The 47,184-nt window shown below is 69.3% G+C and carries 48 protein-coding genes, 1 tRNA gene and 2 pseudogenes; 33 read left to right on the top strand and 18 right to left on the bottom strand.

Features of this window, described 5'->3' with window-relative positions; translation table 11 throughout:
• Together ACP99_RS11720 and ACP99_RS11715 are read right to left on the bottom strand one after the other, a co-directional pair.
• On the bottom strand, positions 1 to 808 hold an 808-nt coding region (locus tag ACP99_RS11720), incomplete at its 3' end, for a type II/IV secretion system ATPase subunit (RefSeq protein ID WP_197052443.1).
• A 415-nt stretch (positions 809 to 1,223) separates the two neighbouring features.
• A complete protein-coding gene (locus ACP99_RS11715; RefSeq protein ID WP_231554283.1) occupies positions 1,224 to 2,915 on the bottom strand; it encodes an outer membrane protein assembly factor BamB family protein in 1,692 nt (563 codons plus the stop codon).
• Positions 2,916 to 3,276: 361 nt separating this feature from the next.
• Between ACP99_RS11715 and ACP99_RS11710 the strand changes: the two genes are divergently transcribed.
• From ACP99_RS11710 to ACP99_RS11685, 6 genes are all read left to right on the top strand, one after another.
• The gene (locus ACP99_RS11710; RefSeq protein ID WP_049986787.1) at positions 3,277 to 4,581 is read left to right on the top strand and encodes a cobyrinate a,c-diamide synthase; all 1,305 of its coding nucleotides are present in this window, start codon (positions 3,277 to 3,279) and stop codon (positions 4,579 to 4,581) included.
• Between the two features lie 131 nt (positions 4,582 to 4,712).
• Entirely contained in the window at positions 4,713 to 4,985 is a 273-nt protein-coding gene (locus ACP99_RS11705) for a 50S ribosomal protein L37 (protein ID WP_049986785.1), read from the top strand.
• Positions 4,986 to 5,058: 73 nt separating this feature from the next.
• Positions 5,059 to 5,193, top strand: coding sequence for a DNA-directed RNA polymerase subunit P (locus ACP99_RS11700; protein WP_049986784.1), 135 nt, complete (start codon positions 5,059 to 5,061; stop codon positions 5,191 to 5,193).
• A 16-nt stretch (positions 5,194 to 5,209) separates the two neighbouring features.
• Positions 5,210 to 5,491 (top strand): KEOPS complex subunit Pcc1, encoded by a 282-nt coding sequence (locus ACP99_RS11695; protein WP_049986783.1) that lies wholly within the window; start codon positions 5,210 to 5,212, stop codon positions 5,489 to 5,491.
• 64 nt (positions 5,492 to 5,555) lie between these two features.
• On the top strand, positions 5,556 to 5,942 hold the full coding sequence (locus tag ACP99_RS11690) for a prefoldin subunit beta (RefSeq protein ID WP_049986782.1): 387 nt from the start codon (positions 5,556 to 5,558) through the stop codon (positions 5,940 to 5,942).
• A gap of 4 nt (positions 5,943 to 5,946) precedes the next feature.
• Positions 5,947 to 6,195: a DUF3194 domain-containing protein gene (locus tag ACP99_RS11685; protein ID WP_049986781.1), complete on the top strand. Its 249-nt coding sequence runs from the start codon at positions 5,947 to 5,949 to the stop codon at positions 6,193 to 6,195.
• A 33-nt stretch (positions 6,196 to 6,228) separates the two neighbouring features.
• Here the strand turns inward: ACP99_RS11685 and ACP99_RS11680 are convergent, their stop codons facing one another.
• The 3 genes from ACP99_RS11680 to ACP99_RS11670 all read right to left on the bottom strand — a co-directional run bounded on the left by ACP99_RS11680 (position 6,229) and on the right by ACP99_RS11670 (position 9,411).
• On the bottom strand, positions 6,229 to 8,166 hold the full coding sequence (locus ACP99_RS11680) for a DUF2070 family protein (RefSeq protein ID WP_049986780.1): 1,938 nt from the start codon (positions 8,164 to 8,166) through the stop codon (positions 6,229 to 6,231).
• 43 nt (positions 8,167 to 8,209) lie between these two features.
• Positions 8,210 to 8,758 carry a GMP synthase subunit A gene (locus ACP99_RS11675; RefSeq protein ID WP_049986779.1) on the bottom strand — a complete coding sequence of 183 codons (549 nt, stop codon included), beginning with the start codon at positions 8,756 to 8,758 and terminating at the stop codon, positions 8,210 to 8,212.
• Between the two features lie 80 nt (positions 8,759 to 8,838).
• On the bottom strand, positions 8,839 to 9,411 hold the full coding sequence (locus ACP99_RS11670; RefSeq protein ID WP_049986778.1) for a DUF7097 family protein: 573 nt from the start codon (positions 9,409 to 9,411) through the stop codon (positions 8,839 to 8,841).
• Between the two features lie 170 nt (positions 9,412 to 9,581).
• On the opposite strand from ACP99_RS11670, the gene ACP99_RS11665 reads away from it, so the two are divergent.
• Together ACP99_RS11665 and ACP99_RS11660 are read left to right on the top strand one after the other, a co-directional pair.
• A complete protein-coding gene (locus ACP99_RS11665) occupies positions 9,582 to 9,932 on the top strand; it encodes a DUF192 domain-containing protein (protein WP_049986786.1) in 351 nt (116 codons plus the stop codon).
• Positions 9,933 to 10,015: 83 nt separating this feature from the next.
• Complete coding sequence (locus tag ACP99_RS11660; protein ID WP_049986777.1) at positions 10,016 to 11,587, top strand: (R)-citramalate synthase; 1,572 nt, start codon at positions 10,016 to 10,018, stop codon at positions 11,585 to 11,587.
• Positions 11,588 to 11,635: 48 nt separating this feature from the next.
• Here the strand turns inward: ACP99_RS11660 and ACP99_RS11655 are convergent, their stop codons facing one another.
• Positions 11,636 to 11,845, bottom strand: coding sequence for a hypothetical protein (locus tag ACP99_RS11655; protein ID WP_049986776.1), 210 nt, complete (start codon positions 11,843 to 11,845; stop codon positions 11,636 to 11,638).
• Positions 11,846 to 12,029: 184 nt separating this feature from the next.
• On the opposite strand from ACP99_RS11655, the gene dcd reads away from it, so the two are divergent.
• The 8 genes and pseudogenes from dcd (at position 12,030) to ACP99_RS11615 (ending at position 19,489) form a co-directional block, all read left to right on the top strand.
• Positions 12,030 to 12,644, top strand: a complete 615-nt coding sequence (dcd, locus tag ACP99_RS11650; RefSeq protein ID WP_049986775.1) for a dCTP deaminase — start codon at positions 12,030 to 12,032, stop codon at positions 12,642 to 12,644.
• A gap of 1 nt (position 12,645) precedes the next feature.
• Positions 12,646 to 13,560 carry a thiamine-phosphate synthase family protein gene (locus ACP99_RS11645; protein WP_049986774.1) on the top strand — a complete coding sequence of 305 codons (915 nt, stop codon included), beginning with the start codon at positions 12,646 to 12,648 and terminating at the stop codon, positions 13,558 to 13,560.
• A gap of 191 nt (positions 13,561 to 13,751) precedes the next feature.
• Positions 13,752 to 14,746: pseudogene (locus ACP99_RS11640) on the top strand (glutathione S-transferase family protein).
• 78 nt (positions 14,747 to 14,824) lie between these two features.
• The gene (locus ACP99_RS11635) at positions 14,825 to 15,529 is read left to right on the top strand and encodes a cob(I)yrinic acid a,c-diamide adenosyltransferase (RefSeq protein ID WP_049986773.1); all 705 of its coding nucleotides are present in this window, start codon (positions 14,825 to 14,827) and stop codon (positions 15,527 to 15,529) included.
• Between the two features lie 46 nt (positions 15,530 to 15,575).
• Positions 15,576 to 17,198, top strand: a complete 1,623-nt coding sequence (locus tag ACP99_RS11630) for a cobyric acid synthase (protein ID WP_049986772.1) — start codon at positions 15,576 to 15,578, stop codon at positions 17,196 to 17,198.
• Between the two features lie 159 nt (positions 17,199 to 17,357).
• On the top strand, positions 17,358 to 18,131 hold the full coding sequence (locus ACP99_RS11625; RefSeq protein ID WP_049986771.1) for a nucleotide-binding protein: 774 nt from the start codon (positions 17,358 to 17,360) through the stop codon (positions 18,129 to 18,131).
• 2 nt (positions 18,132 to 18,133) lie between these two features.
• A complete protein-coding gene (locus ACP99_RS11620; RefSeq protein WP_156105697.1) occupies positions 18,134 to 18,688 on the top strand; it encodes a hypothetical protein in 555 nt (184 codons plus the stop codon).
• Positions 18,689 to 18,751: 63 nt separating this feature from the next.
• Entirely contained in the window at positions 18,752 to 19,489 is a 738-nt protein-coding gene (locus ACP99_RS11615; RefSeq protein WP_049986769.1) for a hypothetical protein, read from the top strand.
• A gap of 33 nt (positions 19,490 to 19,522) precedes the next feature.
• Here the strand turns inward: ACP99_RS11615 and ACP99_RS11610 are convergent, their stop codons facing one another.
• Positions 19,523 to 20,599 (bottom strand): hypothetical protein, encoded by a 1,077-nt coding sequence (locus ACP99_RS11610; protein ID WP_049986768.1) that lies wholly within the window; start codon positions 20,597 to 20,599, stop codon positions 19,523 to 19,525.
• 183 nt (positions 20,600 to 20,782) lie between these two features.
• On the opposite strand from ACP99_RS11610, the gene ACP99_RS11605 reads away from it, so the two are divergent.
• From ACP99_RS11605 to ACP99_RS11575, 7 genes are read left to right on the top strand one after another with little or no spacing between them, the layout of a single operon-like run.
• Complete coding sequence (locus tag ACP99_RS11605) at positions 20,783 to 23,161, top strand: type II/IV secretion system ATPase subunit (RefSeq protein WP_049986767.1); 2,379 nt, start codon at positions 20,783 to 20,785, stop codon at positions 23,159 to 23,161.
• Complete coding sequence (locus tag ACP99_RS11600) at positions 23,158 to 25,164, top strand: type II secretion system F family protein (protein ID WP_049986766.1); 2,007 nt, start codon at positions 23,158 to 23,160, stop codon at positions 25,162 to 25,164. The genes ACP99_RS11605 and ACP99_RS11600 overlap by 4 nt, the downstream gene beginning before the upstream one ends.
• Positions 25,161 to 25,907 (top strand): DUF7289 family protein, encoded by a 747-nt coding sequence (locus ACP99_RS11595; protein ID WP_049986765.1) that lies wholly within the window; start codon positions 25,161 to 25,163, stop codon positions 25,905 to 25,907. The genes ACP99_RS11600 and ACP99_RS11595 overlap by 4 nt, the downstream gene beginning before the upstream one ends.
• Positions 25,904 to 26,476, top strand: coding sequence for a DUF7266 family protein (locus ACP99_RS11590; protein ID WP_049986764.1), 573 nt, complete (start codon positions 25,904 to 25,906; stop codon positions 26,474 to 26,476). The genes ACP99_RS11595 and ACP99_RS11590 overlap by 4 nt, the downstream gene beginning before the upstream one ends.
• Positions 26,473 to 27,189: a DUF7263 family protein gene (locus ACP99_RS11585; protein ID WP_049986763.1), complete on the top strand. Its 717-nt coding sequence runs from the start codon at positions 26,473 to 26,475 to the stop codon at positions 27,187 to 27,189. Before ACP99_RS11590 ends, ACP99_RS11585 begins: the two co-directional genes overlap by 4 nt.
• On the top strand, positions 27,182 to 27,631 hold the full coding sequence (locus ACP99_RS11580; protein ID WP_049986762.1) for a DUF7262 family protein: 450 nt from the start codon (positions 27,182 to 27,184) through the stop codon (positions 27,629 to 27,631). Before ACP99_RS11585 ends, ACP99_RS11580 begins: the two co-directional genes overlap by 8 nt.
• Positions 27,628 to 28,185, top strand: coding sequence for a DUF7261 family protein (locus ACP99_RS11575; RefSeq protein ID WP_049986761.1), 558 nt, complete (start codon positions 27,628 to 27,630; stop codon positions 28,183 to 28,185). The genes ACP99_RS11580 and ACP99_RS11575 overlap by 4 nt, the downstream gene beginning before the upstream one ends.
• A 49-nt stretch (positions 28,186 to 28,234) precedes the next feature.
• Here ACP99_RS11575 and ACP99_RS11570 read toward each other — a convergent pair whose 3' ends face one another.
• On the bottom strand, positions 28,235 to 28,930 hold the full coding sequence (locus tag ACP99_RS11570; RefSeq protein ID WP_049986760.1) for a DUF6989 domain-containing protein: 696 nt from the start codon (positions 28,928 to 28,930) through the stop codon (positions 28,235 to 28,237).
• 209 nt (positions 28,931 to 29,139) lie between these two features.
• Between ACP99_RS11570 and ACP99_RS11565 the strand changes: the two genes are divergently transcribed.
• The 6 genes from ACP99_RS11565 (at position 29,140) to ACP99_RS11540 (ending at position 34,991) form a co-directional block, all read left to right on the top strand.
• Complete coding sequence (locus ACP99_RS11565; RefSeq protein ID WP_049986759.1) at positions 29,140 to 30,858, top strand: sensor histidine kinase; 1,719 nt, start codon at positions 29,140 to 29,142, stop codon at positions 30,856 to 30,858.
• 97 nt (positions 30,859 to 30,955) lie between these two features.
• Positions 30,956 to 31,040: transfer RNA gene (locus tag ACP99_RS11560), tRNA-Ser, on the top strand.
• A gap of 180 nt (positions 31,041 to 31,220) precedes the next feature.
• Complete coding sequence (pth2, locus tag ACP99_RS11555; protein WP_049986758.1) at positions 31,221 to 31,559, top strand: peptidyl-tRNA hydrolase Pth2; 339 nt, start codon at positions 31,221 to 31,223, stop codon at positions 31,557 to 31,559.
• Between the two features lie 58 nt (positions 31,560 to 31,617).
• Positions 31,618 to 32,670, top strand: a complete 1,053-nt coding sequence (locus ACP99_RS11550) for a sensor histidine kinase (RefSeq protein ID WP_049986757.1) — start codon at positions 31,618 to 31,620, stop codon at positions 32,668 to 32,670.
• 98 nt (positions 32,671 to 32,768) lie between these two features.
• Complete coding sequence (gene truD / locus ACP99_RS11545; protein WP_049986756.1) at positions 32,769 to 34,175, top strand: tRNA pseudouridine(13) synthase TruD; 1,407 nt, start codon at positions 32,769 to 32,771, stop codon at positions 34,173 to 34,175.
• A 90-nt stretch (positions 34,176 to 34,265) separates the two neighbouring features.
• Entirely contained in the window at positions 34,266 to 34,991 is a 726-nt protein-coding gene (locus tag ACP99_RS11540; protein WP_049986755.1) for a DUF2103 domain-containing protein, read from the top strand.
• A 13-nt stretch (positions 34,992 to 35,004) separates the two neighbouring features.
• Here the strand turns inward: ACP99_RS11540 and ACP99_RS11535 are convergent, their stop codons facing one another.
• From ACP99_RS11535 to ACP99_RS11490, 10 genes are all read right to left on the bottom strand, one after another.
• Entirely contained in the window at positions 35,005 to 35,766 is a 762-nt protein-coding gene (locus tag ACP99_RS11535) for a 4-phosphopantoate--beta-alanine ligase (protein ID WP_049986754.1), read from the bottom strand.
• Between the two features lie 110 nt (positions 35,767 to 35,876).
• Complete coding sequence (locus ACP99_RS11530; protein WP_049986753.1) at positions 35,877 to 36,767, bottom strand: pantoate kinase; 891 nt, start codon at positions 36,765 to 36,767, stop codon at positions 35,877 to 35,879.
• 188 nt (positions 36,768 to 36,955) lie between these two features.
• Positions 36,956 to 38,260: an aspartate--tRNA(Asn) ligase gene (aspS, locus tag ACP99_RS11525; protein ID WP_049986752.1), complete on the bottom strand. Its 1,305-nt coding sequence runs from the start codon at positions 38,258 to 38,260 to the stop codon at positions 36,956 to 36,958.
• A 183-nt stretch (positions 38,261 to 38,443) separates the two neighbouring features.
• Positions 38,444 to 39,082: a hypothetical protein gene (locus ACP99_RS11520; RefSeq protein ID WP_049986751.1), complete on the bottom strand. Its 639-nt coding sequence runs from the start codon at positions 39,080 to 39,082 to the stop codon at positions 38,444 to 38,446.
• A 211-nt stretch (positions 39,083 to 39,293) separates the two neighbouring features.
• Complete coding sequence (locus ACP99_RS11515; RefSeq protein ID WP_049986750.1) at positions 39,294 to 40,016, bottom strand: phosphoglycerol geranylgeranyltransferase; 723 nt, start codon at positions 40,014 to 40,016, stop codon at positions 39,294 to 39,296.
• A 67-nt stretch (positions 40,017 to 40,083) separates the two neighbouring features.
• Positions 40,084 to 40,764 carry a winged helix-turn-helix domain-containing protein gene (locus tag ACP99_RS11510; protein ID WP_049986749.1) on the bottom strand — a complete coding sequence of 227 codons (681 nt, stop codon included), beginning with the start codon at positions 40,762 to 40,764 and terminating at the stop codon, positions 40,084 to 40,086.
• A 45-nt stretch (positions 40,765 to 40,809) separates the two neighbouring features.
• Positions 40,810 to 41,913, bottom strand: coding sequence for a glutamate--cysteine ligase (locus ACP99_RS11505; RefSeq protein ID WP_049986748.1), 1,104 nt, complete (start codon positions 41,911 to 41,913; stop codon positions 40,810 to 40,812).
• A 90-nt stretch (positions 41,914 to 42,003) separates the two neighbouring features.
• Complete coding sequence (locus ACP99_RS11500) at positions 42,004 to 42,645, bottom strand: fibrillarin-like rRNA/tRNA 2'-O-methyltransferase (RefSeq protein WP_049986747.1); 642 nt, start codon at positions 42,643 to 42,645, stop codon at positions 42,004 to 42,006.
• Entirely contained in the window at positions 42,642 to 43,520 is an 879-nt protein-coding gene (locus ACP99_RS11495) for an NOP5/NOP56 family protein (RefSeq protein ID WP_049986746.1), read from the bottom strand. Before ACP99_RS11495 ends, ACP99_RS11500 begins: the two co-directional genes overlap by 4 nt.
• Positions 43,521 to 43,720: 200 nt before the next feature.
• Entirely contained in the window at positions 43,721 to 44,017 is a 297-nt protein-coding gene (locus tag ACP99_RS11490; RefSeq protein ID WP_231554282.1) for a hypothetical protein, read from the bottom strand.
• A 715-nt stretch (positions 44,018 to 44,732) separates the two neighbouring features.
• On the opposite strand from ACP99_RS11490, the gene ACP99_RS11485 reads away from it, so the two are divergent.
• The 4 genes and pseudogenes from ACP99_RS11485 to ACP99_RS11475 form a co-directional block, all read left to right on the top strand.
• Positions 44,733 to 45,383, top strand: a complete 651-nt coding sequence (locus tag ACP99_RS11485; protein ID WP_049986744.1) for a DUF6517 family protein — start codon at positions 44,733 to 44,735, stop codon at positions 45,381 to 45,383.
• A gap of 100 nt (positions 45,384 to 45,483) precedes the next feature.
• Positions 45,484 to 45,648 carry a hypothetical protein gene (locus tag ACP99_RS20545; protein ID WP_197052442.1) on the top strand — a complete coding sequence of 55 codons (165 nt, stop codon included), beginning with the start codon at positions 45,484 to 45,486 and terminating at the stop codon, positions 45,646 to 45,648.
• Between the two features lie 37 nt (positions 45,649 to 45,685).
• Positions 45,686 to 46,684: a magnesium/cobalt transporter CorA gene (corA, locus tag ACP99_RS11480; RefSeq protein WP_049986743.1), complete on the top strand. Its 999-nt coding sequence runs from the start codon at positions 45,686 to 45,688 to the stop codon at positions 46,682 to 46,684.
• A 261-nt stretch (positions 46,685 to 46,945) separates the two neighbouring features.
• Positions 46,946 to 47,184 (top strand): annotated as a pseudogene (locus ACP99_RS11475) (hypothetical protein); the annotation flags it as partial.

Here is a 47,184-nt window from a genome sequence, read left to right as displayed (position 1 = left end):
CGAAGATGAGGCTCTTGTTGCTCTCGATGCAGAGCCACAGGTACGCCATCTCCTCGATCGAGAACGTCCCGTACTCGACGAGGTCGACCGGCGTGAACGGCTCGTCGGCGTACTTCCGGATCGTGAAGGCCGACCCCCGCGGCGTCACCTCCTCGCCCAGCGCGAGTTCGACGCGCGACCCGTCCGGCAGCGTCGTCCCCACGACGGGGTCGCCGACGCTGACGTGCCGTCCCGACTCCTGGGCCAGCCGGATCACGAAGTCGTCGAGGTCGTCAGCGGCGTAGGCGACGTTCGTCTCGATGTCGGTGTACTCGTCGTGGTAGATGAAGATCGGGAGGTCGTACCCGTCGCAGGAGATGTCCTCGATGTGCGGATCGTGCATCAGCGGATCGATGCGCCCGAACCCGCGGAAGTCGCGCGCGAGGTAGTACAGGATCGCGTGGAACGTCCGCATCGGGACGTCGACGCCGTACTGTTCGAGCAGCGCCTGCAGCTCCGAGCGAAGCGTCTCCTCGGCCGTCGGCTCCGCGTCGCTCCGGTACAGCAGCGGATCCCGGATGTCGACGCTGACTCTGGCGTGTAACTCGCGGCCGAACGCGTCGAGTTCGGGCTCGACCGCGTAGTAGTAGTGCTCGCTGTCGGCGTCGTCGTAGGTGACCACGACGTACGCGTACGGAGCGTTCACCCAGTAGCGGTCGACGACCTCCTCGCCCTCCGGCGGCTCGAAGTCGGCGAAGACGCCGTCCTCGGGCCGATACGGGCGGACGTCGAGCGGCGATCCCCTGAGGACGTCGACGACGCGCCCGATGCGGCGGCTGAGACGATCGAAGACGGTCGACCCGTCGTCAGCGCGTTCGGGAGACGGCCCCGCGGTGCGGTCCGCGGCCGACTCGCCGTTCGGAGCGGCGGCTGTCCGACCCGCCGGCCCGTCGTCCGTCCCTCGGTTCGAGTTGTGTCCGTCGATAGCGACGCCCCCACGTGCTACCGGGCGTTTCGCGCGGAGCGACTTATACTGTGGGCCGAGTCTGCAAGCGGGATACGGGTCGACGAAGTGAGCCAGGCAGCGAATTCGTCGACCCACCTCTCGGCGGAGCGTCAGACTCGCCGCGAGTGGAACTGTTCGAGGTCGAGTCGGTTCGGCGTTTGCGTTCTCGGGGAACCCGTTCAGATTCTCTGCTGTTCCGTACGAGAGTGGGAGTGTACGCGCGGCCGATGGACCGCTCTCAGTCGGTCGAGAGACTGACGGTGTCGGTACTCTGTTGTCCGTCTGGACCGGTGACGCGGAGCGTCACGTCGAGCGTACCGCAAAAATCGAGGGTCACCTCGATCGTCTCGCCGGTCTCGCTGAACGGGGCCTTCTCCCCGAGTTGCCATTCGTAGGTCTCGACCTCGCCGCTAGAGGCTCCCCCATCGAGGACGACAGTGGTCCCGGCGTCGAGTTCCGTGCTCCCAGCACCGTCGGGATCCGTCGTGATTCGGGCGATTGGCGTATCCGAGGCTGCTGGAACGTTCCTCGATGGAGGCGCTTCGGCGGTCCCTTCGAGGGCGGCTACGCCGTCCGATCCGCCGTACCCCGTCTCCAGCCGGTTCACGTAGACCCGTCCGCCGGCGAGAACCGGCGTCGACGCCCGCGTGTCGGCTTCCGAGTCCCCGGCCCGAATGAGATGGGACCACCGCTCGGTGCCGTCGGCGGTCGAGAGCGCGTGGACCGCCGGGTAGCGCCGGTCGGCTCCGCCTTCTGCGGCGTCTTCGGCTCGGGCTCTTCCGCCGACGTAGACGGTATCGTCCGCGATCGAGGGGTCGCCGTGGAGTTCGGTCGCGATGTCGTGCGTCCATCGACGGTCGCCGGTGTCTGCGTCGAGAGCGTACACCGTCGAATGCACGCCTGGGTCGGTCCCGGAGTCGGTTTCGAGGGCGGTCGTGACGTAGACGGTGCCGTCGGCCACGGCGGGCGCGCTGACGAGTCGCTCTGACGGTTCTCCGCCGGGTGTGAGCGTCGTCTCCCACTCGACGCTACCGTCGTCGGTACTGTACGATGCGACCCGGTTCGGGTCGCTGGTCTGCCACTGATTGCCCCCGGTTCGGTAGACGCTCCCGTCGGCGAACGCCGAATCGATGAAGTTCACGCCGGCTTCGACCTCGACGCCCCACAGCCTGCTGCCGTCTGAAGCGTCCCACGCGACGAACTCGTTCTCGGCGTCGGTGTGAGTCTCCATCCCGTAGAGCGCCCCGTCGCCGGCGACCTCGACGTAGCTCCGGTACGCCCCGTCGGTGCGCCACTGTCTCTCGCCCGTTGCCGGGTCGATCGCCTCGACGACCGTTTGCTGTTCGGCCGGGTCTGCACCCGCGTTGGTCAGGTGCGAGACGTAGAGCGTTCCATCCGCGACGAGCGGCGTGCCCAACCACTCCTCGTTCGGGGTCTCGTAGTCCTCGGGCGTCTTCTGCCAGACTGTTTCACCAGTCTGGGCGTCGAGGGCGTGTAGGCCGCCGTATTCGACCGCCGAGTCCGTATAGCCCGCCTCGCTCGTCAGGAGGAGCAGTCCGTCAGCCACTGCCGGCTCCTCGGTCACTCGACCGATGCCCGGATCGGACGCCCCGTACTCCGGTGCGAGGTGTCGCCATCGCTCTTCGCTGGTGCCCGCCTCGAAGGCGACCACCCCGCCGCGGAACGTCTTGTCGTCGACGACGTACGGCTGATACACCGCGCCGTCGGCAACGATCGGCTCGCCGACCGAGACCGTGTCGCCGCTCGTCCCGAGCCACGCAGTGGTGACGTAGTCCCGGTCGGGGGCGGATTCGGCGGCCGCGACGCCCGCACGACCCGGTTCGCCGCGAAACTGCGCCCACTCTTTCGTCGCGGCGCTGGTCTCTCCCGAATCCCCCGATTCGTCGCTCTCGTTCGAGTCGGCCTCCACGAGCGCGGTTCCGGTGATACCGGTCGTCGCGAGTGTTCCGACGCTACGAGGACTCCTCTCCGCGAGCTGGTATCGAACATATCCGTCTCGGGATGCCGCCGCTTCGGGTGTTATTATCGGTGCGGTAAGCGAGATGAAACGGTGTCTCCCGGCGGCGGCTGTCCTGCATTTCCAATTCGAAATCCGCGTCCGCATACCGAAGACGGTCGTCGATGCGGGGGGCAGCGTCAACGCACAGAGCCACTGGCCTCGGCTTCGAGAAAGCCCCCCTGAGTCGGCGTCGGTACGCGCCTCGACGGAACCACTTAACCCACAGCGCCGCGACGTTCCGCCGATGACCACCGATGCGGTGCCCTCGGACCTGCCGGGCGTCGTGCTGGCGGGGACGGCCTCCGGCGTGGGCAAGACCGTCGCGACGCTCGCGGTCTGCCGCGCGCTCGAACGCGCCGGACACGACCCCGTCGCCGCGAAGGCCGGCCCCGATTTCATCGATCCGAGCCATCACGCCGCGGTGCTCGGGCGACCGTCTCGGACGCTCGACCCGTGGCTCGCCGGCGAGTCCGGCGTCCGGCGCGCCTACGCCCGCGGTGCCGACGAGGGCGACGTCTGCGTCGTCGAGGGGATGATGGGCCTCTACGACGGCGACGTGAGCACCGCGGCGGTCGCCGAGGCGCTCGACCTCCCGGTGATCCTCGTCGCCGACGCCGCGGGCGGGATGGAGAGCGTCGCGGCCACGGCCCTCGGCTTCCAGCAGTACGCCGAGCGGGCTGGCTACGACGTCGACGTCCTCGGCCTGCTCGCCGCGCGCGCTCACGGCGGTCGCCACGAGCGCGGCATCCGCGACGCGGTCGAAGGCCTGCGGTACGTCGGTCGCACGCCCTCGCTCGACGGGCTCGAAATCCCGGATCGACACCTCGGGCTGCACTTCGGCGACGAGTCGCCCGTCGACGACGAGGCGCTGGACTCGGCGGCGCGCGGGATCGACGCCGAGGCGATCGTCGACCTCGCCCGCCGGCCGCGACTCGACACCCAGCCGTCGCTCCGCGCGGCCGACGAGACCGGCGTGCGCGTCGCGCTCGCGGCCGACGACGCCTTCCGCTTCATCTACCCGAGCACGCGGGAGCGACTCGCCGCCCGCGGGACCGTCGAGCTGTTCTCGCCCGTCGCGGGCGACCCCGTGCCCGAGTGCGACGTCGTCTACCTCCCCGGCGGCTACCCCGAGCGGCACGCGGCCGCCCTCGCCGACTCCGCCACGCTGGACGATCTGGCCGACCGCGCCGCCGACGGGCTGGCGGTGTTCGGCGAGTGCGGCGGCCTGATGGCGCTCGGCGAGTCGCTGACGACCGCCGACGACGTGGAACACGAGATGGCCGGCGTCCTCCCGGTCGACACCCGGATGACAGACGGTCCCGTCGCTCTCGACCACGTCGGCGTCCGCGCCCGCGAGGACTGTCTGATCGCGCCCGCCGGCGAGACCCGCCGGGGCCACGAGTTCCACTACTCCTCGGCGACGGCCGCCCCGGACGCCCGGTTCGCCTTCGAGATGGTGCGCGGTGCGGGCGTCGACGGCGCGAACGAGGGGCTCTGCGAGTACAACACCCTCGCGACGTACGCGCACTTCCACGTCGGATCGGGCGCGTTCGATTACCTGCTTGAGACCGTCTAAAACCCAGGAGCGACCGTCTAATCCCCGTCGAGACCGCGTCGAGCCGACTGATTCTCGCCCGGGTTGTTCCCTCGCGCGTCCGAACCCATCTCGCAGGGTTTATGGCTCCGCCGGGGGTAGCAGGCGTTACTATGGCCGAACAGAAGGCACGAAAGACCGGCAGCGCCGGTCGATTCGGTGCGCGATACGGGCGGGTCGCCCGCCGGCGCGTGAAGGAGATCGAAGAGGAGATGCGGAACGCGACGGTCGACGAGGACAGCGTCACCCGTCTCGAACCCGGCATCTGGCAGAACGACGAGACCGGCGAGATCTTCACCGGCGGCACCTACCGGCCGCAGACCCCCGGTGGCACGCAGGTCCGCCGCTCGATCCGCGCCGCCCTCTCCGGCGAGACCGAGGAGTGACCGCCGACCGCGTCGTCGACGCAGTCGCGCCCACACGAAAGAACCAACATCCCCACACCCCACGTACGTACCAATGAGCTACAAGTGTTCGCGGTGCAAGCGAGACGTCGAACTGGACGAGTACGGCGGCGTCCGCTGCCCCTACTGCGGCCACCGCATCCTGTTGAAAGAGCGCGCGCCGGACGTCAAGGAAGTCCCGGTCGAATAACCAGTTTCTGCAGCCGATGGCGAGTCGCGAGACGCCGGCCGTCGACGCCGCACACGCGGCCGAGTTTCACTTCACCTACTGCACGGAGTCGACGGCTCGGACGATCTTCGAGAGCGTCCGCGTCGAGGTCGGCGAGATCGCCGACGAGCGATCGGGCGCTGACGTGACTCGCGAGGGGCGCGTCGTGACCGTGCGCGTCGAGGCCGCCGACCTCGTCGCGCTCCGCGCGGCGCAGAACACGTGGATCCGCCTCGTCGAGGTCGCCGAGGACGTCGCAGCGACCGGACAGACCTCGTAGACGCCTGCCATCCGCTGATCGGAGAATACGGGCCTTTTTCAGTCCGGATCTCCTCGCTTGGGGTATGCAGGGCAATCTGCCGCCGGAAGCACAAGAGAAACTCGAGGAACTACAGGATCTGCAGGAGACGGCCCAGAAGGTGGCCGCCCAGAAGGAGCAGGCCGAGTCGACGCTGACGGAGTCGAAGACGGCGCTCGACGCCCTCGACGACATCGACGAGGACACGACGATGTACCGCGAGGTCGGCGAGCTCCTCGTCGAGGCCGACTACGACGAGGCCCACGACGAACTCTCCGAGAAGGTCGACACGCTCGAGATCCGCGTCGAGCAGCTCCAGAAGCAGGAGCAGCGCGTCGAAGAGCAGTTCGAGAGCCTGCAGGAAGAGCTCCAGCAGATGCTGCAGGGCGGCGCGGGCGGCGGCCCGATGGGCCCCGGCGGCGCAGGCGCGTAAGCCGATGCCGACCGACGAGGAGGTCGTCCAGACGGCCGCCGAGGCCGCCGAGGGCGTGATCTTCGCCCACTACAGACAATCGGAGTTGCGGGACTTCGACGTGACCGTCACGTTCGAGGACGGCGTCCTCGACGTCGACGTCTACGTCAACGCGCCCGACGACGCGGACGCGGACGAAGACGCCGTCGCCGACGAGGCCGCGCGCGCGGCGGGCGACGCCGTCGACGAACTGTTCGCCGACGCCGACTCGTAGGCCGTCCCGCGGGGCCGCTTTTCCGCTCCGTTCTCACGCGAACAGGAAGATCAGGACGCTCACAGCGACGGCTGCGAGGATGATCGAGACGGCGAAGACCCCGCCCATCGCGACGACCGCGTTCGCGTGACTCGCCAGCGTCTCCGTCCGGTCGTTACCGAACACGGTCACCTCCGCGCGCTCGACGGCGACGCCCGCCTCGACGGGTTCGAGGTCCTCGCGGGCCTCGTCGGTGAGGTCGCGGACGATCTCGCGGAGTTCTCCCCAGTCGATGGCCGCACCGACCTGGTTGTCGGCGTCGACGGTGTTGACGATGTGCGTGTCGGTCGTCATCACTTCCGCCTCGTCGACGAGGCCGCTGGTCGCTCCGGACTCCGAGGCAGTCCCGCCGTCGGTGATCGCGGCGACGAGTTCGCCGCGCAGCCCCGGATCCATATTGTTGCCGTCGATCAGCACGTACGCCGTCTCGTGGCCGCCGACGGCAGTGACCGCGACGCGGACGCCGAGCGGGCCGATCCCGTCGGCCGGTCCCCACGGCGTCTCGTCCCACGCGACGCCGAGTTCGAGGTCGTCGGTGTCGGCGGTCGCGAGCCGGCGACCCGAGTCGCCCGCCGCCTCGATCATGTCGAACGCGCGCTTCGAGCCGGGGGTGACGTGCCCCAGGTCCGGACCGCTCAGCCCGTCGTTCGAGTTGTGGGCGTCGACGAGGAGCACGTCGTCGAGGCCGCTCGTCCGGGCCTCCGCCGCGGCCGAGAGGCCGACGCCGTACTCGACGTCGTCGGCGAAACCGGGCGCGTACGTCGAGACGAGCAGCGCGTCGTCGCCGAAGCGCTGCCCCAGCATCGACGCCTCGCCGGAGTCGACGCGGACGCTCCGGGTCGCATCCGCGTCGTAGACCACTCGGTCCGCAGCGGTGCGGGCGGCGTCGAGGATCGTGTCGACCTCGCGCTCGGTCACGAGGTTGAAGTCGTGGCCGGCGGTGGCGTGCGGCGGGAAGACGAGGCCCGAGCAGTCGGCGGCGACGCGCTCGGGGAAGTTGCCCCCGCCGATCTCGCCCATCGGACCGGGGTGGATCATCGGGAGGACGAAGCGGGCCTTCTCCTCGCCGTCGCTCCGTCGGAACGAGAGCACCGAGACCGGGACGATGGCCTCCTCGCCGAGCTGTTGGAAGAACTCCTCTAACTCCCGCGACCCCTCGGCGACGTGGCCGACGAACCCGCGGAGGAAGTCGAGCATCGAGACCCCGAGGCTCCGACGCCACGGCCGGTCGACGGCGACGACGAACACGTACACGCCCAGCGCGTAGATGCCGCAGGTGACCGCCAGCAGCGCGAAGTGTTCCGCACCGACCGCAGAAAGCTCTGCGGGGGCGTCCGACGAGCGGGCGAGATAGGGTGTCAGGTAGGCGTCGACGACCGTTCCTCCGACCTCCAGCAGGCGGAGCGTTCCGCTGTAGACGAACAGGAGGACGGCGGCGGCGAGCGTCTGGAGGCTCGCCGGGATCGACGCGACGAGCACCGACGAGCGCGAGACGGCCATCACCACGAGCAGCCGAAACGCGAACACCGAGGCGAGGCCGACGACGAGCGCGTCGTAGACGAACTGCTGTTCGAGCGAGGTGAACACCGAGACGATCGCCGCGCCCGTGACGATCGCCACGAGGATGATCTCCGAGATCAACGCGAGAAGCGAGGACCTGTTGGGTGTGAGCTTCCCCCCGACGAACCGATCGACGCCGGTCGTCCCGAACGCGGCGACGACCGTCGGGATTCCGATGAAGAAGATGCCCTCCCAGGCGTCGCGGCCGAGGAAGAACAGGCCGCGCCAGGTCCGCGCGTACGCGCCGGAGTCGAACGCGGCGACGCCGGCGACGGCCGCGATCAGGAGCGCGAAGGCGAGGCTGGTGTACCAGTTCGGCGCGCGGAAGATGAATCGAGAGAGGCTCGCGAGGTCGCTTTGTGTCGATGTCATAGATGCGTTGAGAGCGGATCGCGGGCCGGGGCCGACGCGCGGGCTACTCGCAGATCGAGACGAAGTTCTCGAAGACTTCCTCGCCGCGCTCGGTGTGGGCGACCTCTGGGTGCCACTGGACCCCGTAGAGGTCGCGGTCGGTGTCGCTCATCGCCTCGACGTCGCAGACGTCGGAGGTCGCGGTGCGCGTGAATCCCTCGGGGACTTCCTTCACCTCGTCGGCGTGGCTGGCCCACACGCGAGTCTTCGGCGCGAGCGAGCCGACGAGCGGGTCCCCGCCGTCGAGGATGTCGACGTCGACGTCGGCGTAGCCGCCGTAGTCGCCGGAGCCGACCGAGCCGCCGAGCTCCGCCGCCAGAATCTGCATCCCGAGGCAGATCCCGAAGACGGGCACGTCGAGGTCGAGGTAGTCCGCGCAGTTGCCGATGCGGTCCATGTCCGGGCCGCCCGAGAGGACGATCCCGTCGGCGTCGATGTCGGAGGCCGGCGTCTCGTTGTCCAGCAGTTCGACGTCGACGTCGAGGTCGCGGAGCGCGCGGCGTTCGAGGTGGGTGAACTGGCCGTGGTTGTCGATGACGACGATGCGAGTCATCAGTTGCAGTCTCTTAGACGGAAGGAGGGCAAAAAGCGCCCGGTCTGGGAGCGTCCCGTCGGCCGTCCGATAGCATCCGGTCACGCGCCGTCGGAGTCGCGCCGCTCGCGTCGCTCGCGCGCGGTCGAGAACCCGAACTCCGACTGCTCCTTCGAGCGCCGCTCCTCGCGGGTGGCGAACGCCTCCGGGGCCGGTTCGACGTCGTCGTCGATGCGCGCGAACGACCGGTGGATCTTCGCGTGACACCACCGGCAGAGGGAGACGGTGATCTCGTGGGAGAGGCCCTCGCCCTCATCGACGCCGGCGGTACCCGCGCTCCCCGTCGACCCGCTCTCGCCGTACGAGAGGTGGTGTTCTTCCAGTAGCGGCCGGGAGTCGTCGTGGGCGATTCGGACGGATTCGAGGCCGCAGCGGACGCACTCGCGGCCGTCCGTCGTCGAGCGGTAGTGCGGGCAGTCGCGGAACTCTCGGTCATCGTCGGCGGCGACGCACTCGTAGTCGGCGGCGCGACGAGCGGCCGAGAACTCCGGGTCGTCGCCCGCGCGGGTCAGCGCGAACCGACAGCGACCGTCGTCGGTGAGGTGATCGCAGACGCCCGCGTGCTCGTAGGGGTCGTCGACGCCGACCGGCGTTCCCGTGGGCGTCTCCTCCATACGCGGCCGGTCGGTCGCGGCGGAGTTGAATCCGACGGTGCGTGCCGGCCGAGACGTCGGACAGGGCTGTCGCCCGCGTGGGCGACGCGACAGATGCGGGCGCGGGCGACTGGTCGGTCCGTCCGCATCGATCCGCCGAGCGTTTTATACGCCCGGCCACAGAGCGACGCCTGTGCGAATCGACCACGACGCCGGGGGGGGAGAAACGGACGCTCGCGAGCGACGTCGACGCCGCGGACACGTTCCTCACGCAGGCGAGAGGGCTGATGTTCAGGCGGTCGATCCCGGACGACTACGCGATGTGCTTCGCGTTCGAGGAGGCGAAGGAGCGCAACCTCCACATGGTGTTCGTGCCGTTCGACATCGACGCGCTGTGGCTCGTCGACGGCGAGGTGCGGGCGAAAAAGCGGCTCCGCGCGTGGCGCGGGTTCGGCTCCGCGGTCGCGGACACGATCGTCGAACTCCCCGCGGGAGCGGCCGACGGCGTCGAGGTCGGAGACGAGGTCCGGACCGTCGAGTGACCGCGAGCGCCCCACGACAACGCGGCGCAAGAAGCGTCAATTTATATAGCTGCGCGTCCACCACCCGTGTGAGCACATGACTCGTGGTCGATTTATTCGGGGGTAACCCCGACAACCCCCTAGCATCCACCGTGGATTCTGACGACTCTGTACAGCTACTAGACACGACGCTGCGCGACGGTGAGCAAGCGCCAGGTGTCTCGTTAACGCCCGACCAGAAGGCCGACATCGCGCGGTCGCTGGACGCGGCCGACATCGAGTTCATCGAGGCCGGGAGCGCTTGCACCGGCGAGGGCGAGCGCGAGACCATCCGGCAGGTCACCGCGCTCGACCTCGACGCGACGGTGACGAGCTTCGCCCGCGGCGTGCAGAACGACGTCGACCTCGCGCTCGACTGCGACGTCGACGGCGTGACCATCGTCGTCCCCGCCAGCGACAAGCACATCGAGCGGAAGGTCGGGACGACCCACGACGAGGTCGTCGAGAACACCGCCGACCTCGTCGCCTACGCGAAGGACCACGGCCTCTGGGTGGAAGTCATCGGCGAGGACGGCTCCCGCGCCGACCTCGACTTCCTCGAACGCCTGATGGCGGCGGCGCTCGACGCCGGCGCGGACCGGTCGTGCTTCGCCGACACCGTCGGGCACGCGACGCCGGAGACGGCCTACGAGTACGTCTCCCGGCTCGCCGAACTCGGCCCGGTGTCGACGCACACCCACGACGACCTCGGACTGGGAATGACGAACGTCTGGGCCAGCCTCGCGGCCGGCGCGGACCTCGTCCACGGCACGATCAACGGCATCGGCGAGCGCGCGGGCAACGTCGCGCTCGAAGAGGTCGCGATCGCCCTGGCGCACGGTTACGGCGTCGAGACGGCCAAGCTTGAGGACCTCTACGACCTCGCCCAGCAGGTCTCTCACGCAACGGGCGTCCCGCTGCCGCCGAACAAGGCGGTCGTCGGCGAGAACGCCTTCACGCACGAGAGCGGCATCCACACCGACGGCACGCTGAAGGACGACACGATGTACGAGCCCTACCCGCCCGAGACGGTGGGTCGGGAGCGACGGCTCGTCCTCGGCAAGCACGCCGGTCGCGCGGGCGTCCGCGCCGCGCTCGACGAACACGACGTCGACGTCTCCGAGGAGGAACTCGCCGCCGTCGTCGAGCGGGTCAAGCGCCTCGGCGACCGCGACAAGCGCGTCACGGACGCCGACCTGCTCGCCATCGCAGAGGACGTGCAGGGACGCGAGCGCGAGCGACACGTCGAACTGCTGGATCTCACCGCAGCCTCGGGCGGCGGCACGCCGACCGCCTCGGTCCGGCTCCGCGTCGGCGACAGAGAGCGCGTGGCCTCCGGCACGGGCAGCGGCCCGGTCGACGCCGCCGTCAAAGCCGTCAAGGCGGCGCTCGGCTCCGACGCCGACGCGCAGTTGGAGTCCTACCACGTCGACGCGATCACCGGCGGCACCGACGCCGTCGTCACCGTCGAGGTGGAGATGTCGAAGGGCGACCGGTCGGTCACCGTGGCCACGTCGGACTCGGACATCACCCGCTGCAGCGTCGACGCGATGGTCGAAGCTCTCGACCGACTCCTCGGAGCAGAGGCCGTCAAACGCGACGCCCAGCCCGAGGACGCGACGCTCGCGGACGACTAGCGGGCCGTTCGTCGCGCTGGCCGCTCGCAGCGTCCCGACCGACCCTTCTCAGCGGTCTTCGACGAGGTACGTCCAGCCGCCGCGCCGCTCGAAGCGGACGTCGCCGTCGGACGCGCGGGCCGCGGCGAACTCCGCGACGCGCGCGGTCGTGACGTCGGTCACGTCGATCCGCCGCGTCTCGGTCGTCCGTCGCGCGGTGATTCGCTGCGTCTCGGTGGTTCGATCCGCCGTCGGTCGTTCGGATGCCGTCGCGTGCATACTTCGTGTGTCGGACCGAACCGGTATGTAAGCGAGCCTAGTAGAGTGAAAGTGAAAACCGGACGACAGCGACGAGGTACCCCGCCGAACCGAACGACCGGGCCAGCGCGCGGTCGCCGAACGGGAACCGCGAGCGAGTCGTCGAGAGATGGCTTTACGTCGCTCGGTCACACTCTCCCGAACGATGATACTCTCGGACGACGACATCCTCGCTCGCCTCGAGTCCGGCGACCTCGTCGTCGACCCCATCGACGACCTCGATATGCAGGTCCAGCCGGCGAGTCTGGACCTCCGGCTCGGCGAGGAGTTCTTGGAGTTCCAGCGGACGAACATCTCCTGTATCCACCCGAATCGGGAGTCGGAAGTCGACGACTACGTGAGCGAAACGCACGTGCCGGAGGGCGAGGAGTTCATCCTCCACCCCGGCGACTTCGTCCTCGGGACGACCAAAGAGCGCGTTGAGATTCCCGCGGACCTCCTGGCGACCGTCGAGGGTCGCTCCTCGCTCGGCCGCCTCGCGGTCGTCATCCACGCGACGGCGGGCATCGTCGACCCGGGCTACAAGGGACAGATCACGCTCGAACTGTCGAACCTCGGCACCGCCCCCGTCGCGCTCACGCCGGGGATGCGCGTCTCGCAGTTGGTGTTCACCGAACTCACGCAGCCCGCGGCGCGCCCCTACGGCGTCGAGCGCGGCTCGAAGTACCAGAACCAGCAGGGACCGCAGGCGTCCCGGATCGGCGCGGACCCGGAGTTCGAGGGGGCGCGCGAGACCGACGCCGACACCGGGTCGAAGTGAGATGAAGTTCATCGAGGAAGTCGTCGTCGAGGAGTTCCTGCCCACCTTCCGATCGATGCTGGCGGAGGCGCTCCGCGAGCGGGGCCTGACCCAGCACGAGGTCGCCGAGGCGCTGGGGATCAGCCAGAGCGCCGTCTCGAAGTACGCCCACGGCGACGTCGCTCGGCGGGACGAGGTGCTCGAAGACGAGCGCGTCGCCGAACTGGTCGAGCACGTCGCCGACGGCCTCGCGACGGGCGATATGACCCGCGTGCAGGCGCTCGTCGAGGCCGAGGTGCTCGTGCGCCGACTCGAGGAAGGCGACCTCCTCGCTCGCCTGCACGAGGAGGCGATGCCCGAACTCGCCGACTACGACGGCTACGCGCGGATCCACGACCCCGAGAGCGGCCTCCGGACGAGCGAACAGGTCCGCTCGTCGCTCCGGCAGGCGCTCCGCCGACTCACAAACGCGAGCGGGTTTGCCGGGCTGATCCCGAACGTCGGCTCGAACCTCGTCGAGTGCCTCCCGGAAGCCGGCTCCGTCGACGACGTCGCGGGCGTTCCCGGTCGCATCGTCGACGTCAAGGGGCGCGCGACGGTCCCCGGAGACCCGGAGTTCGGCGTCAGCGAGCACGTCGCGAACGTCCTGCTCTCCGCGCGAAAGGGCGGTGCGGACGTCCGCGCCGCGCTCAACGTCCGTTACGACAAACAGATCGTCGCCGACCTCGAAGCCGCCGGCTACGACGCGATCGAGTTCGATCCCGACGCGCCGACCGATCCGATCCGCGAGGCGGTCGCCTCGCGCGATCCAGACGACCGCTCGGCGACGTTCGTCTGCTATCAGACCGGCGGCTTCGGAATCGAGCCTATCACGTACGTCCTCGGTCCCGACGCCGACAGCGTCGTCACCGCGGTCAAGACGCTCCTCGGCCGCTGAGCGGCGAGCGCGGAGACGCCGATCCGGCCGCCGAACCGCCGCTCGTCCCGCGGCGCGCTCGTGCACGGCCGACGACAGAGGGCGGAACGATTTACCCGCTCGGGTCCCCAAGGGCGGACGATGACCACGCAGACGCGAAGCGACGCTGCAACGCGAAGGACTCCGACGGGCGTTCACCGAGGTGCGAACCGATGAACATGCTCGTCGACGGCGAGTGGCGGACTGACGCCTACGAGGCGACCAACGAGGACGGCGAGTTCGACCGCGACGAGACCTCCTTCCGCGACTGGATCCAGGACGACCCCGACGCGGAGTTCCCCGCGGAGTCGGGTCGCTACCACATCTACATCTCGCGGGCGTGCCCGTGGGCCCACCGGGTCGCGATGACGCGGCGGCTGAAGGGGCTCACCGACGACATCTCGCTGTCGATCGTCGAACCCGTGCGCATCGACGACGGCTGGGAGTTCTCAGAGGAGTACCCCGACCCGCTCTACGGCGAGGAGTACCTCCGCGACGTCTACACCCGCGCGGACCCCGAGTTTACGGGTCGAGTGACGGTACCGGTGCTGTGGGACACGGAGAGAGAGACGATCGTCAACAACGAGTCCGAGGAGATTATGCGGATGCTCGACACCGAGTTCGACGGCGCGAACGGCGTCGACCTCCTTCCCGACGGTCGCGAGGACGAGATCGACGGGATCATCGACGACGTCTACGAGACGATCAACAACGGCGTCTACCGCGCCGGTTTCGCCGACACCCAGGACGCCTACGAGGCGGCGATCGAGGACCTCTTCGGCGCGCTCGACCGCTGGGAGGACGTCCTCGAAGAGCAGCGCTTCCTCGCGGGCGACGTCTTCACCGAGCCGACGTGGCGATGTTCGCGACGCTGGTCCGCTTCGACCACGTCTACCACACCCACTTCAAGTGCAACCGCCGGGCGATCCACGAGTACCCGAACCTCTGGAACTACACGAAGGAGGTCTACCAGCTCGGCGAGATCGCCGAGACGGTGAACCTCGATCACATCACGCGGCACTACTATATGAGCCACGGCGACATCAATCCCAAGCGGCTCGTCCCGACCGGCCCCGACATCGACTTCTCCGCGCCCCACAACCGCGACCGACTGCCCGCGGACCTCCCCGAGGCGCTGCAGGGCGGCGCGGCCGTCGCCGACGACTGATCCCGTTCTCGTCGTCGGAACCGCGCCTCCGGCACCGCTCCCGTCGCTTTCTTGTCCGCTCGCGCCGACCGCTCGGCTATGACCGACGGCGACGACGCGACCGCACAGACGCCCGCCGAGACCCGCCGAGCGACGCCGGGGGGCGGCGTGCGGCCGGCGGCGACCGACATCGAGCCGAGCGCGCCCGAGGAGTTCGGGCTGGTGCAGGCGTGGTGGGGCGACGGCAAGGGCAAGACCACCGCGGCGCTGGGGATGGCGTTCCGCGCCGCCGGACACGGCTACCGCGTGCACCTCCTGCAGTTCATGAAGGGCGGGGCGGACTCCGTCGAGGGCGTCCGCGGCGAGTACAACGCCATCGCCGCGGTTCCCGGCATCTCCTACGAGAACACCGGCCACTACGGCTGGCACGGCCTGCTGGACGGCTCCGACGAGGACGAACACCTCGCGAAGGCCCGCGGCGCGCTCGCTCGCGCGGCGGACCTCGTCGAGGCCGCGGGCGACGCCGACCTGACGGCGCCGCTCGACCTCGACGGCGACCCCGAGGCGGGGGTTCACCTGCTCGTCCTCGACGAGATCCTCTACGCCGTCGATCAGGGCCTGCTCGACGAGTCCGACGTCCTCGACCTGCTCGACGCGAAGCCCGAGAACCTCGAACTCGTGCTGACCGGGAGCCACACCGACCCCGAGTATCTCCACGACGCGGCCGACCTCGTGACCGAGGTGCGGAAGGTGAAACACCCGTTCGACGCGGGGATCCGGGCGCGGAAGGGGACGGAGTACTGATGCACGCGCTCGTCGGCGGCGTGCGCCGCTCTCGCCTTCGGGAACGATGACCGCCGAGACGATCCTCGTCGCCGGCACCGCCAGCCACGTCGGCAAGAGCACCGTCGCCGCCGGGCTCTGCCGCCGCCTCGCCGACGCGGGCGTCGACGTCGCGCCGTTCAAGGCGCAGAATATGAGCAACGAGGCGCGGGCGGTCGTGCGGCCGAGCGCCGTTCGCGGGGCGGCGGTGGACGGCTCGACCGACTTCGAAAACTCCGTCTCCGACGACTCCGAGGCCGACCCGGCCTTCGGCGAGATCGGCGTCTCCCAGTACGTTCAGGCGCGCGCCGCCCGCGTGCGGCCGAAGACCGATCACAACCCGGTGCTCCTGAAACCCCGCGGCGGGGAGGAATCACAGCTCGTCGTCGACGGCGTCGCCGTCGGGCACTACGCCGCGGGCGACTACTACGCCGAGCACTGGGAGCGTGCGCGGGCGGCCGCCGAGGCGGCCCACGCGCGACTCTCCGCCACTCACGACGTCGTCGTCGCCGAGGGCGCGGGGTCCATCGCGGAGATCAACTTCCACGAGCGGGACCTCGCGAACGTCGAGACGGCCCGCTTCGCCGACGCGCGGATCCTCCTCGTGGCCGACATCGAGCGCGGCGGCGTCTTCGCGTCGATCCTCGGGACGCTGGAACTGCTCCCCGACGACGTCCGCGAGCGGGTCGTCGGCGTCGCGATCACCAAGTTCCGGGGAGACCGCTCGCTGCTGGATCCCGGGATCGACGAGATCGAATCGCGGACTGGCGTCCCGGTGCTCGCGGTGCTCCCGTACGACGACCCGGGACTCCCCGACGAGGACAGCGTCTCGCTGCCCGCGGCGGGCGAGCGCGACGTCCGGGGGGCCGACGACGGCGTCGACGAGGCGCGGGCCGTCACGGTCGCGGCCCCCCGACTCCCGCGCGCGTCGAACACCGCTGACGTGGACCCGCTCGTCGAGGTTCCCGGCGTCCGCGTCGCCTTCCGTCCGCTGGACGAATCGCTCGACGACGCCGACGCCGTCGTCCTGACGGGGACGAAGAACACCGTCGACGACTTGCGGGCCGTTCGCGACGCGGGTCTCCACGAGCGCCTCCGCGCGTTCGACGGCCCGGTCGTGGGCCTCTGTGGCGGCTACCAACTGCTCGGCGAGCGCCTCCTCGACGACGGCGTCGAGGGCGTCGGTGGGAACGCCGACAGAATCTCCCACCGCGGAATCGGCCTCCTCCCCGTCGAGACGACCTTCTCGCGCCGGAAGCGCGTCGCGCCCGCCGAGTGGCGGCTCGACGGGACGGGACCGCTCGCGGGCGCTTCGGGGCCGGTCGAGGGCTACGAGATCCACGCCGGCGAGACCCGCACCGCTGACGCCGACGGAGAGCGGATGCGGACCCCTTTCGCGGCCGAGGGGCGAGACCCGGTGACGCTCGGCGTCGCCGTCGACGACGTCCTCGGGACCTACCTCCACGGGCTCTTCGAGAACGAGGCGGCGCGGTCGGCGTTCGTCGACCGCGCGTTCGAGCACGGGGGCGTGCCGCGGCCGACGAGCGGCGGGTGGGAGGGCGCGACCGAGCCAGCCGACGCCTACGCCGACGCCGCGGGACTCGTGGAGTCGATTCCGCTCGACGTTCTCTCACCGACCCACGCGCCGTGAGATAGTAGCGTTTGCAACCGATCACACATCCGATCGCACGCCGGCGTGCGATCGAGTGAGTGAAGACGTGCAAACGCTACTAGAGGTTTCGCCGCCGGAGAGAATCACCCCCGAGAATCGGAATCGAAGACTTTTGAGGGGGTGCCGCGACGCTACGGTATGGTCGAGGCGTTCGCCGTCGCGAGCGGCAAGGGCGGCACCGGGAAGACGACGAGCACGCTGGCGCTCGGGATGGCGCTCGCCGAGCGGTACGACGTCACCGTCATCGACGCCGACACCGGGATGGCGAACCTGCTGTTTCACACGGGCCTCGACGACGCCGACGTCACGCTGCACGACCTGCTGGTCGCAGAGCGGGACGTCCCCGTCGCCGAGGCGGTGTACGACCGCTTCGGGATGTCGGTCGTCCCCTGCGGGACGAGCCTCGCGGCGTTCGAGGCGGCCGACCCGGGCCGGCTCAGGGACGTCGTCGCCGAACTCGCCGCCGACGCCGACGTCCTTCTGTTGGACTCGCCCGCGGCGCTCGGCTCGAAAAGCGCCGTGCTGCCCGTCGTGCTCGCCGACCGCGTCGTCGTCGTGTTGCAGCCGACGGTCCCGTCGCTCTCGGACGGCCTGAAAGTCCAGGAGTACGCCCGATCGTACGGGACCGAGACGGCGGGCGTGCTGTTCAACCGAGTCCGTCCCGACGAGGACGTCGAGGCGATCTCAGAGCAGGCGGCGCGGTACTTCGGCGGCACGACGCTGGCGAGCGTTCCCGAGAGCGACGCGGTCCGGGCGGCCCGGCGCGCGGGCGAACCACTGCTCGCGCACGCGCCGCGGGATCCGGCCGCCGACGCCTTTCACGAGGCCGCGTCGAACCTCGACGTCCGATCGGGCGACGCGGCCGACGTGGCGGACCGCTTCCGGAGCGCCGTCGTCCCGGACCGCCCCTGACGATGGTCGTCGACGGCCACATCCCCGAGGGCGATCTGATTCGCTCCCGAACCGACGCCGACGTCGGCGACACGCTCTCCGGCGTGCTCGACCGCGACCTCACCGGCTACGTCGTCTTCGAGCCGCAGGGGTCGATCCTCCTCGGCGACGACGAGCGCGCCGTGCTCACCTTCGAGGCGGGCGTGCCCGTTCTGGCGTACCACCCCGCGAGCGACGCCGGCGGCGAAGACGCGCTCGACGCGCTCTCCGGGAGCCTGTTCCACGCCGCGGTGTACGAACTCCCGCCCGACGCGCTGGAAGCGGCGCACGGCGTCGAGGAACTCCGCGTCCGCCCGACGGCACCGGCTCGACGGCTCGCGGGCGACGAGCGCCTCGCGGATCGGACGCGGGCGGCCGCCCCCGAGGACCGGCGCTCCGAGGAGCGCGACGCGAGCTCCGTCGCGGACTTCCTCGCCGACGCCGAACGGATCGAGGAAATCAAAGCCGAGGCGCGGGCGGAAGCGCAGGCCCGCGCCGACGAGTGGGGGCTCCGCGACCAACTCGACGGGGCGGAGTGACCCGGTGTCGCGCCGGCCGGGGCATACGAGACGATATATACGATCGGCGGCCCTACGGTGAGTGTGAGCGTCTTTTCGCTGCTTCGCGCACGCACCCCCGCGGACTTCGCCGACTGGTTCGAACCGGGCGGCGCGTACCTCCTGCGGGTCGCAGAGGGGATGGGACTGCACACCGGCGACCTCGCGGGCGTCATCGACGAGGCCGAGACCGCGATGCGGTCGGGCCGGACCGGTGCCGACGTCGCGCCCGCGGTGAACCGGCTGATCGCGGCGGACCTCTACGCCGACGCCGCCTTCGGACTCCCGTTCATCGAGTGGACGCCCGTCTGGTACGAACTGGCGTTGACGGCCCCGACGACGTACGCTGAGTGGCGGCTCCGACGCGTCGCCGACCGGTACGCCGCGGAGATCGACCACCTGTCGGTGCCGCGGTTCAGCCGCCCCGGCGACGTGATCTCCCGCGGCGCGCCGGCGGTCGAGTCGGTGTCGGGCTTCGCCGACCGGTTCGCCTTCGCCGACGCGATCCTGCATCTGGAGTGGTTCGACTACGTCGCGACCGAGGCCGGACTCGACCTGCCGCCGGGGCTGATCGACGAGGCGCGCTCCCAGACCGTCGGCTACTACGTCGGCGAACTCGAGATGGGCGAACTGGACCCCTCCGTCCGGCGGCTCCAATATCTCCTCTTCACCGACGACGAGTGGGTTCGTGCCATCGACGAGCGCTACGGCCTCGGCAGTTCGCTCTTCTCGGTGTGGGAGCGCGTCTGCCGCCGCGAGCGGGAGCGTTTCGGCGGCGCCTAACTCGACTGCTCTGGCTGCCGATCGCGAAGTCTGCTACTTGAACCCACGGCTCGCCAGGTGGTATCTGAGGACGTCTTTGGTCCCCTCGGCGAACGGGGTCAGGTCGATCGAATCCACCCGGTCGGCCGCGGCGACGAGTCGGTCGTACTCCTCGTTCCACTCTTCGAGCAGTTCCGTTTCGACGTCGGCGGCGCGGATGCGGTCGATAGCGGCCTCGACGCGGTCGTCGTCCGCGATGTCGCCGAGGTGGGACAGCGGTTCAGCGTCGACGAGTCCCCGCTCGCGGGCCGAGACGACGACGGCCGAACTGACGTCGCCCTCGCGGAGTTCGCGCTCCCACGTGCTGAGCCAGTTGCCGATCCGGGCCATTCGCTGTGCGGGGTCGACGACGGCGCGGAACTCCGAGAGCTCGTCGGTGTGGTCCGCGCGAGTGTACATCAGATCGATGTCGAGGTAGCTGTACATCCCCATATTGTGCGCCTCGTAGCGGCGCAGGTCCGACGGCGTCACCAAGTCCGGGCGGTCGATGGCGAGCGTGCTGTACTCGATCGCCGTGACGATCTGTCCCACGTCGAACCGGAACAGCGGCGCGTACCGCTCGAAGGACGGGCTGCGCCGGAGCCGTTCGAGGAGCGTCTCCCAGACCGATCGGGCGAACGCGACGTACGCGTCGTCGGCGGTGGCGTCCCGCAGTCGGTCGCTGTCGGACCCGTTCTCGTGAACCCCGCCGTCCGAGTACCGGTCCGTGCGTCCGAGGCAATCGTCCGCTCCCAGACGAACGAACCGCGTGATCGCGTCGAACGTCCGGTAGTCTCGCTGCTTCTCCGCGAGGTCGTCGAGGATCGTGATGAAGAGGACGAGCATCGTCTTGTTCGTCGCGACCGCCTCGCGGTGGTCGCCGTCGACGACGGGCATCGTGTTCTTCGGTGCGAGGTGGTGGACCCAGCGCCAGATGAACCACGGGCGAGCGCCCTCGAACGACTGATACTCCGAGACGAGGTCGTGAAGCACCGGCGGGAGTTCGTGGTTCCGAACCGAGTCGAGGAGGGCGGACGCGCGGTCACCGTCGACGGATTCGGCGACGCTCTTTGCGGGGTCTCCCAGTGTCACGACTGAGTGTGAGTTTCATACTATCTAAACGGTGCGGTAGTGACAACCGATTCCGCCTCCTCGCCGCTCGGCTCCCTCGCCGCAGTCGTCCAATTATCCGCACCGATAACGCCGGTGAGATTTTAAATACGAACACGCGGGAACCAACCGTATGAATGACCGACGATCGACCGGAGCGGGGGGATGAGGTCGGGAGACCAGCGGGCGAAGTCCCGAGTATCGACACCGACCGTCCCGAGCCCGGAACCGCCTGACAGCCCCCGAGCGTGGTACGCACCGACCGTTCGCGCGCAGTACGAGGTGACGCCCGGGGTCGTCACGACGATCGCGGACGCCGCCGACGGCGTCGGGTTCGCGTATCACGTTCGAGAACCGGCCGTGGACGCGGCCGCCGAGCGGGCGCTGGCGTCGGTGACGGCGTACTTTTCGAGCGTGGAGACCCGTCGACCCCTCACCCGTCAGGGCGCGGCGGAACGGGCGGCCGCGGGCCTCCCCGCGAAGTACCGGCACGTCCTCGATCGGCTGTTGGACGTCACGCCGGCCGCGCGCCGGCGGATCGAGTACTACGCGATGTGCGAGTTGCGACTGCTCGGCCCCGTGACGCCGATCGCGCTGGACGACCGCGTCGACGTCGTCGACGTCGAGGGAGATACCGACGGCGCGCTCGTCGTCCACACCGAGAACTACGCGCCCGCGGCCACGGAGTTCCGCGCTGACGCCGAGTTCGCGACCCGGGTCGCCGGCGAGCGCCTCCGCGATTACACCGTCTCCTTCGCCGACTTCGACGTGAGCGTGGTCGTCCACCGCGACCGACTGCTCGGCGACGACCGCTTCGACGCGAAGTACGCCGTCCTCGAACCCGACCTGCTGCCGGGCGACGAGGAACTGATCGCCGAGTGCAAAGAGCGGATCTGGGAGGCCAACGTCGGTGCGGTCGTCGACGACCGCACCGCGTTCATCCGCGAGCGGGCGCGGAGTTTCCTCTCGCGGCGGCTCACCGCGCGCAACACCCGCGCGTGGCTGGAGGCGACGCGGTTCCGCGTCCGAAGCGCGCTCTCCTCGTACGGCGTCGGCGTCCCGCCGGTCGACCGACGCTACGCGCAGGACCGCCTCGACGATCTCGTGTACTACGTCCTCAGAGACTACGTCGGGGAAGGGGTGCTCACGGTACCGATCCGCGACCCGCACCTCGAAGACATCGAGGCCAACCGGGTCGGCGAGCGGATCAAGGTCGTGCCGCGCGCGGACGTCGTCCGCGCCGGCGAGCGCGTGCCGACGAACCTCACCTTCGCCGACGAGACGAGCTTCGTCAACGTCGTCACCCAACTGGCCGCCGCCGACGGCGTCGAGTTGAGCGCGAGCCAGCCCTCCGCGAAAGTGAACCTCCGTCCGGAGGGCGTCGCGCCCGACGCCTCGGGCCACGGCGAAACGATCCGGTGTGCGGTCGCGCTGCCCGTGATCTCCGAGGACGGACCGCACGTCTCCATCCGCAAGCAGGCGTCGTCGCCGCTGACGCCGCTGGACCTCGTCGAGTTCGGCTCGCTCCCGACCGAACTGGTGACGCTGCTGTGGCTGTTGTACGAACACCACCGCGTCGTGCTGTTTTCGGGGCCGACCGGGGCGGGGAAGACGACGCTGATGAACGCGCATATGCCCTTTATCCCGTACGACCACCGCCCGATCAGCATCGACGAGGGCTCCCGAGAGGTGTATCTCCCCCACGAGACGGGCGTCTCGCTGACGACGCGCGAGCACGAGAACGCCTACAAGCGCGTCACGATGGCCGATCTGATGACTGAGGCGAACTACCTCAACCCCGACGTCGAGGTGATCGCCGAAGTCAACACCCCGGAGTCGTTCGAGACCTTCGCGGAGGTCCTCAACACGGGCCACGGCGTCGTCGGCACGACGCACGCCGAAGACGTCGAGACGCTCGTCAACCGCGTCGTCGAACAGGGGCTGCCGGTGTATCTCCTTCGCGAACTCGACTTGGTGGTCTTCCCCCGGCGGGTCGACGGCGAGCGCTACGTCGGCTCCGCGGTCGAACTCCTCACCGAGTCCGAATACGACGAACTCCCCGCCTCGGCGCGGACGGGCGTCGTCGAGAAGAACGGGACGACGCTTTACTACAACACGCTGCTGTGGCGCGAGACGGACGGCTCGTTCGCGATGGCCTACGATCACCCGCGACTCGGCGGCGAGCACGCCGCCACCGAGGGCGACGTCCACCGGAACGCCCTCCGCGTGTTCCACCGGATCGCCGCGGCGACGGATCGCGACGTCGCCGACATCGAGCGGGAGTTCCGCCGCAAGCGCGGCTACGTCGACTATCTCCTCAGCGAGGGCGACCGCGACGTCGACCGGCTGTTCGGTTTCCTCTCGGACCTCCGAACCGACGAGGCGGCGACCGTCGAGCGCGTCCGACGACAGCGCGCGCACCGCACGGACGGCGGCGTTGCTCGCGACGTCGAGTCAGCATCCGGGCCAGCGCCCGAGAAGACCGCGACGGCGGACGTCGACAGTGAACGGAACGACGGCACCGGCGGGAGCGCAGTCCGGTGAGCGGCGCGGACGCCGCGGAGCCCGCGGGGCCGGGAGCGACGCGTTCGTCGACGACGAGCCGGAGACCGGACGCGCCCGATCCCTCCCACGGCGAGCGCTCGCTCGGCCCGCTCGACCGCGCCGCGTACGCGCTCTTCGCCAGCCGCGCGGACGCCCGCCGACACGAGCGCGACCGACGCGCCTACCGCGGTACCAATCTCGCGGTCGCCTTCGACCTCTACGTCGCCCGACTGTATGCGATCTCCCTCGTGCTCGCGTCGCTCGTCGCCGCCGCCGTCGTCGCGCTCGGCGTGTTCCTCCCGGCGGGCGTCGTCGAGTCCGCGCTGGCGACGGTCCTCGAACGCGTCGCCCGGATCGGCGGTCGGGACGTCGGGGGCGGCGTCGCAGTCGCCGACTCGGTCTCCCTCTCGGGGCGACGACTCACCCTGCTGGGCGGCGCGGTCGCGCTGCTCCTCGCGGTCGGCGTCCACCTCGGCGTGATCTACGCCGGCGGGCGCTACCTCCGCTGGCTCGCGGCCGCGCGCCGCGCCAACATCGGACGGACGCTGCCGAGCGCGGTCCGCTACCTGAACGTCCTCGCCTCGGGCAGCGACGGCCGACGGGCGATGCTCCGACGCGTCGCCGACACCGACGCCTACGGAGAGACGGCCGTCGCGCTCCGTAAGGCCCTCAACACCGCCGCGATGACCGGGAACATCGACGAAGGGCTGCGACGCGTCGCCCGAGACACGCCCGCGCAGGACAGCCTCGCGCCGTTCCTCCTGAAGTTCCGCGAGCACGCCGACCAAGGTTCGGACTCCCTCCGCGAGTACCTCTCGATGGAGAGCCGGATGCTGCGGCACCAGCAGGACCGGGACCGACAGCGCGCGGCGGGCTTTCTGGAACTCCTGGCGGAGCTGTTCGTCGTCCTGCTCGTCCTCCCGGCGCTGCTCGTGATCGTCCTCACGGTGATGAGCATCATCTCGCCGGGACTCTCCGCGCCGGTCGAGACGCCGCTGGGGTCGGTGACGCTCCGCGCGCTCACCGTCTACGGGAGCGCCGGATTCATCCTCGCAGTCGGGCTCGCGACCGCGGCGCTGGTCTCGCGGCTCCGCCCGCCCGACCAGTCGGTCGTCTACCGCCGACCGGCGAGCGCGCTCGGAACGCTCCGGACCGCGACGCGGAACCCCGCGAGCGCGGCCGCGGCGTTCGCACCCATCGGCATCGCCGGGTTCGTCGCCTCGGTGAGTCTCGGCGTCGACACGGTCGTGGCCCTGCTCGTCGGCTACGTCGGGTTCTCGATCCCGATCGGGCTGATCGCGGTCCGCCGCGCCCGCCTCGACGACGCGAAGGACCACGAACTGAAGGACTTCGTCCACGCCGTCTCCGGGCACGTCAACCTCGGGCGGCCCTTCTCGGCGGCGGTCGATCACGTCGCACGCGACGTCGATCTCGGCGCGCTGAACCCCGACGTGGCGGACCTCGCGCTCAACCTTCAGCTCACGACGCCGACGGAGGATATCGAGACCGACCTCCGGACCGCGGCGCTGGACCGGTTCGTCGACCGCGTCGGGACGCCGATGGCCGAGCAGACCGTCGGACTCGTGATCGGCGCGCTCGACGCGGGCAGCGACACCGCCGTCGTCTTCGAGACGCTGCAGGGCGAGGTCGGACGCCTCTATCACGAGAAGCGGGCGCTCCGCTCGGGGATGCTGGTCTACGTCGCCGTCGGGTGGACGACGGCGCTGCTCGTCATCGGCATCAGCGCCGCGACGAGCGCCAACGTCTTCGCGGGGTTCGACCGGCTGGCGACGATGTCGGAGCTCTCCGGCGTCGCGGTCGACCCCGGCGCGATCGACCTCGCGCGCGACCAGTACCGCGTCTACGTGACGACGCAGGCGACGATGCTCGCCTCCGGGTGGTTCGCGGGCGTCGCCAGCCGCGGGCAGTACGAGGCGCTGTTGCACTCGGGCTGTCTCGTCGCGGTCTGTCACGTCGTCTTCGCGGGGATGGGACTGGTATGACCGGGAGAGCCGATCCCGCGGGCTCCGCGACCGACCGCGCACAGACCGCGGTCGTCGGCGTCGCGATCCTCCTCGGCCTCACCGTCCTCGCGGTCGGGGGGCTGACTGCGACCGCCGGCTCGATCGTCGAAGACGGGGCCGCCTCAGCGGCCGCGACACGCGTGAGCGCCGACTTCGACACCGCGCTCCAGCCCGGCGGGGGCGAACGCGAGACGACCGTCGAACTGGCGAGCGGGACGGTCGCGGTGGTCAACCGGACGGTCCGGCTCCTCGACGGCGACGGCGTCGTCTGGGCGGGCCACGCGGGAGCGATCACCTACGCCGACGGCGAGCACCGCGTCACCGGCTTCGCTGGCGCGGTCGTCCGGAGCGACGAGCGCGGCAGTCGAATCGTCGGCCCGAGTCGGATCGCCCCCGCCGAGGGGGCGCTGTACGTCGGCGTCCCGCTCCTGAACGCCAGCGGGGCCGACGGGGTCTCCACCGGCGACCACCGCCTCGCGGTGACGCTCCGGAGCGACGCCGAGACCGAGCGGCAGCGCCTCCCGGCGGCGGAGTACCGCGTCGGCGTCGAGACGGCCACGCCGGCCGTCTGGGAACGTCACTTCCGCGAGCGCGGCGCGACCACGACCCGGCGCGACTTCGACGGCGACGGCGTGCCGAGCGTCGTGGCGTCGTTCGATGGCGAGCGCGAGGTCCACCTCGTCGTCCACGACGTCCGACTCGACGTGGCGGTGGGGCGATGAGTCGACCCGATCGGCGATCGGCGAAGCGCCACGACCGCGGCCTCTCGCCGGTCGTCGGCAAGACGCTCGAACTCGGCGTCGGCGTGCTGTTCGTCGCGCTGCTGACGGCGACGCTGTTCGGCGGCCTCGCGCCCGAGTACCGCGGCGCGGTCGGGAGCGAACTCGGCGACCGGGCGCTCGTCGCCGCAGCGGAGCGGACGGAGGCAGCCACACCCGACGGCGACGTCGTCGATCCAGCCGATCCCGCCGCAACCGGGGGCCTCGTCGACGTCGAACGCCGGGTCACGCTTCGGCTCCCGGCGGCGATCCGCGGCGACCCCTATCGGATCGTCGCGGGATCGACGGGTGCGGCATCGACGCTGACGCTCGTTCACCCCGACGCGGGGATCGGCGGACGGGTCCGGCTCGCGGTCCCGTCCGCGGCGACGGTCGAGGGATCGGTCTCCAGCGCGTCGCCGTCGCGAATCCTCGTCGACGGCGACGGCGGAGGTATCGTCGTGGTGCTCGTCGATGGTGACGACGACGAGGTGGACGGGGGTTCGGCGGATCCGCCGGAGGCGACGCCGTGATCCCGGCCTGCATCGGGCGGGCCGCCTCCTCTGACGCTCGCGCGCAGGCGAACCTGGTCGGCTTCGCCGTGGCCGTCCTCGTCGTGGCGTCCGTGACGGTCGCCGGGGGCGCGCTCGCGAACGACGCGCTGTCGGATGCGGACCGTCAGCCCGCGACCGCCCACGCGGCCGGCGCGCTCGCTGACCACCTCGTCGACGCCAGCGCGAGCCACACGCGCGGGGCGAACGACCTCCGGCGCGCGGCCGTCTCGAACCTCTCCGCACCTGCCCTCGACGCGGCGGTCCCCCCGATTCGGGACCGACCGGTCCGCGTCGCGCTCGGCGACGACGTGCTCGTCGAGCGGGGGAACGTCGGCGACGGCAGCGAGTCCGTGCTCGTCGAGCGTCGCGTGCTGGTGACGCGGACCGTCCGGCGAGGAGAGCGCGTCGACTTAGGAGAGACGCGAGAGGTCGTCGTCGACGACCACGACGGTCGGCTGACGGTCGAGGTCGACCCGACCGAGACGCGGCGCGTGACGACTGTCAGCGCGGGCGGGCGGATCGTGCTCCACGACCCCGCCGGTCTCGACGGCCGGTACGCGGTCGCCGTCCCGCGGCAGTACCCACTCCGGATCGCGTTCGACTCCAGCGGCTTCGGTTCCGGAACGGCGACCCTCGAGTGGACCGCTCGAAACGCGAGCGCGGAGCGACTGGCGGTGACCGTCGGTGCGTGAGCGGCGTCCCCGCGCGGATCGCTCGCCCCGCTCGCGAGGCGAGCGCGCGCAGCTCGCGACGTCGCTGATCGAGGCGACCGTCGGGGCGCTGCTGATTCTCTCGGTCGTCGCGGGGTTCGTCTGGGTCCCCGCGGACGCGACGCAGTCGGCCGCGGAACTGGACCGAGTCGCGGGCGACGCCCTCGCGGTGCTCGACGCGGAGCCCCCAGCGGGCGACGGTCACAGCCGACTCACCACCGCCTGCCGGTCGCCCGAGTCGTTCGCGGCCGAGCGCGAGGCGCTCGCCGATCGACTCGACGACTCGCTTCCGGTGGGGGTGTTCGGCCGGATCGAGACCCCGCACGGCGACGTGGGCCCGCCGCGGCCCGACGGCGTCCCGAGCGGCGAGGCGTCGCTGCCGACGGCGCACTGCACCGTCACGCTCCGGGTGTGGTACGTGTGAGTGACGAGACCACTCTCGACGCGGCACGGACCGACCGCGCGCAGGTCGTCCTCGTCGCCGCCGCGGTCGTCGCCGTCGCGTTCCTGACGATGACGCTCGCGTACGCCCAACTCGGGTACGACGGCGACAGGACCGGCGCGGGATCGGTGGACGTCGTCGCGGTCGAGGACGTCGAGCGCAGCCTCGGATCGTCGTTCCGCGCGGCCGTTCGCGAGGAAGCGAACGCCGAACGCGATTCCTCGTGGGGCGCGCGCGACGCCGTCGTCCAACGGGTCCGCGACGGCGTCGACGCCGACAGTGGCCGACTGGAAGCCGTCTACGCCGAGGGCGATCGCTCGCTCGTCGTCGCGTTCGACGAGGCGGCCGCAGGCGAGTGGCGTGAGAGCAACTGCCCCGCCGGGCCCGGGCGGGCGTTCGGCCCCTGCCGCGCGATCGACGGCGTCGTCGTTCAGGAGCGGGTGGGCGAGACCACGCCGATCGCGGCCGCGTTCCGGATCCGCGTCGTCTCCCCCGCGGAGTCGACGACGGCGACGGTCGTCGTCTCGGCGGTGTGACCCGCGGGCAGCGTCGGCGCGGCCGATCGACGTCGATCTGAGGGCCTGATCAGCCACCGATCGCGGCGAACAGCGTGTACGTCCCGACGTAGCTGACGGAGATCACCGCCGCGAACGCGACGCCGCCGAGGAGGGGTCGGCGGAGTCGGACCAGCCAGTGCAGCGCGGCGAACATGATACCCTCTCCGACGACGATGAACGCGGGGACGGTGCCGAGCATCGCCAGCGGGGCGAACTCGTACCACCAGATCCCGGCGAAGTGCGCGCCGTGTTCGAAGAACCCGATGAGAACCATCGCGGCGATCGACGGCCCGACCGTCGCGGCGAGCGGGCCGTACCGCTCGTCGAGGCGGCGACCGAGATAGCCGAAGTAGGTGATCACGAGCGCCCACGAGATCGGCATGTACAGCGGCGATCCCACGAGCATCGGCAGGGTGTCGGGGTAGACGAGCGACCCGGTCGAGACGAGGAAGGCGTCGACGCCCACCTCCAGCACGCCGGCGACGCTCCCGAGGAGGAAGACGTCGCGGACGGCGGGGGACCGGAAGGCGACCCAGATCCCGATCGCGTACAACAGGCCGTTGTACGCGTACGTGAGCCACAGCGGCGTCTCGAAGAGGACGACGTGCCCGAACACGACCAGATTCACCCCCAGCCATCCGAGCATCCGCCTATCCGTCGACGTCGACCCCGCCGTCGCCGCGTCGAACGGTCCGGTCGACGCGGTCTCCCGTATCTCGCTCATTCGGCGTCTGCGCTCTCAACTCTCCGCGAGGAGAATAAACGTTCGCTCGCGGCGTCGACCGAACGCTCCCGTACGGTTTTATGTCTGTCGACCGACAATAACTGGCCGACTCGGCCGTTCGATCCTCCGTCGTCGATCGATTGCGGGCCGCCTTCGACTGGTGGTTTGATGTATGAGTATCCCATCGAGACAAGACGACCTGTCTTCCTATGGCGTGGGAACTCACTGCGACCTCTGCGATCGGGTTCGGGACGCTCCTCGTCTACGCGGTGTTGACGCTCGTGGGGGTGTGGAACTGGGAGTCCCGCTGCGGGCCCGAAATCACCGTGATGCTCGGCGTCGTCGGCCTCTCCGCGCTCACGTACTCGATACAGATCGGCTACGACGTCGTCGCCGCGCAGGTGTTCTGGTGGGAACTCACGTTCGCGATCTCGACTGCGGCACCGTTCCTCTGGCTGGTGTTCGTCGTCCAGTACGTCAGTCGGCGCGAGTGGCTCACCCCGCGACGTGCGGCGCTTTTCGCACTGGAACCGCTCGCGATGGCCGTCGCGATCGCGACGAATCCGCTGCACGAACTCGTCTGGACCGTCCCCGAGGGCGTGACCGCCTCGTCCGGATCGGCCATCGAACTCGCTTTCGGGCCGCTCTACTACGGGCACCTGCTTCTCGCGTACGCTGCCGTCGTGATCGGGATGGGGATCATCCTCCTCGTCGGCATCCGCTGGTCGCTCGTCTACTGGAAGCAGGTGCTCGTGTTGCTCGTCGCTCCGCTCCCGCCGTTCCTCTCGAACGTCGCGTTCATGTTCGGTGCGAGCCCGGTCGGAAACCTCGATCTGACGCCGTTCACGTTCTCGATCACCGGCGTGCTGCTGGTGCTCGGGCTCTACCAGTACGACCTGCTCGAACGGGTCCCGATCGCCCGCCGTCAGGCGCTGCAGGCGATGGGTGACGGACTCGTCGTGCTCGACGCGGACCGGTTCGTCGTCGAGATCGACGACATCGCCCGCCGGATCCTCGATCCCGCGCCGGAGGTCGGACGCCGAATCGACGAGATCTTCCCCGACACGCCGTTCGAGCAACTGCACGGCACCACCGTCGTCGACGAGAACGACCTGGCGTACGACATCCGGATCGCGGAGCTGACCGACGAGCGCGGCGACCGGATCGGCTACGCGCTGGCGCTGCGGGACGTCACCGGGCGGCACCGCTACGAACAGCGCTTGGAAGTTGCGAACCGGGTGCTCAGACACAATCTCCGAAACGACATGAACGTCGTGCGCGGCTACGCCGAGATGGTCGCCACGGGCTCGGCGGTCGACGCGAACAAAGCCGCGAACTCGATTCTCGATCGCACGGAGGACCTACTCACCGTCAGCGACAAGGCGCGAAAGGTGTCGGAACTCGACGACTCGCACATCCTGACGCCCAGCGTCCACGACGCGACCGCGATCGTCGCGGGCGTCGTCCACCAGGCGCGGGGGACACACCCGAACACGACGTTCTCGCTCGACGGCAGCGACCACGCGGAGGCGAAACTCACCGACGCCGGTGCGCTCGCGACGGCGGCGGAGGAGATCATCGAACTGCTCGCCTCCCAGACCGGGACGACCGCGATCGACATCACGCTCGAAGAGCGCGATGACGCCGTCGTCGTTCGGATCGGATCGGACGGTCCCGGAATCCCGGAAGTCGAGCGAGAGACGCTCTCTGCGGGGTCCGAGACGCCCCTCCAGCACGCCGAAGGGCTCGGTCTCTGGCTGGCGTACTGGTGCGTGACCGAGAACGGCGGGACGCTCTCGTTCGGCGATCTGTCCGACGGCTCGACGGTCGACGCCGACCCGGAGTCGATCGACCCGTCGACCGCCGACGCCGACGTCGACGCGCGAGCGACGACGGTGATATTCTCGCTTCCCGCTGCGGATTCGTGAGCGCCCGTCGTCGCCCGGGGCACGACCGCCGGCGGCCGCCCGCGGGCTCCCGAAATCGAAACCGATTAAACGCATCGCGGTCCACGTATGCGTGTAAGCCGAGGTAGCCTAGCCTGGCCAAGGCGGCAGATTCGAAATCTGCTGTCCATTCGGACACGTGAGTTCAAATCTCACCCTCGGCGCTGATTCCTGACCCACCGCAGAGCGGTGCTTCTCGTCTTCTCGGGCCGCAGAACGCGGTTTATCGGTCGTCTGTGGGCTCGCGAGATTTGGACCGGAGCGCCCCGCGAGCGCGGCGTATCGAGGCGGTCGGCCGCGACCCAAAGCGAGGAAATATACGACGTCGCGCGCGACGGTGGCGTATGAAGCAGGCCATCGTCGCCCGCACGGATCTCGGGATGGGACGCGGGAAGCTCGCCGCGCAGGTCGCTCACGCGTCGCTCTCGGCCTACGAGGACGCCGACGAACGGGCGAAGAAGCGGTGGAAAGGCGAGGGACAGAAGAAGGTCGTCCTCAAGGCCAGCGGCGAGAAGGAGCTGTTCCGACTCGCCGACGAGGCCGAACGGCTCGGTCTGCCGAACGCCGTCGTCCGGGACGCCGGGCACACCCAGTTGGAGCCGGGGACGGTGACCTGTCTGGCGGTCGGTCCCGCCCGCGACGACGACGTCGACCGGGTGACCGGCGAGCTCTCGCTGTACTAGGGTGACGGAGCGCCGACGGCCAAACGACTTACCACTGATCCGTGCGGAAGGAGAGACGATGCACGTGTTCGCGGCAGCGGCGGACGACGCGCTCGAGGCGCTAGTCGACGGCATCGGCGACGCCGTCGTCGTCCGCGACGCCGCGAGCGGCGAGGTCGTCGCCGTCAACGACGCCGTCGAATCGGTGTTCGGGTTCGTCCCCGACTTCGACGTGGCGCTCGACGACGCGTACGCGGCGGACCCGACGCGGGCCGCCGAGGCGCGCGAGAACGCGATGCAGGGAGCCGACGGGTCGACGCCCGCGACGTTCCGGTGGCGGGTCGAGCGACCCGACGGGACCTCTTTCTGGGCGGAATCGACGGTGTCGACGACGGAGGTGGGCGATCGGGAGTTCGTCGTGAGCGTCGTCCGCGACGTGACCGAGCGGACCGAACGCGAGCGCGACCTCGAACGGCTCGCGGAGATTCTCACGCACGATCTCAAGAGCCCGCTGAACGCCGCGAAGGCGCAGGTGGACATCCTCCGATCGGAGGCGGAGGGCGGCGAGGAGTTCCTCGACCGGCTCGAGCGCGTCCACGACAGGATGGGATCGATCGTCGCGGACGTCCGGGCGCTGGTCGACGGGAGCCGCTCGCGCGGGCTGACGCTCGACTCGCTGGACTTGAACCGCGTCGTCACCGACGCGTGGGAGGCCGTCGGCGGCTGCGGCGACGAGATCGAACCGTCTTGGTGCGGCGACACCGGCGCGAGCCTCGTCGTCGACGGCGACCTCGGGACGGTGGTCGCTGACGAGCGGCGGCTCCGCCGGCTGTTCGAGAACCTCTTCGAGAACGCCCTCAGACACGGCGGGGCCGACGCGGACTGCGTCACGGTGACGGTGTCGCCGACGCCGACTGGGGTCGCGGTCGCCGACGACGGGGTCGGCGTTCCGATGGCCGACCGCGAGCGCGTCTTCGAGTACGGGTACACCACCGCCGACGGCGGCACGGGGTTCGGACTCAACATCGTCGCCGCGACGGCCGAGTCCCACGGGTGGGACGTCGCCGTCTGCGACTCCGAGGCCGGCGGCGCGTGTTTCGAGATCTCCGGGATGCGCGGTTCCGGGGAGTGACCTCTTGGAACCACAGTCACCGCAGGGCGGCTGACCGAGGGAACGGACGTCGAACCGGAGCGACCTTACGCCCGGGGGGAGTACGCCGCACAGACCAGATGCGCGCGGCCCACTCCCTCGAACGACGCGTCGGCATCGAGTACTACTACAACGACGCCGACGGCACCGGCGGCCGACTGCGGTCGACGCCGGCGGACTTCCGCGTCCGCGAACTGGAGGCGATGGACCCGGAGCCGCTCGATACCGACCCCGGGGATTACCCGCACCTCCTCGTCCGCGCGACGCTCCGCGGCTGGGACACGAACGACTTCGCGCGGCGACTGTCGAACGCGCTCGGGATCAGTCGCGAGCGGGTCTCGTGGGCCGGGACGAAGGACAAGTACGCGGTCACGACGCAGCTGTTTTCGGTGCAGGGGATCGACGCCGAGGACCTTCCCGAGATCGACGACGCCGAGATCGAGGTCCTCGGCCGGATCGGCCGCCGTCTCCACTTCGGCGATCTGGCCGGCAACGCCTTCGAGATCCGCGTGCGCGACGCCGACGTCGCGCCCGTCGAGGCGATCACCGCGGCGTTGCACGAGCGGGTCGCGGGCGGCGGTTCGCCGCGGGAGGCCGTCGGGAGCGAGGACGACGGTCGCACCGTCGATTCCGCGACCGACGTCGCCGTTCCCAACTACTTCGGCCACCAGCGGTTCGGGAGCCGGCGGCCCGTCACCCACGAGGTCGGTCTGCGCGTCGCCCGCGGCGAGTGGCGCGAGGCGGTCCTGACGTACGTCGGCAACCCCTACGAGGCCGAACCCGAGGAGACGCGAGCGGCTCGCGCGTTCGTCGACGAGCAGGCCGAGAGCGCGGATCCGGACTGGCGGGGCGCGCTCGATCGGATGCCCGGCGCGCTCCGGTTCGAGCGCTCGATGCTGCACCGCCTCCACGAAGACGGCGACGAGACGCCCGCGGACTGGCGGCACGCGCTGGAGGCCGTCCCGCAGAACCTCCAGCGGCTGTTCGTCAACGCCGCGCAGTCGTACGCGTTCAACCGAATCGTCAGCGAGCGGCTCTCGCGCGGCCTCCCGCTCGCTCGCCCGGTCGACGGCGACGTCGTCTGCTTCGCCGACCGGGACGCGCCGGCGGGCCTCTATCGACCGGACACCGACCGCACGCAGGTCGCCACCGACCGCCGCGTCGACGTGATGGCCCGCCACTGCGAGCGCGGGCGGGCGTTCGTCACCGCCCCGCTCGTCGGCACCGAGACCGAACTGGCGGACGGAGAACCGGGCGACGTCGAGCGCGCGGTCCTCGACGATCTCGGGCTCGAACCGGGAGACTTCGACCTCCCGGGAGAGTTCCACTCGACGGGAACCCGGCGTGCCGTCCTCCTCCGGACGCGCGTGGGTGCCGACGTCGATCCCGAAGCGGACGCCTACGACCTGTCGTTCTCGCTCCCGTCGGGATCGTACGCGACGGTCCTGCTGCGCGAGTACCTGAAGGCGAGCCCGGTGGACCTGTGAGTCGGACCCGACGCGGGGCGCGTGCGCTACCTGCCGGGCGTCGACGCGCCCGATAGCCGCGCTTTTATTTTTCCCTCGCGTTCCCCCGCTATGGACTGTCGGCGGTGCGGTACGCCCCTCGAACGCCCCGGTGACTACTGCTTGGTCTGCAACACCGGGAACTGCGACGCCGTCGTCGTCGAGTTCGAGCGCGACCGCGCCGAGCTGACGATGCTCGACGAGGAGGACATCGTCGGCAGGACGACCCTGACGACCGTCCCCGAGGACGACCCCGAGTCCGAGACCGTCGAACTCCGGAACTTCGCGGGGCGCGTCGCCGACGAGATCCGCCGGAAGCGCCCCGAGGCGGTGTTCGCCGCGGGGAACCGCGACGTCCTCCGGGAGACCCGCGCGCAACTGCACCACGAGTTCTACCGTGTCGCCGGCGACGACCCCGTCGAGCGGGTGCTCGATCGCCGCGGCGAGCGGTCGCTGGAAGTCGTCGAGACGGCCCCCAGAGAGAAGATCGGCGGGACTCACTCGACGCTCATCGGCGGTCGCGGCGGGCGGCGGGCCATCGGCGTCGTCGCCGACCACCCCCACGTGAAGAAGATCGTTCCCGGCCCGATCGACGCGGGCGGGATGGGCTCACAGAGCGGCCTGCGCGCGAAGGTGACCCGCGCCGACGACAACGGCAACGTGCGGCTGCTGCTTCGGGACGGCTCCAGCGTGCAGGAGAACCGGATCGTGACGACCGCGATGGACCGAGAGACCGGCGAGTTCGTCCGCGACGACCTCAACGAGGCGCTCACCGAGGCCGAGCTTCGAGAGGCCTAGTTCGCGAAGCGGGTCAGTCCAACTCGCCGCCGCGGATCGCCTCCTCGGCCGCGGCCAACGCCGATTTCGGATCGAAGTTTGCGACGATCGCCTCCAACTCCTCGCGCGACGCGTCGCGCAACGCCTCGGCGTGGGCCGTGACGTTCGGCACCGCGCGGACGATGTTGTCGATGATCGGGACTGCGGCCGTCTGTGCCGACCGGGAGAGCGGGTTGAGGTCGACGACGATCTCGGATTTCCCCATCGCCGCGAGCGCCTCCGCGCGGTCGCCGTCCTCCAGCGGGACGAGCACGACGTCGGCCGCGCCGATGCCGTCGGCGTCGACCTTCGCGCGCTCGTGCTCCAGTCCGGGAATCCGCGCGTCGGCGGTCAGTCCCTTGATTTCCACGCCCGCCTCTTCGGCCCCGTGCTCGCGGAGGTGCTCGACGATCGCACGCATCCGCTCGTCCGTCCGGTTGAAGAGGTTCACCTCGATGTCGGCGTCGACGGCGGCGGCGAGTTCGATCATCTCGCCAGGGACGAGCGCCGCGACGTTGCCGTTGACCGAGAGGACGGGGCGCTCCGCGAGGAGCAACAGCGCGGCGGCGGCGCGCTCGGCGTCGTCGGCGGAGTCGATCGTCCGCTCGCCGAGGAGGTAATCGAACGCCTCGCCGCGACCCTCGGCGATGAGCCCCTGCTTGCTCGTGATTCCCTTCTCCACGCCCGCCTCGATGCGGTGCCGCGTCAGCAGCGACAGGTAGCGGGGGTGGCTCTCGGGAACGTCGATCTCGCTCATACGCCGAAATCGAACGGCCGGAGGAAAAGCGAGCCGATTCGCGTCGGTGCGAGCCGGTTCGCGCTGGTGCCGACCGAGCCGGCTCACGCGAGGTGCTCATCCGCGCCGACTCATTCGCTGGCCGGGCCCGAAACGCGTCCGATTCCGGGCGGTCTGAGCGTCGCGCCCGTGGGATAGACGGAACAGACCTCGGGGTCGTAGCCGGCCGCCGAGAGGTCGTCGCCGAACGCGAAGACGGTGTCGCCCAGCATCGCCATCGAGGCGTCGCCCCCCGCCTCCCGGACCGCCGAGACGGCGTCGGCGACCCGATCGGTGAGCAGGTCGGCCTCGCTGGCGAACCGCCGCGAGAGTTCGACGAGCCGATCGACCGTGGGCTCGTCTCGCAGGTCCGACAGCGCGCGTTCGCCCGCGGCCGTCAGCGTACTGGTGTCGCCCGAGAGGACCGCTTCCGTCGAGACCGAGCCGAAGGAGCGGTACTCGACGCGCGGCGTCGCCGGAATGCCGTCCATCCGACCGTGTGCCGGCGCGCCGGGGTCGAGCCGGATCGGCAGCCCGCCGCGGGCCTGCGCGACGACGTCGCCGAGTCCGGTGCCGGCCTCCACTTCGGCGACGTGCGCGAGTTCGACGAGGGCGTTCTCGCTCCGCTTGCGCTCGTAGACGGCGTTTACGGCGTAGGCGGTACCGAGCGCCATCGCGCCAGAGACGCCGAAGCCAGCCCCGAGCGGCAGCGGCGTCTCGGCGACGACCCGCGCGTCCGACGCCCCGAGCGCGTTCCGGACGGCCTCGACGGGCGCGACGTCGATCGGCTCGCCGTTCAGCGTGACCGCAGCCTCGCCGTCGCCTGTCTCGTCGATGCCGCCGCGGACGACGCGGACCTCGACCCCGTGCGAGAGGGTGACGCCCGCGCCGCGAGAGCCCGCCACCGCCGGGTCGTCGTCGGGATGCGCGCTGAAGAATCCGGTCACGTGCCCGGGCACGAACGCCGCCGCCTCGTCGCTCATTGGCGTCGATTGCGCGGCCGCCGTTAAATCGGGCGCGGTTTCGGGTGCGCGCTCGGCGGCGTCGCTTACGGGAACGAGGGGTGTTCGCGTCGTCGCCTACGGCGACAGACGCTGCCGGTCGCGTGGGAACACCGTCGGACTCACTACGTTCGCCCGACGAGCACCCGCGAGACAGACAACGCCTTCGTCTACGGACTCAGGCGTTGTCTGTCTCGCGGGAACAGAACGGCCTCGCGGATGTTCTCCAGCCCGAGCATCGTCATCACGAGACGCTCGCCGCCGAGGCCCCAGCCGGCGTGCGGCGGCATCCCGTATTTGAACATCTTCGTGTAGTACTCGAACTGGTCGGGGTCGAGGCCCTGCTGCTCGAACCCGGCGACGAGTTCGTCGTAGCGGTGCTCGCGCTGCCCGCCGGAGACGAGCTCCATCCGCGGGTGCATCATGTCGAAGCCCGTCGAGAGCTGCTCGTCGTCGTCGTGGTCCTTGATGTAGAACGGCTTGATCTCCGACGGCCAGTCGGTGATGAAGTAGTGCTCGCCGACGTCCTCGCCCAGCGCGCGCTCGCCCTCCGTCGGGAGGTCGTCGCCCCAGACGAGCTGCTCGTCGAGCTCGCCGGTCGCGTTGATCCGCTCGATGGCCTCCTCGTAGGTGAGCCGCGGGAACTCGCCGTCGGGGACCTCGAACTCCTCGTCGAGGCCGAGCAGTTCGAGCTGTCGCTCGCAGTTCTCGGCGACGCCCTCGTAGGCGCTCTTGACGACGTGCTCGCAGGCGTCCATCGCCTCCGTGTGGTCGACGAACGCCGACTCGAAGTCGATCGAGGTCGCCTCGTTGAGGTGCCGCGGCGTGTTGTGCTCCTCCGCGCGGAAGATCGGGCCGATCTCGAAGACGCGTTCGAGGCCGGAGCCGACCATCAGCTGCTTGAACAGCTGCGGCGACTGGTTCATGAACGCCTCCTCGCCGAAGTACGTGATCGGGAACAGCTCCGTGCCGCCTTCGGTCCCGGTGGCGACGATCTTCGGCGTGTTGATCTCGGTGCAGCCGAGGTCGCGGAACGCCTCGCGCGCGGCGCGGAGGACCTCCGCGCGGATCTCGAAGATGGCCTTGACCTCCTCTTTCCGGAGGTCGAGCGTCCGGTTGTCGAGCCGCGTCGAGAGCTCGGCGTCGACCTTCCCGGAGGGGTCCAGCGGGAGCTGCGTGTCGGATTCGGCGAGTACCTCGATCGACTCGGGGAGGATCTCGACGTCCGTCGGCGCGCGCGGCTCCTCCTTGACGGAGCCGGACACGGTGACGACGCTCTCGCGGGAGACGTTGAGTCCGGTCTCGACGAGGTCGGCGTCCATCGAGTCCTCTTCGAGTTTGATCTGGATCTTCCCGGTCTTGTCCCGAAGGATCAGGAAGGCGATTCCACCGAGGTCCCGAACCTCGTGGACCCAGCCGGCGACGGTGACGTCGTCACCGGGCTCGGCGTCTACCGTGTAGGTTCTGCCTTTCATACTCCGTCTTTCCGAGCGCCCGGGCTTAAAAACGGTCGATTCACATCTACCTTTTTCCACGGAGGGGTCCTGCGGACCCCTCCGCGCAAAAACCTAGAGGGAAAAAGGCCGCCGAACTGCGGCCTGCGGCCGCTCGTCGGCGGTGAACCGCGTAATACACTGGATGACTATGGTATCGCCGTGTCACTCCTTGCTGTGTTCCTTTGACCAGTAATAGATCAGGGGTGTGCCCGCGATTGTCGGCCACAACCACGCCAGAATACCCAACACGGGGGTGAGATTGACTGCGGACACAGCGCTGATCGTCGCAATAAACGCAGCAACCATCCGCTGAAGATGACTAACTAGCCACTCACCGGACGTATCTCTCCGGAAGGCACGAATATCAATAGTCCCGAATGTTACTCCAATTCCGCCGAAGACGAGCATCACGAGCCCGAACGAGTTACCGGCGACGACCCAAACAATCCCCCAGACCCCCAATACGAGACACGTCAGAACCACGCTCCCGGTTGCGATCCAATCCAGACGCTGAGGGGTGGCAGCCGGTCGCTTCCGACTAAGCACGCGATACCCAGAGAACGCAAGATACCCACTGAAGACGGCGACCAACGTGAGAATGATCCGAAACGAAGTCGGATTGAGAGCGAGGAGTACGAACACCGTCCCGACAACGACGCCCATCGAGGCGAGAAAGAGTTTGCCAGCCTGCCGGTGTCGCTGTCCACCTTTCTTCGTCACAAGAGCACCTGTCCCGGCGAGGACGGCCACAACGCCTGCAGCGATATGCACCCACAGTGACCACTCCCCAATAGTTGGCATATATCCGCTTCGTATGTGTACTCAATAAACGTATCTCTACCTTTCGAGGGGACGATATTCCAGATCTCAATTTTCCCGTGCAACATTCGCAAGCAGATTCACACAGCAGGTTCATCGAATTTGAACCTGAAAACACCTCACAACTCGCCTCTCTACACTCTCGTTAGCGAACAGAAATGGAAAGAACGCGAACGGTCAGATCGAGCGAACCCTACTCGACGACCGCTTCGGCGTGGGCGTCCTTGACGCCCTCGACGGTCTCGCGGACGGCGTCGACGCCCTCGTCGTGCAGGAGGTCGCCGACGACGATGGTGTCGGCGTGCTTGCCCATCTCGTATGCCGAATCGTAGTCGCCGATGCCGCCGCCGTAGAACAGCGTCGCGTCGTCGAGCGCGTCGCGGGCGGCGGCGACCTTCTCGGTGTCGCCGAAGGTGCCCGAGTACTCGACGTAGACGATCTCCTGGCCGAACATCTTCTCGGCGACCGCGGCGAAGGAAGCGACGTCTTCGGCAGTCTGTTCGGTGTCGGCCTCGGTCAACTCCGCGACCGAGGCGTCGGGGTTCAGAACGATGTACGCCTCGGTGTACGTTCGATCCCAGTCGAGCGGGCCGTCGATGCGGACCCACTCCTTGTGCGCGCCGGTCACCCAGAAGGACGACTCGGCGTTGAACACCGTCGGGATGAGGTAGCCGTCGAGGTGGTCCGATTCGATGACGACGCCGGGGTTCGAGGGCTCCTGGTAGAGCGGGACGTCGTACCGCGAACACGCGTCGACGACGCGCTCCATCTTCTCGGTCGTGATGTCGAGGGTGCCGCCGATCTCGATCGCGTCGGTCCCCGTCTGGCAGACGTCGGCGAACGTCTCACCGTCGGCGAGGTCTTTGTCCGGGTCCACTTTCAGCACGTGGTCCCACTCGGTCCAAGGCCCGGTCATTGCAGGTACTTCGCCCGGGCAACGTTAAAAATGGCGCGAAAGCGCGGGTCCGACTCGTCCCCGCCGCTCACTCGTCGTCGTCGGCCGGAGACGCCTCGTCGACGTCGATATCGACGCTCTCGGAGCCGTCTCCCGACCCGTCGTCGGACTGCTCGTCGTCGGTCGGCGCGTCGGCGGCGTCCGAGTCGGGACTGCCCGTCCCGGACGCGCTCGACTCATCCGTGGCGTCGTCGACGGTGATGCTCACCGGGCCGACGCCGTCGTCTGCGGCGTCCCCCTCGGATCGACCGAGCCGCCGGTCCAGGTTGAAGACCGTGTTCAGTTCCGACTGCACCTGCGAGGCGACGTCGCGGACGAGTTCGCTCGGCGCGATGGCGGTGTACTCGTAGGGGTTGTTGCCCGCGCCGGCGCTCTCGCGCTTCTGCCGGGTGACGGTCTCCTCGTCGTGCAGTTCCGCGAGCGCCTCGCGGACCGTGCTCGGGTACAGGCCCGTGCCGTCTGCGACCTCCTCGCTCGTCGACCGGGGGTTCTTGCGGAGGTACACGTAGATCCGCGCCCGCGTCTCGGTGTCGAGCAGCCACGCCAAGAGGTCGACGATCCCCTCGTCGAACTCCGAGACGGCCCGGTCGGCCTCCGCTTCCAGTCGCGCTCGCGGCCCGCCCTCGGATTCGTCCTCGACGTCCTCGACGACGTCTTCGGGGTCGATACTGCTCGCGTCGCTCTCGTCTGTGGGTTCGTCGGAAGGCATCGTGTTCTACCCGAAAGGTCAAAACTCGTCGGACAAAAGCCTTTCTCAGACGCTACTGGCCGGCCGGCCGCTCCGGTCGAGACACAGCGCCTCACAGAGCGCGTCGGTTCCGGACTCCCGTCGGATCCGACGCTGCCGTGCGGTCCCGCTCTCCCTGTCGAGCAGACGGCGCAGCGCGTCGGTTCCGAGGCGGTCCGTTTCGGCGTCGACGAACTCGTCCAGAGAGACCGTATCCGCCGCGTCTCGAGTGATGAAGTCCGCCTCTCGGCCGTACCGCATCGCGTGCCACTTGTTCGCGTCGAGGATTTCCCGCCGGACGTCGGTGCCGGACTCGCCGTCGTCGTAGCGCGCTGCGAGGTCCTCGACGAGCGCGTAGACGTACTCGACGAACGCGACCGTGGCCGCGGGATCGGTCTGGGCGTCCGGCGTCCGGACCTCGACGGAGCCGTGGCCGGTGTGCGGACGGACGTCGTACCAGAGTTCGCCGCGGTCCTCGATCGACCCGAGTTCGACCATCTGCCGTTCGAACCGGCGGTACGCCTCGAAGTCCTCGAACCGCGTCGGCATCCCCGTGTTCGGCAGCGCCTCGAAGATCTTCGCGCGAGCGGAGGCGAGCCCGGTGTCGAAGTCGTACCAGTACGGCGAGTTCGCCGACAGCGCGAGCACCGGCGGGAGGTACCACCGCAGTTCGTTCGCGATCCACGTCGCCTTGTCGGCGTCGTCGACGCCGACGTGGACGTGCAATCCGGAGGTGGTGTTCCGGTGCTGCGGGTACTGGATCCGGTCCAGTTGCGACTGGTACCGCGGCTTCGTCGCGTGTTCGAGCTCTCGCCACTTCGCGGTCGGGTGCAGCCCCGCCGTGGAGATCCGGTAGCCGTGCTCGGCGGCGTGCTCGACGAGCGCCTCGCGGACGGTCAGGATCGTCGGTTCGACGTCCGAGAGGTCCTCGATCAGCGGCGTCTGCGTCTCGAGGGTGAACTGAAACAGCTCGTGGTCGATCCGGTCTTCGAGCACTCCCGTCGGTGGATGATCGTAGACGAGATCGTTGATGCCCGACGTCGGGCGGCCGCGCTCGTCGACGATGTAGAACTCCTCTTCGACGCCGAGCGTGCCCATCCGATCGAAGGCGTCCGCCGACCCTAGGTCCATCGCCACGTCGTTTGGGGCGGCCGATTAAATATGTCGCGGGCTCCGGCGAACGCTTCGCCATTCCGTCCGGTGACTGTCACCACGTCTCAGTCACTCTCGCGGCTCAGCGACGACCGCGAGGTGATCGTCGTGGAACCGGTCCAGCCGCTCCGTTTCGAGGATCGCATAGCCCTCTCGCAGTTCGTCGAGTGCTGCCGCGAAGACCGAGTCGGGGTCGTCGACGACGTCCTCGCTGCGCGCTTTGATCGCGGCGAGCAGCCGCCCGTCGGACGCGAGGAACTGCCGGTTCCGGAGCGCGACCGTCGCCTGCCCCCGCGTCGCGACGTCCTGAACGATGCAGTCGAGATCGGACTCGACGACGTGAGCGTACGTCTCCGGCTTGCGGGCGTCCTTGAGCAGCGGAAAGAGGTTCGATCGCGACTCGGCGACCGAGAGCAGGTCGCGCGTGGGCCGCGGCGCGAACTCCACGGCGTACGTCGGCCCCGCGAAGTCGGCCACGTGCGAGACCGTCGTCCCCGACGCCGCGCCCAGATAGAGCACGCGCTCGCCGCCGTCGAGCCCGACGTCCATCTCCAACTCCAGCATCGCGCCGAGCTTCGACCGGCCCGCGTCCCACGCCCGCCAGCCGTCGGCGTCCCGCGGCTCGCCGTACACCGTCTCGCCCCGCGTGGCGAGTCGCTCCCGGCCGTCGAACCGACGCCGCTGGACGCCCGCGGGGAGCGCGGGGCTCATTCGCCCACCTCCCGCGCGCGGATCGTCGCCATTCGGTCCGCGAGGTCGTCGTGAACGGACTGTTTGAACTCCCCGGAGTAGTGGTCGATCCGCGCCGCGATCGCGAGTTTCCCGGCGAACGCCCGTGCCGCCGACCCGCGGTTCTCGGGGTGCGTCCCGCGGACGTACTCGTGCGTGAAGATGACCCCGTGTTTCGGCGACGACCCCCGCCCGCGGAGGTGCGCGAACAGGGCGTCTTCTGCCCCCAGCACCTGCACCGTCCCGGCGGGCTTCTTCGCCAGCGACTCCAGCCCGCCGGCGAGCGAGAGCAGCCGCGCGGCGAGCACCGGCCCGGCCATCTCCGCGAGGTTCGGCGCGACCGCCGGCGCGTGCGACTCGACGAACGACCGGAGTTCCGCGCGCTCGTCGTCGAGATCGACGATCCGCTCGGCGAGCGAGACGAGCCGCTCTTCGGCGGGCGAGTTCGGCGTCCACTCGGCGACCGCCCGTGCGCCGTCGACGCCGCCGAGGGACTCGGGGGCGCGGGTGTCTCCGCTCGGACCGTCTGTCAGCGACCCCGCCCACTCGGCGAGCCGCTCGGCGAGTTCGTTCGCGGTCCGCTCGACGTCGTCCATCGCCCTGACCGCGTGCACGAGCTGCTGGTCGTCGGCACGGTCGCGGGCGCGGACGGCCTCGCGGGTCGCCTGCAGCGTCGCCGCGCGTAACGTCTCGTAGTACTCTGCTTCGTCGGTTGCGAACCCGGACTCGACGGCTCGCCGTGGCCAGTTCCGGGGCCGATCGGCCGACCCGTCGGCGATCGCGCTCGCTGCGCCGTCGATATCGTCCGGATCCAATCCGGTGAACCATCCCGCCTGGTCGGGATTTGAGCCGCTCATAGGCTTCGTTGAATGCGGACTCGTATATGTATTCGCGAACAGCGGGAGCCGATCGGGTCGGGTTTGGGTCCCGTCCGCGATTCGGGCGGTCCGCACGCTTCAGTGGCTGATCGATCCACGCCGACGCGAATCTGAAACACGAACGCTCGGAGTCGCAGTCGTTTGAACGCGTGATGTCGTTCGAAACACGGCGGGCTACCTCACCGGCGATCTGCGAGGGCGATGCCAGCGAACGTGACTACCGCCAGTTGGGCGCCGACACTGATGCTGGAACCGAGTACGAGTACTGCGCTCAAGAGCGGCCCTTGCTCTCCGTCGATCAGAAGCGAGATACCTCCAGAACCGAGTAGATACGCGACCGCAGCGACTACACCACTCGCCACGGCGAGGGCCGTCCCCTCGTTCGAATCCGAACGGCGCCCGGCCCAGAATGCCACTCCGAACAACAGTCCATAGACGAGTACGAACGAGGCGAACCGACCGCCTTGGACGTACATCGTTAGCGCCTGCGGGGACGAGAGGTCCAAATTCGATTCCAATAGCAGCGCCGGGATCCGACGCGTGACGCTGATCGCGATCGCGACGATACCTGCGGTAGCGGGAGGGAGTGGGGACCGATTCATCGGCGGATTCGCCCCCCGATTGCGCACGTTGCGTAGAGAATCTTTCCCTCACACACCGGGTCGCGTTCGGGCGCGCGGTGGCCGGACAGAGGCTCTCCGACGGGGGGATCCAGCGAGAGGACGGGCGAGACGGCGATAGTCGGCGGTTTCTGCCGAGAGTGGAACGTGAGATTGTGCCGACTCCACAGGGTTCGCCGTGGGAGAGCTCGCGCCCGTTCCCAGCAGTCGTCCACGAACTACGATAAAAGTTAACACAGCACACTGCATACGAAGGTGTGATGGCTACTCGCGGGTCCTTCGTTTGCACCGACTGCGGGCGTCGGGTCTCCCCCGGCTCGTTTCACGCGCGGTGTCCCGACTGCGAGGGTGACCTCAAATCGTCAGTCGGTTGATGCTGTCGCCCGTCCTAACGTGAATATCTCCGGCAGTCTGAGGTCCAGAACCCGTTCACGGACGCGCGTCCGACCGTGAGAAACGTCGACTGCCGAACCGGTACTCGTCACCGTGCCCGGCTCTCGCGACTCTCCCGATCGGGCTCCGCTGGGCGACACCCGCGCATTTAACACCTCTTGGCTCAGTACTGTCCGCCGTGCTATCGAATCGTCGGGGCGTCGCCGTCGTCGCGGTCGCGCTCCTCTTGGCAACGAGTGGTTGCATCGGCTTCATCACCGGGAACGAGCCGCTCACGTTCTCCGCGGACCCGGCCGCCGTCGAGAGCGGGGCGGCCCAGGACGCGGGCTACGAACTGAACGACACGCGGCCGCTCGAAATCAACGAGACCTTCGAGGCCGCGGGACAGGAGCGACAGGTCGTCGCCACCAACTACCTCACCGATTACAGTAAGAGTATGGAACTCGGCCCGCTCGGTGAGGCCGAAGTCGGCGTGTTCACGGTCGTCTCGACGCCGGCGGTCGAAATCGCGGGGCGGACGCTCAATCCGGTCGGAAGCTACTCCGACGCGCGATTGGTCGAACTCGTCCAGCAGCAGTACTCCGGCCTGAGCGACATCGAACAGGTCGGCGAAGAGAACGTCACCGTGCAGGGCACCGAAACGACGGTGACGAAGTTCGCCGCGACCGCGACCCTCGAAGGGCAGGAGGTCGACGTCTACCTCCACGTGACGAAGTACCGCGACGGCGAGGACTTCATCGTCGCGATCGGCGTCTACCCCCAGCAACTCGACGGCGAGGAGGAGAACGTCCTCTCGATGATCCGCGCCATCGAGCACCCCGCGGAGTAGGAACGCTACTAGAGGAACTGACCCACCGCCGCGGGTGACGGTGGTGCGTCGGGTCGACGACGCGAACAACGCTTTTGGTCTGGCTCCGAGGAGAGAGCGTATGGATCGAACGCGGACGGTCGGCCTCGGGCTCACCGCGCTCGCGCTCGCGGGGTACGCGATCGGCGTCGCCGCGCCGTATCCCGGACGCTCGGTGACGCTCGCGGGGGTGATGGTCGGCGTGACGCTGTACGCGATCGGCCGCGAGGAGCGTGCGTCGGGATGACGGACGAGACCACCCGCCGACGGGAGCGTGACCCGTCGTGATCTCCGCGCTCGTCTACGACGTCGGCCGCGTCGAACACTACAGCGTCGAGGACGAAGCCGATCTCGAAGCCGCTCGGGAGGCGACGGGTACCACGTGGATCAGAGTGAGTTCGCCCACCGAGGCGGAGGTGCGAGCCGTCTCGGAGGCGTTTTCGCTCCACCCGCTCGAAGTCGAGGACGTCCGCAGCGGCGTGCGACCGAAGACGGAGGAACTCGACGAGCACACGTTCGTGCTCGTGAAGACGGTCGCGCTCGAACGCGGCGAGACCACGTTCGAAGAGGAGATTCGAACCCAGCCGATCGGGCTGTTCCTCGGCGAGGACTGGCTGGTGACGATGACCGACGAGGACGACCACGTGCCGGTCGTCTCCGACGTGTGGCAGTCCGTCGAGAACCAACAGGGACGGGTACTCAAGCAGGGTCCCGACTTCGCGGCGTACCGCGTGATCGACCACGCCGTCGAGGAGTACTTCGACCTGCTCGACAACGTCGGCGACACGATCGAGACGATCGAGGAGTCGATCCTCTCGAGCCCGGACAGCGAGCTCATCGAAGAGCTCAACGCCGTCCGCCGGGACTTACTGTCGTTCAGGAAGGTCGTGTGGCCGATGCGCGAGGCCGTCGGCACGCTGGCGCGCGGGGACCTCGTTGGGGTGCGTGAGACGACGGAGAAGTACTACCGCGACGTCTACGACCACCTCGTCGAGATCGTCGACCTCACGGAGACCTACCGGGACCTCACCCGCGGCACCCGCGACATCTACCTCAACGTCGTCTCCCAGTCGACGAACGAGGTGATGAAGCGGCTGACGGTCGTCGCGACCATCTTCATCCCGTTGACGTTCGTCGTCGGGGTCTACGGGATGAACTTCGGCGAGCACGCGACGAACATGCCCGAACTGACGTGGCCGTACGCCTACCCCGCCGTCATCCTCGGAATGACGCTCGTGACGACGGTTCTGCTCGTCTACTTCCGACGCGAGGGGTGGATGTGACCGTCGATCGCACGGTACGTACGTCGACTCCCTCCTCTCGGATGTGCGGACCGGATTGTGCGGAATGATTAAATATACTCGAATCCGCCGAACTGGCAGCGTCTGAACCGCACAAAACACCGTCTCTGTGCGCTTTTGCTGCAGTATTCGGCTCCTCTAGATATAGGAAGATTTATATACTCTTGGTACTTACTGATGGTAAGGTCAGTCCGGCCGGACGTCTTCTTTTTCCTCTTCCGGTGAGGACGAACCCGCCCAATTATGAGTGACACACGAACCCGAGAGCGGATCGACGAACGCAGGACGTTCCGAGCCGGCGAGCAGTTCGCCGGAGAGCGGAGCGAAACAGAACAGAAAGCGAAGGAAACGGACGAACAGACCACAGACGAACGGACCCAAGACGAGCAGGCCGCAGAAGAACGGGAAGACGAGCGGTTCGTCTGTCCGGAGTGCGGCGGCAACCTCGTCACCGACGAGGCGCGCGGCGAGACCGTGTGCGC

The organism is Halobellus rufus, from assembly GCF_000739575.1.
GTDB lineage: Archaea > Halobacteriota > Halobacteria > Halobacteriales > Haloferacaceae > Haloquadratum > Haloquadratum rufum.
This window is presented reverse-complemented; position numbering and strand designations above follow the sequence as displayed.

What these genes read in the sequence shown, in the direction of transcription:
- ACP99_RS11670 (WP_049986778.1), bottom strand. Translation starts at nt 9,411, where the DNA reads ATGGAGGAGACGCCCACGGGAACGCCGGTCGGCGTCGACGACCCCTAC.
- ACP99_RS11620 (WP_156105697.1), top strand. Translation starts at nt 18,134, where the DNA reads ATGGTCGTCGACGGCCACATCCCCGAGGGCGATCTGATTCGCTCCCGA.
- ACP99_RS11595 (WP_049986765.1), top strand. Translation starts at nt 25,161, where the DNA reads ATGACCGGGAGAGCCGATCCCGCGGGCTCCGCGACCGACCGCGCACAG.
- ACP99_RS11565 (WP_049986759.1), top strand. Translation starts at nt 29,140, where the DNA reads ATGGCGTGGGAACTCACTGCGACCTCTGCGATCGGGTTCGGGACGCTC.
- ACP99_RS11495 (WP_049986746.1), bottom strand. Translation starts at nt 43,520, where the DNA reads ATGAGCGGCTCAAATCCCGACCAGGCGGGATGGTTCACCGGATTGGAT.
- ACP99_RS11690 (WP_049986782.1), top strand. Translation starts at nt 5,556, where the DNA reads ATGCAGGGCAATCTGCCGCCGGAAGCACAAGAGAAACTCGAGGAACTA.
- ACP99_RS11630 (WP_049986772.1), top strand. Translation starts at nt 15,576, where the DNA reads ATGACCGCCGAGACGATCCTCGTCGCCGGCACCGCCAGCCACGTCGGC.
- ACP99_RS11645 (WP_049986774.1), top strand. Translation starts at nt 12,646, where the DNA reads ATGAAGTTCATCGAGGAAGTCGTCGTCGAGGAGTTCCTGCCCACCTTC.
- ACP99_RS11680 (WP_049986780.1), bottom strand. Translation starts at nt 8,166, where the DNA reads ATGACATCGACACAAAGCGACCTCGCGAGCCTCTCTCGATTCATCTTC.
- ACP99_RS11520 (WP_049986751.1), bottom strand. Translation starts at nt 39,082, where the DNA reads ATGCCAACTATTGGGGAGTGGTCACTGTGGGTGCATATCGCTGCAGGC.
- dcd (WP_049986775.1), top strand. Translation starts at nt 12,030, where the DNA reads ATGATACTCTCGGACGACGACATCCTCGCTCGCCTCGAGTCCGGCGAC.
- ACP99_RS11695 (WP_049986783.1), top strand. Translation starts at nt 5,210, where the DNA reads ATGGCGAGTCGCGAGACGCCGGCCGTCGACGCCGCACACGCGGCCGAG.
- ACP99_RS11515 (WP_049986750.1), bottom strand. Translation starts at nt 40,016, where the DNA reads ATGACCGGGCCTTGGACCGAGTGGGACCACGTGCTGAAAGTGGACCCG.
- ACP99_RS11705 (WP_049986785.1), top strand. Translation starts at nt 4,713, where the DNA reads ATGGCCGAACAGAAGGCACGAAAGACCGGCAGCGCCGGTCGATTCGGT.
- ACP99_RS11490 (WP_231554282.1), bottom strand. Translation starts at nt 44,017, where the DNA reads ATGTACGTCCAAGGCGGTCGGTTCGCCTCGTTCGTACTCGTCTATGGA.
- ACP99_RS11500 (WP_049986747.1), bottom strand. Translation starts at nt 42,645, where the DNA reads ATGAGCCCCGCGCTCCCCGCGGGCGTCCAGCGGCGTCGGTTCGACGGC.
- ACP99_RS11505 (WP_049986748.1), bottom strand. Translation starts at nt 41,913, where the DNA reads ATGGACCTAGGGTCGGCGGACGCCTTCGATCGGATGGGCACGCTCGGC.
- ACP99_RS11605 (WP_049986767.1), top strand. Translation starts at nt 20,783, where the DNA reads ATGAGGTCGGGAGACCAGCGGGCGAAGTCCCGAGTATCGACACCGACC.
- ACP99_RS11625 (WP_049986771.1), top strand. Translation starts at nt 17,358, where the DNA reads ATGGTCGAGGCGTTCGCCGTCGCGAGCGGCAAGGGCGGCACCGGGAAG.
- aspS (WP_049986752.1), bottom strand. Translation starts at nt 38,260, where the DNA reads ATGAAAGGCAGAACCTACACGGTAGACGCCGAGCCCGGTGACGACGTC.
- ACP99_RS11535 (WP_049986754.1), bottom strand. Translation starts at nt 35,766, where the DNA reads ATGAGCGAGATCGACGTTCCCGAGAGCCACCCCCGCTACCTGTCGCTG.
- ACP99_RS11570 (WP_049986760.1), bottom strand. Translation starts at nt 28,930, where the DNA reads ATGAGCGAGATACGGGAGACCGCGTCGACCGGACCGTTCGACGCGGCG.
- ACP99_RS11590 (WP_049986764.1), top strand. Translation starts at nt 25,904, where the DNA reads ATGAGTCGACCCGATCGGCGATCGGCGAAGCGCCACGACCGCGGCCTC.
- ACP99_RS11540 (WP_049986755.1), top strand. Translation starts at nt 34,266, where the DNA reads ATGGACTGTCGGCGGTGCGGTACGCCCCTCGAACGCCCCGGTGACTAC.
- truD (WP_049986756.1), top strand. Translation starts at nt 32,769, where the DNA reads ATGCGCGCGGCCCACTCCCTCGAACGACGCGTCGGCATCGAGTACTAC.
- ACP99_RS11675 (WP_049986779.1), bottom strand. Translation starts at nt 8,758, where the DNA reads ATGACTCGCATCGTCGTCATCGACAACCACGGCCAGTTCACCCACCTC.
- ACP99_RS20545 (WP_197052442.1), top strand. Translation starts at nt 45,484, where the DNA reads ATGGATCGAACGCGGACGGTCGGCCTCGGGCTCACCGCGCTCGCGCTC.
- ACP99_RS11530 (WP_049986753.1), bottom strand. Translation starts at nt 36,767, where the DNA reads ATGAGCGACGAGGCGGCGGCGTTCGTGCCCGGGCACGTGACCGGATTC.
- ACP99_RS11700 (WP_049986784.1), top strand. Translation starts at nt 5,059, where the DNA reads ATGAGCTACAAGTGTTCGCGGTGCAAGCGAGACGTCGAACTGGACGAG.
- ACP99_RS11550 (WP_049986757.1), top strand. Translation starts at nt 31,618, where the DNA reads ATGCACGTGTTCGCGGCAGCGGCGGACGACGCGCTCGAGGCGCTAGTC.
- pth2 (WP_049986758.1), top strand. Translation starts at nt 31,221, where the DNA reads ATGAAGCAGGCCATCGTCGCCCGCACGGATCTCGGGATGGGACGCGGG.
- ACP99_RS11685 (WP_049986781.1), top strand. Translation starts at nt 5,947, where the DNA reads ATGCCGACCGACGAGGAGGTCGTCCAGACGGCCGCCGAGGCCGCCGAG.
- ACP99_RS11510 (WP_049986749.1), bottom strand. Translation starts at nt 40,764, where the DNA reads ATGCCTTCCGACGAACCCACAGACGAGAGCGACGCGAGCAGTATCGAC.
- ACP99_RS11635 (WP_049986773.1), top strand. Translation starts at nt 14,825, where the DNA reads ATGACCGACGGCGACGACGCGACCGCACAGACGCCCGCCGAGACCCGC.
- ACP99_RS11655 (WP_049986776.1), bottom strand. Translation starts at nt 11,845, where the DNA reads ATGCACGCGACGGCATCCGAACGACCGACGGCGGATCGAACCACCGAG.